Source organism: Sulfitobacter sp. G21635-S1 (assembly GCF_027213915.1).
Classification (GTDB): domain Bacteria; phylum Pseudomonadota; class Alphaproteobacteria; order Rhodobacterales; family Rhodobacteraceae; genus Sulfitobacter.
The window spans coordinates 1-55,332 of the sequence record NZ_JAPWGV010000016.1 but is presented as its reverse complement, the minus strand read 5'-3'; the positions used below and the strand labels follow the sequence as shown (position 1 = coordinate 55,332).

Sequence of the window (55,332 nt, the reverse complement as noted above, 5' to 3'; positions counted from 1 at the left end):
CGGCTGCGGGTTCAGATCCGCTGCCTCCGCGCGGGCGGCAATGCCGTCCAGCGTGGCATCCTTGGCCAACATCGCCTGCGCCTCGCTGCTCTCCCAGCCCGCGTAACGGGCGCGGCGCGGCCCCTCCAGCGCGTCATCCTCGATCATCCGCCAGGCCGATTTCAGCCCCCGCGCGCAGATGTCCATCGCACCCGCATGGGCCGCAATCAGGTCTTCGGCATCCAGCGACTGCCGCCGCAGCTTGGCGTCGAAATTGGTGCCGCCGGTGGTGAACCCGCCCGCCATCAGCACCTCGTAATAGGCCAGTGCAGCCTCTGACGGAGAGTTCGGGAAATGGTCGGTGTCCCAGCCGCATTGGTAATCATTGCGGTTCATGTCGATGGAGCCGAAGATCCCCAGCGTCCGCGCCATCGCCAGCTCATGCTCAAACGAATGGCCGGCCAGAATGGCATGGCCCTGCTCCACGTTCAGCTGCACCTCGTTCTCCAGCCCGAACCGCTTGAGGAACCCATAGACCGTGGCAACGTCGTAATCATACTGATGCTTGGTCGGCTCCTGCGGCTTCGGCTCGATCAGGATCGCGCCCTTGAAGCCGATCTTGTGCTTGTATTCGACCACCATCGACAGGAACCGGCCCATCTGTTCCAGTTCCCGGCCCAGATCGGTGTTCAGCAGCGTTTCATAACCCTCGCGCCCGCCCCACAGCACATAGTTCTCGCCGTTCAGCCGGTGGGTCACATCCATGCAGGTCTTCACCGTCGAGGCACAATAGGCAAAGATATCCGGATCCGGGTTGGTGCTCGCCCCCGACATGTAGCGCCGGTTGGAGAACATGTTCGCCGTACCCCAGAGCAGCTTCGGGCCGCCATCCGCCATTTTCTTCTCGAAATAGTCGGCCATCTCGTTCAGCCGCTTGTGGCTCTCTGCCAGGTTGCTGCCCTCGGGGCGCACGTCATGGTCGTGAAAGCAGAAGAACGGCACGCCCAGAATGCGGAACATGTCGAAGGCGGCATCGGCCTTGGCCCGCGCAAGCTCCATCGTATCCGCCGGAAACCACGGGCGCTGAAAGGTCTGCCCGCCAAAGGGGTCGTTCCCCTCCCAGACGAAGTTGTGCCAGTAACAGACGGCAAAGCGCAGATGCTCCTCCATCGTCTTGCCGCCCAGCTTTTCCTGCGGATTGTAGTGACGGAAGGCCATCGGATTGGTGCTGTCTGCACCTTCGAATGTCACCGGGGCGATGTCTGCGAAATATTGGCTCACTGTATGTTCTCACGACTGTAGATGTTTAATTTGATCCTGCCGGCATCGGCAGGCGGTGTGGTGGCTTCGGTCAGGTCCCTCATGATCTTGACGGCGGCAATGACCCCCGAAAGGATGTCCTGGTCGATGACCAGATCGAATGTGCCGCTGCGCAACGCCTCGCGGGACGTGGGCGTCAGCTCATGCACGATGGTGATCGGTTTCGGGTCCAGCGTCCGCACCGCGCGCACCAGCCCGCGGTTCCCCGCCCCGATGGCATAGATCCCGGCAAGCCGCCGGTCGCGGGCCGCCTCCAGCACGATCTGCTCGACGCGGCGGGCATTGTCGCCCCCCTGCGCCGCAGGCAGCAGCGTGCAGCCGCCAAAGCGTTCCTGCATCACCATCCGGAACCCCAGCAACCGCTCGCTGTGATCGCGCGCCGCCAGCGACCCCGCAATCATCAGAACATCGCCCTGATCCCTGATGAACCGCCCCATGAACTCACCGGCGGTCCGCCCCGCCATGACATTGTCCGGCCCCACATAGGCATCACGCCCCGAACTCGGCAGATCCGCCACAAGGCTGATCACCCGCACGCCCGAAGCATGCAGCGATGCGATTTCCTCGTTGATCTCGGGCGCCTCGCTGGCCATCACCGCCACCGCGTCACAATCAAGATTACGCAGCGCGGCAACCTGGTCTTCCACGTCGAACGCCTTGGTCGGAACAACCTGCACCAGCACCTGTTCCTCCATCAGCCGCTGCTGTTCGCGCGCCAGCGCCTCGTGCAGCAACGCGACAAAACCGGTGTCCCCCGACGGCACCACAAAACAAAACCGATAGACCCGGCGCCGCGACAGATTCGCAGCCGCCAGATTGCGGACATAACCGGTCTGCGCCACGGCCGCCTTCACCCGGTCGACCACCTTCGCAGACACGCCACCCCGATTGTTCAGAACCCGGTCCACCGTCGCAAGGCTGACCTGCGCAGCCTCTGCCACGTCCCGTACCGTTGGTCCGCTCATAGACGAATCCTCCCCTTGCCCAAGGATTCATCAAATCTTGAGGTACGTCAATCAATCTTCTGCGGATTCACCTCAACCGTGAATTTGGCGCGGGATCTGCCGCACCGCAGCCCGCACCGGCACCACCGCATTCGTCATTCATGGACTGGTCTGTTCACGATTCAGGCTCTAACATGCCCCTCTAGAGCCTTGTAATCCCTCATCCCGGGACCGCGGATTGTAGAAAAGCCTTGCGCGACTCTCCCCCTTTGGTCAATAGTCACGGAAACAAGGCGATAAACGCCATGTTCCGTGAACACGGGACAAGAGACAGAGGGCAGATGAGCAGCACCAAACAAACAGACGACCTGAATTCCGTCATCCGTCAACATGCGGAATGGCTCTCAGGCCAATTGCACGCACAACGCGAGAACCTGTTTCCGCCGAATGCGCAGAAATCCATGCGCACCTTCACCTCCGGTGAGGCTGCAGCCATGCTTGGCGTCAACGACAGCTACCTGCGCAAGCTGCACCTCGAAGGGCGCGGCCCCTCCCCTGCCCTGACACCGGGCAACCGGCGGCATTACTCGGCCCATGACATCCACGATCTGCGCGTCCTGCTGGAAAAAACCGCACGCAAACCGGGGGATTACCTGCCCGGCCGGCGCGAGGGCGATCATCTGCAGGTCATCGGCGTGATGAACTTCAAGGGCGGATCGGGCAAGACGACAACCTCCGCCCATCTGGCCCAGCGGCTTGCCCTCAAGGGCTACCGCGTGCTGGCCATCGACCTAGACCCGCAGGCATCGCTCACCGCCCTGCACGGGGTCCAGCCCGAATTCGATCTGCACGACGGCGGCACGCTCTATGACGCCATCAGATACGATTCACCCGTGCCCATCGCCGATGTCATCCGCAAGACCTATATCCCCAATCTGGATCTGATCCCCGGCAACCTGGAATTGATGGAATTCGAACATGAAACTCCCCGCGCCCTGTCACAGGGCAAGGCCGGGTTGTTCTTTTTCCGGGTAAAAGAGGCTCTGATGCAGGTGGATGACGCCTATGACGTGGTTGTCATCGACTGTCCGCCGCAGCTTGGCTTCCTGACCATGTCGGCCCTCTCTGCGGCGACGGGCGTCCTGGTCACCATCCACCCCGAAATGCTCGACGTGATGTCGATGTCGCAATTCCTGCGCATGACCGCCGATCTGATGGATGTGATCGCCGAATCCGGCGCGGACATGAGCCATGACTGGATGCGCTACCTGCTGACGCGCTACGAACCGGCCGATGCGCCGCAGAACCGCATCGTCGCCTTTCTGCGCACCATGTACGGCGACAAGGTGCTGAATGCACCGCAGCTGAAATCCACCGCAATCTCCGATGCGGGGCTCACAAAACAGACTCTATACGAGGTAGAACGCAGCGCTTTCACCCGCAGCACCTATGACCGCGCCGTCGAAAGCCTCAATGCCGTCAACGATGAAATCTCTGAACTGATCCAGCGCACATGGGGCAGGACATGACGACCAGGAAAAAACGAATGACGATGCTCGACGGGTTGGCAGCGGCGGGGCATGCCCCCCCTGCCCCGGGCAGTTCGATGATGTCGACCAACCGGGCGCTGCGCTCTGCGCGCGACGCGGTGGATTCGCATCAGGTCTGGGAGCTGGACCCCGATACCATCGAGGACGGCAGGATTGCCGACAGGCTCGACCCTGACGATGTGGTCGATCTGCGCGACGCAATAGAGACTAACGGCCAGACAGTGCCTATTCTTGTGCGCCGGCACCCCACCACGCCCGACCGCTATCTGCTGGTCTACGGGCGGCGCAGGCTTCAGGCAATCCGCAATTCCGCCAAGGTGACAACCGTGCGCGCGCTGATTGCCAGCATGGGCGACGATGACGCGGTCAAGGCGCAGATATCCGAAAACATGGCCCGGCGCGATTTGTCCTTCATCGAAAGGGCACTTTTCGCGCAGGAACTGGTGGAAACGGGCTTTGGCAACCAGACCCAGGTGGCCGAGGTCTTGACCGTCACCAAATCCTCCGTTTCCATGGCCATCGCCATCGCCGAGATGATCGGCCGCGATCTGATCCGGGCCATCGGCCCGGCGCATGGCATTGGCCGCCCCCGGTGGGAAGCCCTGGGCAAAGCCATCGAGGAACGCCAGATCAACCGCGACCGGTTGATCGAAGTGGCCGAAAGCCTGCGCAGCGAGGCCGAGGTTGCCATGGTGATCGACGATGCCTCGGCAGAGCCGAATGAAGTCTCTGTCAGGGCGTTTGAGGCTGTGTTCGAAGCCGCAGGTGTGCCCGAACGCCCGGCCCGGAAACCCGCCAAGGCCCCCCCTGCCCGTCCGCGCAAGTTAAGCGTCAATCTGACGGTGGATGGCCGCACCGCAGGACAGCTGGTGCGCACCGCCAAGGGGGTGTCGTTTGAACTCGGAAAAGGACCATTTGCCGATTGGGTAGAGGCGCAAGGCCAGCCCCTGATCGAAGAACTTCACGCGCGCTGGCTTCAGCGCGGCGAAGACTGAGGAAAAGAGCAACAATGAAAAGGAGACACGAGAAAGACTGAAAGAAAAGGTCCCGCAAAGACGAAGCTCCACGAGACCCTGACTTGTTTCTAGCACCTTCAAGCTAGTGGTCGGAGCCCAAATTCGCAAGTCCAAAGTGATTCGCGGACCGCTATTTTTTTGTCTTCGTGTACATAAAATGGAATACACACCGGTATCGTCGTTTCGACGACCGATCTCTGCCGTCCAATTGGAACGGCAGGCACAGGCAGATCGGCCCGTCACCACAGAAATCAGCAAATGGGACGCCCTGCGGAAACTTGCCGCCGCGCGTCAGCATTTCAACCTCTCCGACCGCGACCTGACAGTTCTTCAGGCCCTGCTCGGATTCCACCCCGAAACCGCCCTTGGCGCAGACAATCCACCCGCGATTGTCTATCCCTCCAACAAGGCGATCTGCGAGCGGCTGAACGGCATGCCCTGTTCCACCATGCGGCGCCATATCGCGCGGCTGGTCGATGCAGGCATGATCCTGCGCCGCGACAGCCCCAACGGCAAACGCTATGTCCGCCGCAATGGCGGTGCCAAGCTGGCCTATGGGTTTGACCTCACCCCCCTGGCTGTCCGGTTCGATGAGTTCCGCCAGATCGCCGACCGCCTGGAACAGGCAGAGGCACGCCGCAGCCGCCTGCGCGAAATGGTCAGCCTGATGCGGCGCGACCTGGCGGGCTATGTGGACTACGGCATCAGCCAGCACCCCGACCTGCCCCTCTGGGACCGGATGAGCGACCTCGCCCGTCTGACAGCCCGCGACCTGCGCAGAAAGCTGAGCATCGGGGATCTGACCCGTCTCAGTGCCGAAATGACCGCTGCTCTGGAGGAAGTCATCGCCGCGATCGACCTGCCTCAAACAGAAGAACTGAGCACCAGCGACGCCGGAATTGAGCAGCACCATCAGAGTTCAGATAGAGAATATATAGATAGAAAAAAAACGAAGGTTGAGCCAGAGGCTGCGCCGGTCAAGGCCTCTGATGCCAATGTCTTGCAGACCCATCGGCCACCGCCACTGAAGCAGGTGTTGGAATCTTGCAAAGAGATACAATCTTTTTCTCAGGCCTCGGTGCGCCATTGGGAGGACCTGATCCGTCTTTCCGATGTCGTCAGTCCGATGATGGGAATTGCCGCATCCGTCTGGCAGGAAGCGAAATGCCGGTTGGGCAGGGAACAGGCCGCGACAACGCTTGCGGCGATGTTGGAGCGTTTCTCCGAGATCAAAAGCCCCTCCGCCTATCTGCGGTCCCTGGGGCAGAAAGCGGAGATGGGTCTGTTCTCCTGCGGCGCAATGATCCGGGCCCTGGAGGTGCGGGCGGTGTGAGTTCACAGCTGTGAACATTTCATGAATGCACCGAACGCCCGCAGTTCACAGCTGTGAACTCTGCCTCACAACCCGGCCGCTTTGGTCAGATTGACCCGGAACCGATCGCGCCGTCGCTGATAGCGGCGGGTCATTTCCGCGCTGGCATGGCCAAGCTGCTTCTGGACATAGCGCTCGTCCACCTCCGCCGAAGAGGCCAGACCCGCCCGCAGCGAATGGCCGGAGAACAGCGCCAGCCGTTCCTTCTCCGGCAGCTCCGCCCGGATGCCGGCCTCCAGCACGCAGCGCTTGATCAGCCGCGCGATGTGCTTGTCATTCAGCCGTGTTTCCAGCGCGCGTTTGCCGTCCCGCGAGGTGCCCACGAAGATCGGGCCGAAGTCGATCCTGGCGAAATGCAGCCATTGTTCCAGCGCATGTACTGGGCAGGTCTGATCGGAGGATCCGCGCCCGATCTCGACCTCGCGCCAGCCGGTCTTGGCGTTGAGAGTGAGCAGGGCGCCGCCCTCCAGAATCTCGACCCAGCCGCCCGAATCCGGCGTATCGTCCTTGCCGTGATCGAGGCCGACAATCTCGCTGCGGCGCAGCCCACCGGCGTAGCCGACAAGCAGGATCGCACGGTCCCTGAGGCCGCGCAGATCGAAGGGCAGGCAGGCCACCATGGCGCGGATATCCTCGGTCATGATCGCTGCTTTCTGTTCCGGCGGACGGGCATGCCTGCGCTTGATCCCGGCCAGCACCGAAGCGATGTGCCGGTCCTGCCGGTCGAGCGTCAACCCGCGCTGTGCGTAGTTCCAGGCCAGACCGGAGAGGCGGCGCTCGATGGTGCTGACGCGCAGGGCAGGGGCCTTGCCCACGGGGGCGGCCATATCCGCGAGATAAAGGCCGATCATCTCGGGCGAGGGGGGCAGAGGCTCTGTGCCCTTCACCCGGCACCAGCGGGTAAAATGCGCCCAATCCCTGGCATAGGCCTTGAGGGTATTGTCCGAGGCGGCAGCGCGGGCATAGTCACGGGCGCTGTCCACCAGCCGGTCCAGATTGCCGGATCCAGCCACCTCCTCGGGGAGGGATAGGAGGGTATCTTCGGACTTGGCGGGTTTCCTCGAATCTGTCGACATCTTGCGTTTAACCCCATGATCTTGTGGTGTTGCGGCAGGCTAGACATAATCGGCCGATAAGGCAAACTTATTGGACGTAAATGGGAGTTGCAGGGTGCGGCGGCTTGCACATCATATTATAGATAAAAGCGCCGTCGGAGGCTAGCCTGGCGGCACGGCATATCAGCCGACCGCCATCTCCAGCGGCCCGGCCACACTACCCCGACTGTCCGTCTGGGTCACTATCGCGCGTGCTGAACCCTTGAAGATGTGGCGTTTTTGTCGGGTGCGGCGCTGGCCCACCTGCATGTTGTGTCGGGATGTGCGCAGGTCCCCCAAGCCTTGTTGCAGAAGCGGCTCACGCTGCGCAAAGAGGAGGTTTGTGACGCAATCTTGGTGCGGCCGGGGCGGGCAGGGGCGCTGCGTGACGCGGTATACCCGCTGCGCCCCGGCGAGCTGCCCAGGCTGTACTAACGACTACGCTGTGGGGACGGTGCCGCCATCAATCACGTACTCTGTACCGGTAATTGTGCCGGCGCGGTCTGAAGCGATGAAGGCGATCAGATTGGCGATTTCCTCCGGCTTCGACGGGCGCCCGATCGGTACACCGCCCAGGGAGTCCATGATGATCTGCTTGCCCTTCTGGAGATCGACCCCATGCTCCGCGGCGAGCCGCTTTGCCAGGTCCACGGCGGATTCCGTTTCGATCCAGCCCGGAGAGACCCGTACCACGCGCACACCATTGGGCGAAACCTGCTTCGACAGGCTCTTGCTGTAGGTCGAAAGCGCCGCCTTGGCCGCGGCATAGGCCGTGGTCGCCTCGGGCAATGGCAACTGGCTCTGGATCGAGGTGACATGGATCACCACGCCCGAACCTTGTGTCTGCATGCCCGGCAGCAACGCACGGTCGAGCCGCACTGCGGGCATCAGGTTCAGGTCGATCTCCCTTTGCCACTCCGCATCGTCCAGCGCCTGGTATCCCCCCGCCGGGGCGGAGGAGCCGCCGAGCATGTGAACGATGATGTCCACCCCGCCGAGACGGTCCTGCACCGCCTCTGCCACATGGGCGCAGCCTTCGGCCGTCGTCAGGTCGGCAGCCATGAACTGCGTCTTCGGCATTTGCGGTGGCCTTGTCCGCGCCGTCGTGAGCACCCGCGCGCCCAGTTCCTCGAAGAGCCGTACCGTGGCGGCTCCGGCACCGCGTGTGCCGGAGGTGACGAGGGCGCGCTTGCCTTCGAGCGTCAGGAAGGGGGTCATGGGACGATCTCCAGTTCGGCGATCTGGTTGCCCTTAAGGACGAAGAAGTAGCGCAGATCCACCGGGCTGCCGGGGAAATTGCCGACGAGGTGGCAGGTGATGACAGTGCGCCCGCCCTCCTCGGCCCGCGCAGAGGGCTCGACGGTGTAGGTGTACTTGGTCGAGGCGTTCGCCATCCACTGCCAGATCGCGTCGCGCCCGGTGTAGGTGTTGCCTTCATCGACCACGACGGCATCGGGCGTGAATAGCTCCGACAACGCCTGGGCGTTGCCCTTCTTGTCGGCCTTGAAGTAGGCCTCGATTGCCCGGGGGAGGTTCAAGCTCATGGTCTTTCTCCTTTTCGTCTCATGTCCGTTTCCGATTGCCCCCAATCTAGAGCGTTGACGCCATGCAGATAACCGGGACAAATTGAGACGCGGCATTGCGATTTTGGGGATAATGACCATGTACAAGCTCTCGGATTTCGACGCGGTGCTGGCCATCGGGCGGCGGGGATCGTTCCGCGCCGCGGCGCTCGACCTGGGCATGTCGACCAGCGCGCTCAGCAACGCGATCGCCAAGCTGGAAGAGCAGCTCGGCGTGCGGCTCTTCAACCGCACCACCCGCAGCGTGTCGCTCACCGGGGCCGGGCGGCGCTTTGTCGACCAGGTCAGCCCCGCCCTGCGCGACATCCACCAGGCGCTCGACACGGTGCGCGCGCAGCAGGAAACGCCGTCTGGTGCGCTGCGTATCAACACCTTCGCGACGGCGGGGCGCGAGTTCCTGGCCCCACTGGTCTTGGAGTTCCTCCGGCGGTTTCCCGAGGTCCGCGTCGACGTTGTCACCGAGGGCAACCTCGTGGATATCGTGGCCGATGGCTTCGATTTCGGGGTGCGCAGCCAGCCGCTGGTGCCCAGCGACATGATCGCGATCCCGATCGGCCCGCCGCGCCGCTACGCGGTGGTGGCTGCCCCCGCCTACCTTGAAAACCGCGAGCTGCCGCAGGTGCCGTCCGACCTACTGGTGCATGACTGCATCCGCACCCGGCTGCCCAACGGCGGCATGTTCCGCTGGCAATTTCAGGCCGATGGCGAGCCGGTGCAGGTGGACGTGCAGGGGCCGATAACGCTGGACGAGGCGAGCCTCGCGCGGATCGCCGTGCTGGAGGCGGTGGGGATCGGCTATTTCATGGAATCGGATGTTCAGGCCGATATCGACGCGGGGCGGCTGGTGCGGGTGCTAGATGCGTGGACGCCGCCGCTCTCCCCCCTCTGCCTTTATTATCCCAGCCGTCGAAATCCGCCCGCCGCCTTCAAGGTTTTCGTGGACCTCGCACACGAACTGGCCCGCTCGGGCCGCGGGCGTTGAGGGCGTGGGTCATGAAAAAGGCACTGTGAGCGGTGCAGCCCACGGTGCCTTTGCAAAGAGATTGGCGAAGGCGGCTCAGGCGACGCTCAGCCGTACCTGCGCACCCTCACGCGTCAGGTGCGAGTAGGGACAGGTAGCATGGGCCTCCTCCACCAGCTTCAAGGCGATCTTTGCGTCGAGGCCCGGCAGGCTTGCGGCCAGCGCAATGTCCAGGGCAAAGCCCGCCCCGACCTCCCGGGGGCCGATGCCCACGGTGACGGTCACGCTGGTGTCCTCGGGCAGCTTTTGCTTCTGACGGCCGGCGGTGAAGCGCAGCGCGCTGAGGAAGCAGGCCGCATAACCGCTGGCGAAAAGTTGCTCGGGGTTGGTGCCATCGCCACCCGGGCCGCCCAGGGCCTTGGGCGTGGAGAGTGAGAGGGTCAGCGCACCGTCCTCGACAGTGGCGGTGCCGTCCCGGCCGCTTCCGGTGGCGGTGGCGTGGGTTTTGTAGAGGATGTTCATGTTTGGCTCCTTGGTGTGATGTCTGTTTTGCAGGTGTCGCCCGCGACCGGAAACAGGGCGTCTCCGGTCGCGGGCAGGTCTCAGTTGGCCGGCACGGCTTCCCGCGTGGCCTCGTCGATGGCCTGGGCGACTACGGCGGGCTGGGTCATGAAGACCGCGTGGCTGGCCGGGACCTCGGTAACCTTTGCCCCGATGCGGTCGGCCATGTGGTGCAGCATCTCCTGGGCGAAGGCCTTGTCTTCGGTCGCGATCACTGCCCAGCTGGGTTTGGTCCGCCAGGCCGCGTTCTCCAGCACCGTCCCGAACACCTCCATGTTGATTGGCACCTGTGCGTCGCGCATGAAGGTCGCATCGGCGTCGCTCACGTCATGGGCGAACCCGGCTTGGAAGCTGCCCGGCGCGACGTAGCCGTAGCCGTCTTCACCGATGTCGAGCACGAACTCGGGTGGCGAGGTGAAGCCGTTATATTGTTGCGCGGTGGTCTCGCCCGCATCGGGCGACAAGGCGGAGACATAGACCAGCCCGGCGACCTTGGGATGAATGCCCGCCTCGGTAATCACCGTGCCGCCCCAGGAGTGGCCGACCAGGATCGCGGGGCCGTTCTGCCGGTTCAGTGCGCGGTTGGTGGCGGCCACGTCATCGGCCAGCGAGGTCAGCGGGTTCTGCACCATGGTCACGTGGTATCCGCGGGAGGTGAGGTCGTCGTGGACCCCGCGCCAGCCGGAGGCGTCGGCGAAGGCGCCGTGGACCAGCACCACGTTGCGGATGGCCTGGTCGTCGGGAATGCGGGTCTGCACATCGGCTTGGCCGGTGGCACCGAACGCACTCATGGCGGCTGCGGCGAGGAATGTCTGAAGTTTGGTCATTGGAACGGTTCTTTCGGTGTGAAGGGTGGGGTCGGGTTGTTTGCTGTCTTGTCGGGCAGTGCCAGAGGGACAGGCGCGGCCCGACAAGGCCTCAGTTGCGGGCAAAGGCCAGCAGATCGGCGTTGATCAGGTCGGGGTGCGTGGCGAAGAAGCCGTGCGACAGGCCTGGGTAGGTCTTCAGCGTGCCGTTCTGCAGCAGCTTGATGGCCTTGTGCGCAGAGTTCCCGATTGGCACGACCTGATCATCTTCGCCGTGCAGCACCAGCACCGGCTGGGCAATGGCCTTGAGATCCTCGGTGAAGTCGGTTTCCGAGAAGGCCTTGATGCCGTCGTAATGGGCCTTGGCCCCGCCGGTCATGCCCTGACGCCACCAATTGTTGATCAACCCCTGACTGACTTCGGCACCTTCGCGGTTGAAGCCGTAGAAGGGGCCCGATGCCACGTCGAGGAAGAACTGGGCGCGGTTGGCGGCCAGCGCGGCGCGGAAGCCGTCGAAGACTTCGAGCGGCACGCCGTCGGGGTTGCTCTCGGAGGCCACCATGATCGGCGGAACCGCGCCCAGCAGGGCGGCCTTGGCCACCCGGCCGGGCTTGGCGCGGGCGACATAGCGCGCCACCTCGCCGCCGCCGGTGGAGTGGCCGATGTGGATCGCGTCGCGCAGGTCCAGCGCCCGGGCCAAGTCTGCCACGTCGGCAGCATAATGGTCCATGTCGTGCCCGTCCGAGGCCTGCTCGGAGCGACCGTGGCCGCGGCGGTCATGGGCGATGACGCGGTAGCCTTCGGACAGGAAGAACAGCGTCTGATTGTCCCAGTCATCGCCAGAGAGCGGCCAGCCGTGGTGGAAGACGATGGGCTGGGCGTCCTTCGGGCCCCAGTCCTTGTAGAAGATTTCGGTGCCGTCGCGGGTGGTGATCGTAGCCATTGTGAAGGGTCCTTCTGTTTGAGCGAGGATGGAGGTCGGCAAGGTGAGGAGCGCGGCCGCAGCCGTTGCGCCCTTGAGAATTTCCCGCCGTGTGAGATCGGGTGTCATTGCCAGTCCTTTCGGTTTCGATGTGGACAGAGATAGACAAGGCGCGGCATCAAGAGGCGTGGCGAATCTGACAACTTGCGAGGCAAAACTGACAATGATGAAAGCCGCTGTCCCTTGGGCGGCATCGCCCCGCCCGATGGGGGCCGACCCGGCGGAGGGGGCTCCGCCGGGAGCCTTGTCAGGTGCGAGTGCCGATCTCGCCGTTGGAGCTCTTGGTCCGCGACGGGATCTGCTCGCTGGGCACGAAGGTGAGAGCCACCGTCGCACTCACCGGCTCGGGCGCGGCCAGCTCGCCCTTGCCCTCGAAGGAGGCGTCGAGCAGGAGACGCAGGGAGCGGTTGGTTTCCATCGGCAGGAAGGAGATCATGCAGATCTCCTCAAGCGAGGCGGCCTCGGCCACTTCGATCAACTCCTCCTTCAGGTCCTCGCGGGTGTAGCTGATGATGTAGTTGTAATCCTGTTCCAGCGTGAGCAGCTTGGGCTTGCGCATGCTCTCGGGCACGTCGCTGTCCTTGAAGTTCCACAGGAACTTGGCCGGGCCACCGACGATGGGGCCGCCGAAGACCAGTTGCCTGTCGATGAGCGCGTCGAGGATGCGATAAGCCTGAGCGGTCTGCTCGGCGCTGATGAAAACTTGGTAGTATTGCATGGGTTTCACTCCGTTTACGTTGTGACTCGAAGCTATGGCCCCGGTGTCATTCCGATAAGCAGGACAAAATGAGATGTGGAATTGCGAATTTCAGGATAATGGCATGGTGTCACGATAATGACGAAACGAACGATGTCCGGTGCCTCTTTCCCCGTGGCCGAAATCGGCCTGCTGATCTACCCCGACTGCCAGCTTTCGGCGATCTACGGCATGACGGACCTTTTCCGCATCGCTGGCGAATGGGCCGACGGGCGCAGGATCCGAGTGTCGCATTGGGAGGCGTCAGATGAGGAAGTGACCTGTACCTGGGACAGCCACCCCGACCTGCCGCACAGGCTGAGCCATGCCATTGCCCCGCCGAGCCTGGTGATGCCTGAGCGCATGGAACCGTTCCCAGTTGCCGCCGCCTGGCTGCGCGCGCAGCATGCGGAGGGCACGGTGATCGGCTCGGTCTGTGCGGGCGCCTTCGTGCTGGCCGAGACAGGGCTGATGAACGGGCGACGCGCCACCACGCATTGGGCCTTCGCCGAGCAACTCGCCCGGCGCTTCCCCGAGATCGACGTCGCCGACGACCGGATGGTGCTAGATGACGGCGACATCGTCACCGCGGGCGGCATCCTGGCCTGGACCGACCTCGGTCTCACTCTCGTCGAACGCTTCCTTGGCCCGGCCACGATGCTCGCTACGGCGCGCTTCTTGCTGATCGACCCGCCTCGCTCCAGCCAGCGGCCCTTCGCGGCCTTCGTCCCCCGATTCGACCATGGCGACGAGGCCATCCGCCGGGCCCAGCACCACCTGCACGCATGCCACTCCGAGCCGCTCCAGCAGGCCGAACTGCACGCCGTGGCCGGGCTGACCGAGCGAACCTTCCTACGCCGGTTCACTGCCGCGACCGGGCACCGCCCCAACGCCTACCTACAGCAGGTCCGCATCGCCAAGGCGCGCGAGAGACTTGAGCGCACGCTGGACCCCGTGGACCGCATCGCCTGGGATGTCGGCTATTCCGATCCGGCAGCCTTCCGGAAGATTTTCCACAAACTCGTCGGCGCTGCGCCCGCTGCATACCGCCAGCGCTTTGGCATCGCGGCCGCAGAAGGGTAGGGTGCCGGTCAGCAGTGCCAATTGATTGTTCTGCACGAGTTGGGCAGTGGCCGAGGCAGGCAGGTCTGATCGTCATGCCAGGGCGGATGCGTTCAGCCTCTGGGTCGATCATGCGCCGATCACGACAGGTGCGGTCAACCTTCGCAGCGTTGAAATGACGCTGAGCGCTGTGATCTTTCCGGTTTTGGGATTGTCCTCGGTGGGGATGTTCTCGATCTTCAAGGTGAGGTCTGCGCTATCGGATTTCACTGTGATCGTGTGTGTATTGCGAACCACGGTGGGATCGGCCCAGATCTCAAGATGGGTGTTGGCGACGCCAGAGCCTGCCAGCCCCAGGGCGACGGCCACGTTCAGGTTCGCTGGGAACCCGACGATAGCCTGTTCGGCGGTTCCTTCGAACACCTTGGTTGGCTTCATGATCGCCGCTGGGTTGAACCCCTGAGCGACAAGGGCCGGCGCGCCATTGAGACCGAGCGGAGGTTTCTGGGTAATCATTTTGACTTCGTGGATTTTTCCCTGCCCCACGGATTGCACTGCATCGAGCCCGAGAAGCGCGCCAGAGGGCACCAGGATACGGCCGCCATAGTCTCGGGCGAGCTGTTCCAAATGCGGGTTGAACAGCAGCGCGCCAACGCTGATGACGATAACTGTTTTGCCCTGCATCAACGCGGGCGAGGCCACATTTGACAGAAATTCAGCGGGGCAGCATTCAACGACCACATCTGCCTCCTCTGCCAGCGCTTCGAGTGCCACGACCTTGTACTGGCGGGAAAAATGTTCGGTGATATAGGCCTCGGCCCTGGGGACGTTATGTGCCGAAACGGCTGTCAACTCGAGCCCGTCGATGCCCTTGTCGAGCGCTCTGGCCACGGATTTCCCGATGGCGCCAAACCCACCAATGGCCACGCGTAAACGTTGTTTTTCTTTGGTCATAATTATCACCGCTTGCTTCGCCGGAGCGAGTGTTCAGATTTTGGTTTGTCCGGGTCAGTTGGCTCCGGACAGTTGATGCAGGTGCCGATGGTCGGCAGCGAGAAGTTTCGAACTCCCGGCCTGTCCGGTCGTCTAGTTCGCGGGGCGCCAGCCGCTGGGTTGGCGGATTTCGGTCAGGTCAATTTCCGCGAGATTGTCGGGATAGACCGCAACGGGAGAAATCGTGCGCACTTCGCCGCGTTCCGCGCTGCCGGAAATCAGCTTGTCCGCAAGATCGACGGCCTGCGACCCGATGGTCACCGGTTTCTGCGCCACAACATAGTCCACGCAGCCCTGCTCCATCAGATCCTGAGCCGCTTCGCCAAGCACCGCAAAGAGCACTTTGATCTCTCCGCATTTTCCGGCCTGTTGAACCGCACGCGCTGCACCGATGCCGTAGGTGTCATCTGCGGCGTAGAGCATCGTCACATCGGGGAAACGTTGGATGATGTCGTTGGCGGTGGTCATCGCGATGGCGACATCCTGGTCCGTGGACTGTGCGGCCACGATTTCGATGCCGCTCTCCGTGACGTTCTCCTTGAAGCAGCGTAAACGCTCTTCGGCCCAGAACGCGCCGCCCGGACCGGCCAGGACGCCGATTGTTCCGCCCTCTGGCAGGATCGTCTCGGCGCCTTCGGCCATCATCTCGCCCAGGGTGCAATGGCTGGACGATACTGCGCCGTCCGGTGGCACGTCGCTTGCGACGATCGGGCTGGAGACGCCGATCAGTGGAACGCCCGCGCCGCGCGCTTCGCGCGCTACGCCATTAAAGGCACTGGGATTTCCTGGATCCACAAGGATCGCGTCGACCTGCTGGGTGATCAGGTTTTGTACCTGCGACAGCTGCCGATCTATGTTCGAGTACCCGCCGGCATCCAACACGACAATATCGTAACCCAGCTCTTTTGCCTTGGTTTCGATCCCATAGAGGATCGCGGTGTACCAAGGTCCGGCCAGGATGGGCATCGAGACGCCCAGTGTCTTGGTTTCCGCTGCAACAGCGCTTGCTGTCATCAGCAGGGCCGCTGCAACTGCCGAGCCGCGCGCGAGAATGGTCTTTGCTTGTTTTTTCATTGTCTTCTTCCCTATTGTTGGTTTGGTTGTCAGGTGCGGGCGAGGATGACGTCGATCTCGACCAGCCAAGCCGGGTTCATGAGTTGGACGACTTGCACGCGCGTGCGTGCAGGAAGCGGGCCGTCGACCTTGAAATAGTCGCGATAGGCGTCTCCGAAGCCGTCGAGATCTATTTCACCGCCCTTGTCGGGGTCCGGGCAGAGGTAGCCGACCAGCTTGACGATATCGCCCATCTCGTACCCTTTCCGGGTCACGATCTGTTCGATGGTTCTGAGGACGCCTGCGGTTTGGGTGCGGGTGTCGCCATAGGCTGCCCGGTCGTCAGGATCGGCGTCGGGGTCAACAACCGGAGGAACCTGGCCGCTGACGAACAGCAGGCTGGCGTTTGGTGGTACTTCTACCGCTTCGGCCCAGGGCGCTTTCGACTGGTACGGCGCGAGCGCGGGGTCTGAGTTGACAAATCGTTTGATGTCGTTGGACATGGAACAACACTTCCTTGTTGCCTAATCAGGGTTTCCAATCGGCGGGTTGCCGGATCAGGGAAACATCCACGGAGGCTGCCGTTTCTGCAGTGACCGACAGGAACGGTACTTGCGTGATTTTCTGATCCAGTGTGGCACCTTTGATCAATGCATCCGCCAGGCGCACAGCGGTTCGGCCAATCAGAACCGTTTGCTGGGCAACGATGTATTGCGCGCAGCCGACGTTCAGCATTTCTTCGGCCGCTTCGCCATAACCTGCCATCAAGACCTTGACGGTGCCGCATTGGCCGACCTGCTGAACCGCCCGGGCCGCGCCGACACCCAGTGTATCATCCGCCGCGTAAATCAGGTCTGCATCAGGGAACCGCTGAAGGAAGTCGTTGGTGATCGACAAGGCAGTGGCCGCGTCGCCTGCGCTGTAGCGTTCGCTGATGATCTTGATATCCGTGCCTTCGATGCCCTCTTTGAAGCAGCGGTATCGTTCGTTCGCCCAGTAAGCCCCCGGAGGACCGGCAAGGCTCACGATTGTGCCTCCCTCGGGCAGAACAGAGCGCGCGCCTTTGGCCATCTGTTTGCCCAGGTCGCACTGGCTGGATGTCGACGCGGCGTCGGCTTCGACGTCCGTCGCGACCACGGGCGAACCAAGACCCACGACCGCGATACCGGCGGCCCGGGCCTGACGCATTGCCCCGTTCAGGGTTGCCGGGTCGATCGGGTCGGTCAGGATCGCGTCGACCCCCTGCACCACGAGGTTCGAGATGTGATCAATCTGGGTTTCCGGGTGCGCAAAACCACCGGCGTCCAGCACTACAACGTCGTAGCCGAGCCTTTCGGCTTCGTTCATCGCGCCGTACAGAACTGCGGAATAGAACGCGCCTGCGTTGGTAGGCATGGCAATCCCGATTTTCTCGTCAGCGACGGCAGATGGGGCCAGAACAAGCGTTGCCAGTCCGCTGATGATGAGGGGGGAGGCCCTTTTGAGATTTGAAATGATACTGGTCCTGACGGGCATGGTGTTGCTCCTGATGGGGATGGTTATTGTTTATTTCTGTCTGGACATGGCCTGATCGACCGCCACGGCGGCGATCAGCGCGATGCCGACGATCATCAGCTGGGTGTAGGACGAAACATTCATCAAATTCAGGCCATTGGAGAGGATCGAGACAAAGGCCACACCGATGCCAACGCCGATGATCGTTCCCCTTCCACCAAACAGAGAGACACCACCAAGCACGACTGCCGCCACTGATTCCAGCGCCAGGGATGAGCCAAGCGTGGGCTGGCCGGATCCCACCCGCGCGGTGAGGATCAACGACGCCACAGCTGCGCAGATGCCGGAGATGACATAGGCCCAGGTCTTGGTTTTTCGGACCGGGACCCCCGAAAGGCGTGCGGCGGCGGCGTTTCCGCCAACGGCATAGATATTCCGGCCCAGCCGGGTGTAGTGGAGCGTTATTGCTGCTGCGATGAACAAGGCCAGCGAGATCAGGAACGGTACTGGAACGCCAAGGAAACGCGCGAACGCGATGTCGGCAAAGCTGCCGGGCACGCCCGTCACCGGAATGCCCTTGCTGATGTTCAGGGCGACGCCCTGGGCGATGGACAGCATCGCCAGCGTGGCGATAAAGGCCATGACCCGAAGGCGGGTTACAATCAAACCATTGATCAGGCCGACAAGGGCGCCGGTGATCAGGCCAACCAGCAAGCCGACCGGCGCACCATATGCGGCCATCGCCATGCTGGCCACGACGCTGACCAGGGCCACGATGGACCCGACGGACAGGTCCAGATCGGCATTGAGCACGACAAAGGTCTGTCCTATCGCCACTGCAGCAAGGGCTGCCGCCTGAAGCGCGACATTGCGAAAGTTCTGGCTGGTCAGGAAGACGTCCGAGCTTGTCGAGAAGTAGATGATCAGCAGGATCAGAGCCACCGGCATCCCGAGTTCATGTGCACGGTTCATCAATAGTGCCTTGATTTTATATCCGGAATTGGGTTGGGAAGACACGATTGAGGTCTCTTGCGACATTGACTTGCTCCTTGGTTTGGAGGGACGAGGCTGGCCGTCAGGCCGCCGTCCCGTGACTGGACGCGTGGCCCTCGAAAGCCGCTTGCAGGATGTCCTGTTCGTCGAATGCGTCCCGGGCGAATTCCCTGACGATCCGACCCGCTGACATCGCGATGATGCGGTGGCACACATTCAGAAGTTCCGGCAGTTCGGAGGAAACAACCACGATGGCGGCCCCGTCTTCGGCAGCCTCGTGGATGAGTTGGTAGATTTCGGCCTTGGCACCGACATCCACGCCCCGCGTCGGTTCGTCCAGGATCAGCAGATCCGCACCCGAAAGTATCAGTTTCCCGATTGCAATCTTCTGCTGGTTGCCACCGGAATAGGTTGAAGTGTCGTTGGACAGTTGGCCCCGGAACCGCATCCGTGTCGCGATTTCCTCTGCCACGGACCGGACCTTCTTCCAATTGATGAAGCCTGAGGGAAAGATCCGTGGCATGGCCGACATCAACACGTTCTCGTATCCGGACATGGACAGCACCACTCCGGAGCCTTTGCGATCTTCGGACAGGTAGGAAATCCCCGCTTCTATGGCGTGGCGAGGATTGCGCGCCCTGAGGTGAACGCCGTTTTTGACGATGCTGCCGCTGTCGAGCGGGTCCGCGCCGATTATGGCCCGCATGACCTCGGTCCGGCCGGCACCGACCAGTCCGCTGAAACCCAAGATTTCGCCCGAGCGCACCTCGAATGAGACGTCTTTGAAAACCCCCTCGCGTGTGAGGCCCTCGGCACGGAAGTGTACACCGCCAATATTCTGGTTGACCTGCGGAAACAGTTTGTCGAGCACGCCGCCCACCATCATGTTGACAAGCTCGGTCGTATCGCGCACATCCTGGCGGTCACGGACCTCGATCAGTTCGCCATTGCGAAGAATGGTGATCCGGTCGGACACCTCCAGCACTTCGTCGAGCCGGTGCGACACGAAGATCATGCTGTGGCCAGCGTCGCGCAGCTGCTTGATGATGCCAAGAAGCTGCGCGGCCTCGACATCAGAGAGCGATGCAGTCGGCTCGTCCAGGATCAGAACGGGCGGGTCCAACGTCAGCCCGCGTGCGATCTCGACAAGCTGCATTTCCCCTGTGGAGAGGGTTTCCGCCTTGGCGTCCGGGTCGAGGTCGATCCCCATCCGGTCAAAGATCCGCTGGGCGGTCTTGCGGGCGGCATGGCGCGAATAGACAGAGTTCAGGGGCCCGGCCATGGGCAGGTTTCCAAGCACGACATTTTCTGCGACGGACAAGCTGGGAATTATTGTAAGTTCTTGAAAAACAGTGACAATGCCCGCGTCTCTTGCATCTTTTGGAGTGCTGAAGCTTCGCTGTGAACCGCCAATTCTCATGTGGCCCGAACTTGGTTGCGTGTCGCCGGAGAGGATCTTGATAAGCGAGGATTTTCCGGCCCCGTTCTCGCCGACCAGAGCGTGAATTTCCCCTTTTGCGAGTTCGAAGTCCACGCCGTTCAGCGCCACTGCGCCAGGGTAGACCTTGCCGATCCCCGTCAGCGAGATAAGAGCGTCCTTTCCACCGGCGTAAGCCATTTGCGTGTCCCTGTTGATTGTTTGTTTTCCCTAGTAGGGCGGTCATCCCGCCATGTGGCAACCGACAAATGCTACTTGGATAATTTACATTTTGTTATGTGTTCGAGGGCTGGATCCTCTTCAGCGGCAGGCAGATGTTGGTTTGCGGCTGATGCGTTTATCGGCCTTACGCCGTTTCTCAGGGTACCACGAATGCACCACATCAGCGGGAGGTGTGTTTGTGATGAGTTTTAGCGGTGGGTCAGGGGTGGGAAAAGTTATGCGCGACCGGAATTTGACCGAATTTTCGCGCCGGGACGGCCAAAGGTGTCGAAAGCCTGTTGCTGAAATCCCCGGCTTATGGCGCAGCTTTGGTGGCTTGCGTCATCCTGGCGAAGCTGAACACCAACGGAGACGACAGATATGTCACGCGACCACCGCGAGGAAACCGACAACATCGGTACGTTGAACGTGCCCTTCGATGCGCTTTACGGCATTCAAACCGCTCGGGCTTTGGATAATTTCAACCTTTCCGATGTCCATCTCAGGGATTTTCCTGAAATCGTCATATCGCTCGCCATGGTGAAAAAGGCAGCCGCCCTGGCCAACGCCGAGCTGCATGTGATTTCCGCCCGGGAGTCGACGGCGATCGTTGCGGCCTGCGAAGAGATCATCGCGGGCAAGCATCACCATGCGTTCGCCGTCGATGTCATACAGGGCGGCGCGGGCACTTCGACCAACATGAACGCAAATGAGGTCATCGCCAATCTGGCGACGCTGAAGCTTGGCGGGCGGCTGGGGGATCACAGCTATGTTCATCCCAATGACACGGTGAACCGCTCGCAATCCACCAATGACGTCTATCCCACGGCCATGCGGCTTGCTGTGATGAGCCAATGCGCGCCGTTGGTTTCTGCGCTTGAGGGGTTGTGCCGGTCCCTGGATTGCAAGGCCGTGGAATTTGCCGGGGTACGGAAGGTAGGACGCACGCAGCTTCAGGACGCGGTTCCGATCACGCTGGGCGAAGAGTTCGCGGCTTTTTCGGCGTCGGTCCGGAACGATATCCGGCGGTTGCTTCAGATTTCCGAGGTGCTGCGGGAGGTGAACCTGGGCGGCACGGCAGTCGGAACCGGCGTGAATGCGCCCCGTGGATATCAGGCGCTGGCGGTGGCCCACCTTTCCGCGATCTTCGGTACGGCGCTGACGCCGCATGGAAACCTGCTGGCGGCCTCCTACGATCAAAGCGCCTTTGTTACGTATTCGGGCATTTTGAAGCGGGTCGCGGTGAAGCTGTCGAAGATCAGCAACGACCTGCGCCTTCTTAGCAGTGGCCCGCTCGCCGGGATTGGAGAGATCCGCCTGCCTCCCGTACAGGCGGGATCTTCCATCATGCCGGGCAAGGTGAATCCGGTTATTCCCGAAGCGGTGAACCAGGTCGCCTACGAGGTGATTGGTCGGGATGTCACGGTGACCATGGCGTCCGAAGCGGGCCAGTTGCAGCTGAATGCCATGGAGCCGGTGATTATCTACAGCATTCTGCAATCCACGCGGCTTCTGACCCGCGCGGTCAGGATGCTGGATGAAAAATGCGTTTCTGGCATCGAGGCAGACCGGGAGCGCTGTGCCGAGTTGCTGGACAAGAGCCTTGCCATGGCAGCTTCCCTGGTGCCGGTCATCGGCTATGAGAAAGCCGCACGTGTCGCCAAGTTCGCATTGAATCAGGGTATCTCGTTGCGCGAGGCGGCCTTGCGCGAGGGAGGGCTTGAAGCGGCGGAGTTTGAGGGCATTTTGTCGGGCACGATCAGCCGGTCGGCCTTGCAGCCGCTCGACCAAACTCGCCCGTGTCGGTGACCGGGCGGCCATCGTTCGAGGATTTGATTTCCTGCAACAGCCAGTCCCTGAAAATCTTGACCTTGCCCTGTTCCCACGAGCGTTTTCGCCCGATCAGGAAATAAAGCCCATCGCTGGTGATCCGGCGGTGCATCGCGGGGACAAGCAGCCCGGCGGCTAGATCCCCCTGCGCCAGCACAAGCGGCACCAGCGCGATGCCGCGGCCTTCGATGGCCGCCTGCATCGACATGAAGAAGTGTCCGTAGGAAATGCTGTGCTGGCGCATGTCGACATTCCAGCGAATGGCCTTGAAGAAATCCCGCCAGGCATTCGGCCGGGTCGCCATGTTGATCAGGGTCACGTCACCGGCTTGCGATTCCTCGGTCAGTTCGCCATGGCGGGCGATGTAATCCGGCGAGGCCACCGCGATCAGCTCGTCCGGCAAGAGCGCCTCAACCTGGAGCTGCGCCCAGGCCCTGGCCATCACCAGGTCGATACGCGGCCTGCCTTCGGATTTCAGCCCGGCCTCGACGGTGCCGACGCGAATGGCCAGGTCGATTTCGTCCTTCTCGAAATCGACCGGCTTGATGGAGTTCACCAGATGAACCTCGATATCAGGGTGCTTTTCCGAGAAATCCAGAAGCCGCGGCATCAGCCATTTCACCGAGAAGGTGGGCAGCACGGAAATCGTCAGGATCCCGCTGCCCTTGTTGCCCCAGATCCGGTTGCTTGCGCGTTCAATCTGGTCCAGCGCGTCGCGCAGGGGCGGGAACAGCAGGGTGCCTTCCTCGGTCAGGTCGACTGCCCGGGTCATCCGCTTGAACAGGCGTACGCCAAGATCCTCTTCCAGCGCACGGACCTGGCGCGAGACCGCCGCTTGCGTCACGTTCAGCTCGTCCGCCGCCGCAGAAAAGCTGAGATGCCGGGCGGCTGCCTCGAATGTCCGAAGCGCATTGAGCGAGGGAAAGCGACGCGCCATTTTTCATACCTTGTGTAGGAAAAGTAATGTATAATAGCATAAAAATCATTTTGAACAAGCGGCACTTATGACCGAATGTTATTTGCAATACTATGGCCCGGCGCCTCTGTGCCATGGGTTTGTCATGTTAGCTGCCACCTTCGGGTCATTTCCCGTTAGACTGGGAGGCGACGATAAAGAGCTGAGATCAAACGATGAAAATAGAGCCAAATAACAGATTTCCCTATCGCGCAATCACCGACCGCCCGGATTTCACCTGGCCTGGCGGCAAGAGGCTGGCGGTCTATACCGCCCTCTGCGTCGAGCATTTTTCTTATGGGACCGGTGGTGGCCTGCCGTATTCTCCGGGTTTGGCCCATCCGAATTCCTACAATTGGGGCTGGCGTGAATACGGTAACCGGGTGGGCGGCTGGCGGCTTCTGGAGCTTTACGAGGATTACAAGCTGCCGCTTAGCGTGCTGCTGAACACCGCCTGTTACGAGCATTGCCCCGATCTGATCCGCGCCTTTGCCGCGCGAGGCGACGAGATTGTCGCGCATGGGCATACCAATTCCGAACATCCCAACCATCTCTCGCCCGAAGACGAGCGAGAGATGATCCGCGCGGTCACCGAGGCGATCCGCACCCATGAGGGTGTGCAGCCCAAGGGCTGGATGAGCCCCGGGGCGCATCCCAGCGCGGTGACCGAGGATTTGCTGACCGAGTTTGGCTATCAATACACGCTGGACTGGCCGATCGACGACCAGCCGACCTGGATGACGACCGGTAACGGTCCTTTGCTCAGCGTGCCCTATCCGCACGAGGTCAACGATGTGCCGATGATCGTGCTGCATGACGGCACGGCCTCTGCCTTTGCCGATATGTGCATCGACAATGTTGCCGAGATGTTGGAGCAATCAAGGCGGCAGCCATTGGCCTGCGGGCTGACCATTCACTCCTTTATCGTCGGGCAGCCGTTTCGCATTCGTCAATTCCGCCGGGTTCTGGAGTTTCTGAACCAACATGCCGACGACATTTGGTTCGCCACGGCAGGTGAGATCCACGATCATTACGCAAGCCTGTATCCCGCGCCTGGATAAGAGTTGGAACGCTTGACCGTGGCAGGAGCGAAGGCGATGTGTTCAGACAGTTTCAGAGACGCGCGCGCCTACCTGGATCGGAGGGTTGAGCATGTGCGATTGACGGTGGCTTCCGGAGAGAAAGACGCCGCCGCGATGGCGGTGGCGGCGCAGGTCCAGCAGCTCGATCCGACTGCGCGGCCAGCGTCGCCGGAGCCTCGGGCGTCGCGACCCCGGTTTGCCCGGACGGACATTCGGGGGCTGCTTGCAGACCCCGGGGCGGCTGAAATTTCCCTGGAGCAGGCACAGCAGGAGTTCGGTTGCTTTCTCACGATCTTTCCTCCGTCAGGGGGGCACCGCGGTCTGAAAATCGCGATCAAGGACATTTTTCGGTTTGACGATCACATGCCGACGGCTGGGCTTGCGCGCGCGCCGGGCGACCTGGCCCTGCCTCCGTCGCCCTTGATCGCAAGGCTGCGGGTAGCGGGCGGCCAAGTTGCGGCGACCACCAAGCTTTCACCATGGTGTTACCTGCCGCTTGAGGTCAATGAGATGGTGGCTCCGCCGCGCAACCCGCTTGGCACGGGGCTGTTGGTCGGTGGGTCGTCAAGTGGTTCGGCGGTGGCGGTGGCGTCGGGCGCTGTGCAGGTTGCGCTTGGCAGCGATACCGGTGGGTCGATCCGCATTCCGGCTGCTTTATGCGGAGTCTATGGTTTCAAGCCCAGCAAGGGCAGTATTCCAGAGCAAGGCGCCATGCCACTTGGTACGACCCAGGACACCATCGGGGTATTGGCGGCGTCTCCTTTCGTCTTGCGATCCGTCTTCGACGTACTTACGACGCTGCCAGAGGAAGACCTGCCGTTGGCGCCAACGGCGGTTGTTGGCATTCCGCAAGGTCTGTTCCATCAGGCCGACTCGCCGCTGCAACGCGGCCTTGAGCGCATGACCAACGCGTTGCAAGTGCTTGGTATCGCGAGCCGGACCGTGCCAGCGCTTGATTTGCCGCGCATGAACGCTGCGGCAGGTCTGATTACTGGTCATGAGGCTGCGGCATTTCACGGCCCGCGCATGGTCCTGCGTCCCGATCAATACCCCCAGACGATCCGAAGCCGTCTGCTTGTCGGGCTTGCGGTGTCCGACGCGGCCTATCGTATGGCGCAGGCGAACAGGGCGGCATGTTTGCTTCAGGTCCTTCAGGATATTTTTGCCCAGTCCGACTGGATCTTGGCACCGGTGATCAACCGGAGCGGTCTAAAGCACGCCGAGATTGGCCAACCCGAAGCGATTGGTAAGCTGTCGGTCGAGCTGTTGTCGATGAATCGCTGGGTGAACCTTCTGGGCCTGCCGTCGATCTGCATTCCTGTAGCGGGAACTGGGGCCACTCCCTCGGCGGTGCAGATTGTTGGTGCGCCGCGCTCTGACCGGGCCTTGCTGGCGCTTGCCTGCGCGCTTCACAGTTTGCTGGATCCAGAGTTGAAAAAGCTCTGAGCGACGTCCGGGCGCGACCTGTCATGCAATTCCTTGAGGCCAACGGAGGCGCGCCGACGCGGTGCAGATATGCGGTTTTCCGGGACCGGAGATCGAATAAATAGTTTTCTGTAATCCGCTATTGCTCCTGTATGTGCGAATAACACATAACTTTAGATGCCAGTGTCTCTGCTTCTTAGTCGTTTGTCAAAATGCCCCACCAGAGTCACGTTTCCCGAAGACCCGACCCCAATGGCACCGGATGGAAACATGAACCACAGCTCAACACTAGATCTTCTTCTTGATGACAGCGCGAAAGCGGCTGCAATTCTCATGCTGGACAAGGTGAACAGCAGGGCACGGCGTTCTGCCAACTTTGGCGAGGCGATCGAGGTGCGAAATCCCAGCGACGGGGCTTTGATAGGCCGTGTCGCCAACGAGGGGACCAAAGGTGTCTCGTTCGCCGTTGAGCGGGCAAGCCAGGCGCTGGCACCCTGGGCCTCTCTGCTGCCCAGAGAGCGCGGCGCGATCATGATGCGTTGGCACCGGCTCATCCTGGAGAACGCGGAAGGGCTGGCGGCACTGATGACGCTGGAACAGGGCAAACCGGTCCAGGATGCAAAGGGTGAAATCGCCTATGCCGCCAGATTTATCGAATGGTTTGCAGAAGAAGGCAGCCGCCTCTATGGGGACACCATTCCCAGCCATCTTCCTGGAACGTCCATGCAAGTGACCCAGCGTCCGGTGGGCGTTGTCGGCGCAATTACCCCTTGGAACTTTCCCTCGGCGATGCTGACGCGCAAAGCCGCAGCAGCCCTGGCGGCCGGTTGTCCGGTCGTTTCGATCCCTTCCAAGGTGACGCCGTTCTCCGCGCTTGCGCTTGAGATGCTGGCGCTGGAGGCAGGGACACCAGATGGGGTGTTTCAGGTCGTGACTGGCCATGCACGGGAACTGGTCGCAGAGCTTTGTTCGCACACGACCGTGCGCGCCGTGTCCTATACCGGGTCGACCGAAGTCGGCCGCGATATCATGAAGCAATGCGCTGCGACGGTAAAACGTGTGTCGCTCGAACTGGGCGGGCACGCCCCCTTCATCGTGTTCGCCGACGCAGATTTCGAGGCCGCGGTGCAGGGCGCCATTGCGGCGAAATTCCAGACTGGCGGGCAGGATTGTCTGGCGGCCAACCGCATCTATGTGGCCCGCTGCATTTATGACAGGTTTGTCGCGCGCTTTACCGAAGAGGCGCAAAAGCTGGTGGTGGGGGACGGGTTTGACGAAAGGGTCGACATCGGGCCGCTGGCCTCCGCGCCGACGCTGAAAAAGTCGATGGAACATGTTGAGGACGCGGTTACGAAGGGTGCGCGCCTGATGTGTGGCGGCGACCAACCCGAGAGGGGCGGCCTCTATTTCAACCCGACCGTTCTGGCCGATGTCACCCCTGACATGAAGATAACCTGGGAAGAGACGTTTGGCCCGGTCGCGGCCTTGATCCCCTTTGATGACGAAGAGGCGGTCATCGCAGCCGCAAACGACACCGAATATGGCCTTGTCGCATACGCCTACACGAGCAACGCGACGCGGGCGCAAACGCTGCCCGCCAGGCTGGAATACGGCATGGTTGCCGTCAACACGGCCAAGCTGACCGGCGCTCCGGTTCCTTTTGGCGGGGTCAAACAGTCGGGCAACGGCCGCGAAGGCTCCCGTCTCGGGATCCTCGAATACACCGAACCGCAATATGTTTGCACGCAGGCCTGAAACATTCATCTACGGGAACGAAAACCATGACAAAAAAAGTAGCTCAAGCAATGATCGAAGGCCTGCGGGATCGCGGCGTCAAACATGTTTTCGGGGTCCCCAGCGGCGGTTGGGTCGACTTCATGGAGGCCATTCGCAACACCGACGGCATCGACTTTGTCCTGACGGCGCATGAAGGCGGTGCCGGTTTCATGGCGGATGTGGCCGGTCGGCTGACCGGCGTTCCGGGGGTGTGTTTCGCGACCTTTGGGCCCGGCGCCACGAACCTTGCCACCGGGGTGGGTTCTGCCCAGCTCGACCGTTCGCCGCTGATCGCACTGACCGATGAGATGTCGTCGGCCAATCGCGACCGCGTGGTGCAGATGAATATCGACCATCAGGCGCTGATGGCTCCGATCACCAAGATGACTACCCGCCTGACCACGGACAACGTGACCGAGACGCTGGACAAGGCCTTTGAGGTCGCGACCTCGGGGCGTCCTGGTGCGGTGCATATCGGGATGCCGGTGGACCTGACCGCCCAGCCCGCAACGCTGACCGAAAGCGCATGCCGAGACGTGGAAAAGCCGTCGGTTGCATCTGAGGAAACTCTCGCGGTGGCCCGGACCGCATTCGCCAATGCACGCAAGCCGGCTCTCGTGCTGGGGCTCGGTGCCGTGCGCGCAGGGCTTCGGGACGATCTGTTGCGTTTCGCCGAGACGCACAAGATTCCCGTGGTCCTGACGCCGATGGCCAAGGGCATGATCCCTGAAACGCACCCCTCTTATGCCGGTGTCGTGTTCCATGCCCTGAGCGACAAGGTCGGCAAGATTCATGCCCAGGCGGATCTGATGGTGGCTGTGGGTTACGATCCGGTGGAGTTCAATTACGAGAACTGGCTGCATCCGATGACGCTGATCAATATCGACGACGCACCTTTGGATATCGACCGCTCGGTCTATGGCGATACCCTGCATGTCGGGGGCGACATCCTCACCAACTTCCGTGCCTTTGCGCAGGTGGAGACGACCGACAACGACTGGGACATGGCGGATGTGCGCCAGCGCGTGGATGCAATCTTTGCGCAGATGCGCCCAAGCAACGAAGAGTTCGGTCCCTGCGCCGTGCTGGACACGCTGCGCGCGGTGCTGCCGGATGATGGCATCATGACCTGTGACGTGGGCGCCCACACCCATCTGATCGGCCAGAAATGGGAAACGCGTGCGCCGATGACGCAGATCATGACCAACGGTTGGTCAGCGATGGGCTTCGGACTTCCTGCGGCGATCGCAGCCAAGCTCTGCCGTCCCGAGACCCCGGTCTGCGCCGTGCTGGGTGATGGCGGTTTTCTGATGACTGTCGGCGAGCTGTCGACGGCGGTTCGCGAAAACCTCAACATTGTCATTGTCATCCTGACCGACAATGATCTTGCGCTAATCCGGATCAAGCAGCAGCGAAAGGGAAATCCGATCTTCGGGACCCCGGTGCGAGAGCGCGATGGCAATATTGGCGGGGACAACCTCTTTGGTGTCCCGGTTGTACAGGCCCGAGATCCAGCGGAGCTGCGGGCGATGCTGGAAGAGGGCTTCGGCGCGGAGGGACCGGTCATCATCGAAGCACTTGTCAGCAGCGCCGAGTATGACGAGCTGGTTTTGTTCAAGGATAAGTAGACGCCCCTCGCGGGAAGGCGCACAAGAGCTGGGTCCGACGGGATTGCCAACTTGTTTTCGCCATTCTTGAGAGGAGCGAGACCTCTGCCTGTCAGGCGGTCATTTCGGCAGCATAGCCTCTCCAGAGGTCGAAAGAATCGGCCCTGGCGTGGCGGTATGAGATGGCGGAGAGTTGATAGCGTCGTGGGCGAAAAACGATGTTGATCTGATCATGTGCTGCCAGAAATCTCTGTGCCTGTCGGGGCGATTTGAACCGCCCCATCAACTTCTCGCGTTTTCGTGTTGGCCTGTGCGATCCTTCGATCCGGTTGTTCAAGCCCTTGTGCGCGCGATGATCTGCGCCCGGTGCCAGGTCCCGGATCGGCTTGAAATAGTTGCGCAACTTGTCCGTGATGGCGACACGGGATTCATCGAACCGGTCGATCAGCCTTGCCAGAAAACGTCTTGCAGCCTTGGCGTTGCGCTGTGGCTGAACGAGAATATCAAGCACGTCGCCTTTCGCGTCAACCGCCCGCCAGAGCCAGTAATTCACGCCTCCGATCGGCACGACAATTTCATCAAGGTGCCATTTGTCGGCCGCTGCCGGGCGGTGTCGTCTGACACAATCCGCAAAGTGGCCTCCAAACCGGTTCACCCAGAGCCGGATCGTTTCGCGGCTGACAATGACGCCACGCTCTGCCAGCAGGTCTTCGACATCCGACGTACTCAGCGCAAATCGATGATACGCCCAAACCGCGTATGCGATAATCTCGCACGGAAAACGGAAACCTTTCAGGCGTGGCATATCTGATGGTATTTTCATCCCCGCCGCCTAATTGAAAAAGAGACCTCGAACAACTTGGCAAAGCCCCAGACACAGGTAGCTGATCGAGGGCTAACGTGACGACATCGCATGGTCTTGCAATCTGAACGGGGAGCAGTGCCCACGCATTAATCACACGCCGACCGAAGGTGCACCGCCTTGGATTATCGGATCCCCGACCGCATGAAGCTCTCGATGATATGTCGATGCAAGACTAAGTAAAGAAGAAGAATCGGCAGGGAGGCCAGCGTCGCCGCCGCCATCATCGCGCCCCACTGGTTGCCCTCTTGCGTCATGAACATCTGCAGCCCGATCTGGACCACTGTGTCCTCGATCCGGCGCGTTAGCAACAGCGGCCAGAAATATTCGTTCCAAGCCGAGATGAAGGCCAGAACGAAAAGCGATGCCAGCGGGGCGCGTAGGTTCGGCACGACCACCTCGCACAGGATGCGGAAATGCCCTGCGCCGTCCATCCGCGCCGCGTCGATCAAGTCTTTCGGGAAGCTGCGCATCGCATTGGTCAGGACCAGCACCGCGAAGGCGGCAGCGGCGTTCGGGATCACCAGCCCACTGATTGTGTTCAAAAGTCCCAGTTGCGTCGCCAGTACGTAGTTCGGGATCATTGTCAGCTGGAAGGGCACGAGCCAACTTAGCGCGATCAGACCGTGGGCGACGCTCGCGCCCCGAAACCGCCAGCGGGTCAGCGCATAGGCCGCGCAGAGGCCGGTTAGCACCTGTGCCAGCGCGGTTGCGGCAGCCATGGTGAAGGTGTTCCACAGGATGTGGATCATCGGGATCGCATCCAGCACGTAAGCATAGTTCGCAAGGCTTGGCGACGCGGGCCAGAGCCGGTTCGAGAATATTTCATTCTCGGGCTTCAGAGAGGTGACGACCATCCAGTAGACCGGGAAGACCGCCAGCAGTGAGAGGACGATCATCGGGAGGTGGACGGAAAGGCGACGGTCAGCCTTCATGGACGGCAACCTTTTTCATGAGCCATAGGCATAGGACGGCGATCAGGCCGAAACCGGCGAAAGTTAGCATCCCGGCGGTGGCGCTCCACCCGGCGGAGTAGGACTGAAAGCCATAGTCCCACATCAGGTAGAAAACGTTGGTGGTTGATTGCAGCGGCCCGCCGCCGGTAAGGGCATTGATGTAGACAAAGCTCCACTGCGCGCCGAAGAGGATGGTCATCATCGTCAGCAACAGGATCGTCGGCGACAGAAGCGGCAGGCGGACGTCGCGGATCACCTGCCAGCGGGTCGCGCCGTCCATCCGCGCAGCCTCAATATAGCCCGGGTCGATGGTGCCGTTGGCCGCTGACAACAACAGCGTGGCGAAGCCGATCAGCTTCCACCCGGTGATCCAGACCAGCGTCCAGAGCGCGATGGAGGGGTCCTTGAGGAACCCGACAGGCGTGAGACCTAGCACCTCGATCCCGGCGTTCACCAGCCCGTGGTCCTCGTTCAGGAGCCAGCGCCAAAGGACAGCGGCGACGATCGGTGCGATGATAATCGGGATGAAGATCAGGCTGCGGTAGAGGCTGCGGAACGGGCCGGAAAGGTCCTGTGTCAGGATCGCGACGGCCGTCGGCAGAACGACTGACAACGGCAAGAGGCCAAGGATGTAGAGCGCCGTATTCCGGACCGCCTGCCGCATCTCGGGCAGGGTGAGGAGATTGGCGTAATTTTCCCAGCCGACGAAACGCGGGGTCGCTGTCGGCAGCATGTTCCACTGATAGAATGACAGATAGGCTGCCACAATCAGGGGCCAGTAAGTCCAAACGACAAACGTCGCAATCGTCGGAGTGAGATACACCCAGGGTTGCCAGACAAGGCGGCGGGACGGGGCACGGTCGGGGATCGCTAATGCGGCGTCGAGGGTCTGAACCATCATCATCTCCGGACAGGAGGGCGCGGACCTAGCATGGTCCGCGCCAGTGTCGTTAAAGGGATCAGCCGTCGGCGGGCATCAAGGCCTGGCCACGTTCCTGTGCGGCGTTCAGCACCTCTATAGGATCACTTTTGCCCAGAACGGCCTCGGCGGCGGCGTCCTTCATCATGCTTTCCACTTGGCGGTAGTTTGGTCCAGGGAAGGCGACGTTGGGGGTGAGGCGCGTCAACTGCTCGAGGTTTGGCTTGATCATCGGGTTCGCTTCGACCCAGTCCTTCAGGTAATTGGGGTCATCCACGATATCGAGCCGCAGCGGCAGGTAGCCGATCTTCGACGTGATCTGCGTGTAGGCGTGCTTCGAGGTGAGGAACTTCATCAGCTCCCACGCTGCGCGCTGCTTGACCGGGTCCTGCGACAGGACGAAGAGCGCGGAGCCGGAGTTCGTCGGCGCGGTCGGCTTGTCGCCGAAGGAGGGCATTGCGGCGACGCGCAGTTCGAAGTTGCCCTCGGCGGCCTTTTGCATCCTCGACTGGATCGCAGAGGTGAATAGGAACATCGCCAGATCGCCCGAGGCGAAGGTGTCCATATGGGCGGCCACGTCGATGTCGGCATAGGCCCCGCTGTCGCGCAGATCGCGCAGCATGGTCACGGCCTCTGCGGCGGCGGGCTCGGCATAGGTCAGCTTGTTGCCTTCTCGCACCTTGCCGCCGTTCGACATCACCAGGGATTGATAGACGAAGGTGCCGTCGATCGGGCCGAAGGCGCCGGGAAAGAAGCCGTGCTTGCCGGTTGTCTCTCGTATCGCGATGCCGGCCGCTTTCACCTCGGCCCAGGTCCGGGGCGGTTGGTCGGGGTCAAGGCCTGCGGCGCGGAAAAGGTCGGCGTTGATGAACATCACCGGGGTTGAGAAGGTGTAGGCCAACCCATAGGTCTTGCCGTCCACCCGGCCGAGGGCGAGGCCGTTGGGCACCATGCCTTCGGAATGCGCGACAAGCTCGTCTCCGGCGAGATCCTCCAGCGACTGCGCGTGGAGGTCCTTCGCCGCGTAGATCAGGTCGCGGAAGACCAGCTGCGCGACGTCGGGCTGCTGGCCCGCGACGATGTCGGCCTGCACGCGACTCAGGATCTCGTTCGACGGCGCGGCGACCGGTTCGACCTTGATCAGCGGGTTCTCGGCCGTGAAGTCGGCGATCAGCCCCTCGGTCGTCTCCTTGCCCAGCCCGGCGGAGGCGAGGTTGTAGGAGTAGAAGGTGATCGTCACCGGATCGGTGATCTTGGCGGCCATCTCGGCCCTCAGCGCGGGGGCGACCAGTAGGGTCGTCGCGGCAAGCGCCGCGCTCAGGGTGGTTGTCAGGAAATCTCGGCGGAGCATGGGTGTCCTCATCAAGTTTGGGGAATGGGGTAGCCTCAGAGGGCCTCGGTCGTTTCGGGGGCGCGGAAGGCGGCCATGGCGTCGGCATCCTTCGCCAGGGCGCGCTCGCGCAGCATAGCGAGGGGGTAGACGTTCAGCTCGGCCCGGTCAGAGGGCAGCGGCACCAGCGCTATGGTCAGACCCGACGGGCGCAGCGTGCCGATCCCGAAGGACCCGCCGCGCACCATGCGCAATTCGTCCGTGGCAAGGATGTCGGTGGCCGCGTGCTGGCCTTGCCCGACGATCACCGGAATACCGTACCAGGAGGAGAAACGGTCATGGTGGATATGCCCGCAGAGCATCCCGACCACGTCCTGCCCGACCAGCATGTCCGCCAGCCGCTGGCTGTCCTCGAACCGGATCTCGCGCCAGGGCGCGTCGCCCGAGGCCTCTCCGAGGGCCGGGGCGTGGTGCACCACGATCAGTTTGCGCAGGTCGGGTTGGGCGGTGAGACGGTCGGCCAGCCAGTCGAACTGTTCAGGCTCCAGCGCGCCGCCGATGGCTCCGGGCGTGGTGCTGTCGAGGGTGATGATGTGCAGGCCGGCGATGACCGTGTCATGGTCGTAGGGGGCGGAAAGGTCCGTCGTCCGGCCCAGCATTCCTTCGTAGAAGCCTTCGCGGGTGTCGTGGTTGCCAAGCGCGTAGATCACCGGGACGCCGTGGGGGTCGAGCATGGCCTTCAGGCGACGATAGCTGTCGGCGTCGCCCGCGTTGGACAGATCGCCGCTGGCCACGATGAAGTCGGGACGGGGCGTGATGCGCTCCATCTGCGTCAGGATCGCCGCCATCGTCGCCTCGGTGTCAGAGTGCAGATGCGGATCGTCGGCGCTGCCGAAATGCAGGTCGGTCAGATGGAGGAAAGTGATGTCTCGGGCCATGGTGCCTCGGTCCTTTCGGGGATGGAGTGGCGGAGTGCTGCGCGCTGGCCGGTTTCTTCGACAAAGCAGTGCGCCACATGCGCGGGGAAGCTGATCGCGAAGTCTTGCAGGGGATGCGGGGCGCCCGCAGGGGTCGACAGCGTGAGGTCGAGGCCTGCGCCGCGCGCGTGCAGGTGTACCTCGGTCCCGACGTCTTCGTTGACGTCGGGGGTGAACAGCGGGCCAGCCGACGCGGATGCCATCGCCACCACGTCTGCCGGGCGCACACCCAGCTCCACCTCGGTGCCGGGGGCAAGCGCCCAGATGGCCTCGGGGCAGGGATGCCAGCCGCCCGGGGCCATCGCGCGCCCGCCCTCGTCGATGAGGGCGGGGATGATGTTCATCGCGGGCGCCCCAATGAAGCCGGCAACAAAACGGGTGGCCGGGCGGCGATAGATATCCTGCGGGGTGCCGACCTGTTCGATCCTGCCGGCGTTCATCACCACCATGCGGTCGGCCATCGTCATCGCCTCAAGCTGATCATGTGTGACGAAGATCGACGTGGTGCCGAGATCACGGTGCAGCCGCTTGATCTCGAGCCGCAGCTGCGCGCGCAGCTTTGCGTCGAGGTTCGAGAGCGGCTCGTCAAAGAGGAAGATGCGGGGTGACCGGATCATTGCCCGCCCCATGGCGACGCGTTGGCGCTGGCCGCCCGAAAGCTCATGCGGCCTGCGCTCGAGAAGGGCGCCGAGTTCAAGCATCGCCGCGATCCGGGCAACACGTTCGGCCCTCTCGCGACGCGGGACACCGGCGACCTTCAAGCCATAGGCCATGTTCCCGGCAACGGTCATATGAGGATAAAGGGCGTAGTTCTGGAATACCATGGCGCAGCCGCGTTGCCCGGACTCCGTCCGTGTCACATCCAGCCCGTGGATCGTGATCCGGCCCTGCGTGACGTCCTCAAGCCCCGCGATCAGGCGCAGGAGGGTCGATTTTCCGCAGCCCGAGGGACCAAGGATCACGAGGAATTCCTCTGCCCGGATCGACAGGTCGAGTCCCTTGACCACCTCGGTCTCGCCAAAGGTTTTCCGGATTCCCGACAGCTCAATTCCCGTCATGACTGTGCCCCTTGTTTCCGCCGCGGACCTTGGGGTGAGTCGGTCACGGGGTCATGACATCTCTCGAACGCCGTTCGACGGCACGCGCAGGATGACAGGGCGCTCGTTTGCCCAAGTCGATTGCAAAGACACCGGAAGTCTGCCATTTTCGGCTTGGGGACCCAGTTCGAAGATCCGGCGCGCGAGATCAGCCGTCGACGGAGAACGGATTGTTCAGGCGACCCGAATCGGAGACAGTCAGATGACGACACTAGCCGCCGATGCCATCCTTCAAGCCGCAACAGAGTTGCTGACCGAGGCGAAGGCGCTGGATGACGTCACGGTCCGTAAGATCGCGCTGCGTGTGGGGACCAGTCACACAGCGATCAACTATCATTTCGGCAATCGTGACCGGCTGCTCCGTCGCGTGATGGAAAGAACCTACCTCCGTTTCAATGCCGACCGCCTGACCCGCCTGCAAACCGCGCGTTTTCGCGCACATCCCAACCATCCTAGCGTGGCCGATGTCCTGGATGCGTTTCTGGAGCCGTCGGTCAGATGGGCATCCGATCCGTCGACGGGGTACCGCATTTTCAGGCACTTCGACTTGGTGTACAAAATGTCCTCCGATACTGCGGTGAGTGATCCCAACCTCTTCGAGGTCAATGTCCATCGCCAGTTCATTGAGGCGCTGTGCAGGGCCGCACCGTGGCTTACCGAAGAAGAAACCGGCTGGCGTCTCTTCGCGATCGTTGGAATGCGGCATCTGGCGATCAATGATCCTGTTCGAGGTCAAATGCTTGCTGGCGATCTGTTCGACCTGCGTGACCCGGAGGCCTTGCTGGCGCATCTGGTCAAAGCAGGTGAGGCTCTGTTCGAACAGCCGCGCGCCGGATCGGTGCGCCGACTTTCTGTCAAGGCACCGCGCGCGGTTTGACCAGCGGTCCGGAAACGTCACACATACGCTGCGCGGTTCGTGTAGTGTGATACAATGGAACAGTACGCAGACCGTCCCGCCTGGCATTTGTCCGTCGATCCGCATGAGGTCGCTGACTCGACATTTTCAACCCTCGACCCCGTTAAGTTGGAGGAGGGAGAGGCCCGATTGGCCATCGAAAGCTTCGCCCTGTCCGCCAACAACATTACCTATGTCCGGACGGCCTGTGACTTCGGCTATGACCAACTGTTCGACGGTCCGGCAGGTCGAATGATCCCGCCGGTCTGGGGCTATGCGACCGTTGTCGAGAGCCGTTCGGCGCTTGAGGTTGGTTCAAGGTGGTACGGCCTCTGGCCTGCGGGGTCCTATCTGACGGTGCAGCCAAAGATGACGCGTTCGGGGTTTCGGGATGTCATGGCACGGCGGTCCGTGCTCAACCCGCTTTACAACGGCTATCTGCCCGGAGGACCGGACAATCCGCGCAAACAGATCACGGAGGCGTCGCTGCGTCCTTTGCATTTTCTGGCCTATGTGCTCAGTCGTGATCTGGAACATGAGCTGAACGGCGCGGCGCGGATCGTTGTCACCAGTGCGTCGAGCAAGACGGCAACCGCCCTGGCGTGGGAGTTGCGCAATCTGAACCCGATCGGCCTGACGTCGCCTTCACGCGTTAAATTTGTCCGCAGTGCAGGAGTCTGGACGCAGATTCTGCCATATGCCATGACGTCGGACATCGGGGCAGGGCCCGTCATCGTTCTGGATGTGGCCGGCAGCGAAGACATCGCCGCTGCCATTCGGGAGCGTCCAGATGCCGGCGAGACGCGTGTGATCGGCATAGGGTTCACGCATCCGGATGCCGCAGTCTCAACGGGGCGCGACGTATTTTTCGCACCTGACCGGGTTGTCGATCTGATCTCGCGGGTCGGCGCAGCGGCATTCGAAAGAGATTTAGAGAAAAGAGCCCGGGCATTTCTGGAACGATCTTCGGGTATCTATGATGTCCATAAGGTGACACCGGACAGGCTGGTGCGCTTCTGGGCTAACTTGGCAAAAGGCGAGGTGGACAGTTCACATCTCTATGGGTGCGTCGCCAAAGATGGCTAATCTGCGCGAAGCCAGGATTGTCTGTCCGGGAATAGCCAGAGTGCCGGGAAACGCCACCGCACAAATGTCCTAGAGCGTGATGAGATTAGGTTGAACGGTATCCGGCGTTGGTGAGGTAGTTTGAACATTCCTGCGGCGTGAAGCGGTCGAGGAGTGATCCGATCCTGCGCCATGTTGCCTCCATTTAGCGTTCGGCGGCGTCCCGGAGTATATGTTTGAGTTTGGAGAAGACCAGTTCAATTGGATTCAGGTCCGGGCTGTAGGGCGGCAAGAACAGTAGATGAGCTTTCGCATTACGGATTGCCTGACGCACGGCTTGCCCCTTATGGCCGCCGAGATTGTCCATCACCACCACATCGCCCGGGCGAAGGGTTGGGACGAGGATCTGCTCGACATAGGCGCGGAAGGCTGCGCCGTTGACGGGACCGTCCAGCACAAAAGGCGCGTCGATCCGGTCGTGACGCAGCGCTGGGATGAAGGTCATGGTGCGCCAGTGCCCGTGTGGTGCGCGGCCAATCAGGCGTTCGCCCTTGGGCGCCCAGCCACGCAGCGGGGCCATGTTGGTCTTGGCCCAGGAGTGGGCAAAACTTGGGGGTGTCTGTGTATGTTGGTGGTTCATTGAGGAGGGAACTACCATGGACGTGCGGATTATTGTCGAGACGACTTTCGAGAACGGAACCACAAAGAGGCATCGTCTCGGCCGTCTATCCCGCCCGTTTCGGCGCACGCAGCCTGAGGGGCTCGGGTTGTTGCTCGAAGATGCGAAGACCATCCTGGGGCAATTTCAGAATGCGATCCTGCGCGACCAGATCGAGAAAATTTCCGAAGCCAGCAGGATCTGTCCCGACTGCGACGGGGTCCGGGCTATACATGACGATCGGTCGCGGGGGTGGCGTCACCTTAACGGTCCTGAGGTTGCTGGTTAATTGATCTGGGCGTAGGCGGTGTCGATGCAGACACAAAAGATCAGCTACAAACGCCACCGGTTTCCGCCTCAGATCATCGTTCATATTGTCTGGCACTACGTCCGCTTCAACTTGAGCCTGCGCGAGGTCGAAGAGCTGACGCTGGAACGTGGCGTGGACGTTTCGTATGAAACGATCCGACGCTGGACCGTCAAGTTCGGTTCCGTGATCGCCCATGTTCTACAGAGACGGCAGCCGCGCCCCGGCGATGTCTGGCACCTGGACGAAGTCGTCGTGAAGATCGCGGGCCGTTCATACTGGCTCTGGCGTGCGGTCGACCAACACGGCTTTGTTCTTGAGGAAATTCTCAAATCGAGGCGAGACAAGCGCGCGGCAAAGCGGCTTCTGGTCAAGCTGATGAAGCGTTGGGGCTTCGTGCCAAAAAGGATCATCACGGACAAACTACGCTCATATGGGGCCGCAAAGAGCGAGGTCGCGCCTGGCCTTGATCATTGGTCACACAAGGGACTCAATAACCGCGCAGAAAACAGCCACTTGCCCTTCCGAAAACGAGAGAGGGTGATGCAAGGCTTCCGGTCGCCGGGTGGATTACAACGCTTCGTATCTTTGCAGTCTGCAACCCGCAATCGTTTCTCTGTCCCAGCCCGCCGCCGCTCTGCGCTCACTATCCGCTACCATCGGCTCGAAGCATTCGAGGCGTGGAAATCCGCGGCACGGGCCGCTTAATCAACGAACAGCTTGCCAACTTGCAAATTCGGCGAGTTAACGTGACAACACCCTTTCGGCACTAGTTGTTCCGAAACAGCGTAGCGATGGCATCCGGCTGTTCGACCGGTAGCCGATGTCCGGCACCTTCTATGACGCGATGACGGCCGCTGCTGACGGAGACGGCAATCTCTTGCCCCAATTCGGGGGGCGTCGCATGGTCAAGCGCGCCGGACAGCACCTCGACAGGGGCCGTGATCCTGGCAAGCAGCGACCGGATATCCTGGCGTCTGAGCACCGCAGCATCGAGCGCCGAGGCGAGAGATGCCGGGTCATGGGAGGCCATGATCTCACGTTCGCTGGCGGCTTCGGCAGGATGCGCCTCTGCCCATCCCGGCGCTGTCGATATGCGCTGGACCTCGCGCAGCTCCCCGTCGCGCGCATCATCGTCCAGCAAGGCCGCGCGACGGTCGTGCCATGCTCCGATCCGATCAGGATACTCGGCACGCGCGCTGCTGTTTACCAGAACGAGGCGTTCCACCGCATCGGGATGCCGGATGGCGAGCCGAAGTGCGATCATGCCGCCCTGACTGTGGCCGACCACCGTCGCTGGCATCGCTCCGTTCTCTGCAATCCACAGCGCCAGATCGTCGGCAATCCCGTCCAGGTCGAGATCTTCGCGCCAGCCACTGACGCCGTGGCCCGGCATGTCGAAGGTCACAAGGCGGTGGTCCGGCCCCATCAGGTTGGTCAGCGGTTCCCAGAACTGGCGGTTCAGGAACAGGCCATGCAGGAAGAGAACAGGGTGGCCGCTGCCTTGGTCGTCCCAACCGTACAGCACGCCATTGATCCGCGCCTGCCGCGAGGGCGCGGCGCTGTGCCGTGCTGCAGCGATCAGCAGCGAGTCCTCGAATATCTGATAGCGCAAGATCGACCCGTCGCGGATCGTGAAGCGGAGGGCGTAGTCACTGTCCACGATCGCGCTGGTGGGTTGGACCTGGTGCCTGAACCGCCCGAACCCGATGACGTCATCGCCTTCGCCGATCAGCCGATCGACTGAAAACGCCAGCGGGCGAAAACCATCGGGAAAACGTTCGAGCCACCGACGTACGGCGTCACGCCCCCTGAGGAGCCCGACCGTGACGACCTCAGGGTCACCATCGACATGCCAGACAGCATCGGGGTGCACGCAATTCAGTGCCGCTTCGATATCGCCAGCGCCGAAGGCGGCGAAGTATCTTTCGACCAGCGCGACATTGTTCTCCGCAAGGGGGCGTGCAGTGTGCCCCGTTTCAGTCTTGGCTGGATGGTTTCGGCTATGTTCAACGTGTTTCTCGGTCATGGGTAATCTCCTTCATCGACCAATATGACCTTGGGAGAGCCCTTCAGGAATGGAAGTTGAAGGAGAACAGATTTCCATTTATGGAGATCCCATGGATTGGAATGACGTTCGTTACTTCGCGGCCACCTATCGGGCCGGCAGCCTGACCGGTGCCTCCAGTACGCTGAAAGTCAGCGTTCAAACGGTCGGACGTCGCATTGAAGCACTAGAGACCGCCACCGGCTCTAAGCTCTTCGTGCGACATTCGGGCGGCTACGCCGCGACCCCTGACGCAGATGCGCTGATGGCCGAAGCCGTGAAGGTCGAGGAGGCCATAGCTGGCTTTCGCTCCCAAGCGAGCGGCCGAGCAGAGACGATCAGCGGGATCGTCCGCCTTGCTGCGCCGGAGACGATCACGACACACCTGCTGTTGCCGGCGATGGCGGGCCTCCTCGCGCAGTACCCGGAACTGGAACTGGAAATCATCACCGGTATCGCTCCGATCGGTATTGCCCGGGGCGAAGCCGACCTGGCCTTGCGTCTCGTCCCGCCCGATCACGGTGACCTTACGGTCCGCAGGGTCGGCACCATGAGGCACGGCCTCTTTGCTGGTAGCGGAGCAATCCCCGATCTAGCCGCATCGAAGCTCGTTGGATGGACCGACGAGCATGATCTTCCCGCCTCGCGCTGGCTTCATCGTCTCACCGGACGATCGGCGGACCTGCGGTTCAATCATCTGGAGGCTCATCGCTCCGCCATTGCTTCCGGCCTCGGTATCGGCATACTGCCCTGTTTTCTCGGTCTTGGCCTGTCGCGCCTGCCCTGCAACTTGGTGATGGAAGAGCCGCTATGGCTGGTAGGCCATGCCGCCGTCAACATCTCCAAGCGGGTACGTGTCGTTTACGATGAGATCGCAGTCATCATTGCTGCGAATGCTGACCTCCTGATGGGCGAGCGCGGGCTCCTTGAGGGCCCGTAGCGTCAGAAAATTCCCTTGCGTGCGCTTTCAAGCCGCGCTCACATCAGTCTTCAGACAGCCGTTGATAGAATTCGCTAAGGAGCAAACCATGAAGAAAACCTACCATGGAAGCTGTCACTGCAAGGCAGTTACCTTCGAGGCCGACTTTGATCTCGCCGGTGGCACGGGCAAATGCAACTGCACTTTCTGTTGGAAACAGAGAATGTGGAAGACCGCACCGATTGGGCCCGATGATTTTCGGCTTCTATCCGGCCATGCTTCCCTGGCTGACTACGGTGAGGCGGGAGACTGGGGTGAGCAACACCATCGGTTTTGCAAAACCTGCGGTATAGCTACCCACAACGAAGGCGATATGCCGATGCTGGGTGGCAAATTCGTCATGGTGCACGTAGCTGCGCTTGATGATCTAGATGTCCAAGACTTGCTAGCAGCACCGGTGCGTTGCGCCGACGGGCTCCACAATGCCTGGGAAAAAACGCCAGATGAAGTCCGTCACCTCTAGGCTCTTGCGGTCGTGTGACCCATTAAGCGTGCTGGTCTAGGAGCGAGCGGCAGAACCTTCTGTCAATGGAAACGTTAATGAGGTCAGTCCAGACGACGCACTCGGTGATCAGCGCAACCTAGTGCGTAGACGCTCGATTTTTCGTACCGTGGTGGCTCCCTGTCCATCGTCAGAGTTATCCGGAATGGCAAGGTGTTTTCGTAACGGAGGCTCTGGTTCGGTTTCTGTTCAATTTTGGGAGGCAGCGGCCTTATGCTGCAACTGAACCGCTTCGGCAAACCTGGAGCGGTTCCCCTCTAGATGTTCCGGATTTCTTGTTCACCTTCGCGCCATGATGGCTTGGATGCTCCAGAAACCCTCCATTGCTCAAATCCCTAAATCTAACCCGTAGGTGCTGACTTCAGACACTCCACAGAAATCATATAGACTGCTCTATTTTTCTTTGGCATGTTGCGTCTATGCAAATCCCCATGCCTGTTCTGATTGGAAATTACCGCCCTGACTTGTCGAAGGCGATAGCGTCCATGCCATGTTCACAATTGCTAGGCCTAACTGTCATCGGATTTGGTGAAGGAGTTTCAGCAATCGAATTGACGATCCGCCCCGAACTGACCTTCGATGGACGAACGGTTCAGGGCGGTATCGTCGGAACGCTTGCCGACTATGCGGCTGTCAGCGCGGCTACGGCAAACTGCGCCGATGGTTGGACGTCCTCAACGACTAATTTTCAGGTTCACAACGTTTCACCCGCGCGAGGGGAACGCTTGGTTGGCCTCGGTCGCATCGTTAAAAGCGGACGATCACAAGCCGTCGCTGCGGCCGATATTTATGCGATCGCAAGCGGCCATGCTGAATTAGTCGCCACGGCCCTTGCAAGCTGTAAACTGAGTGAGCCGTCCCCGAAACTCGGACACTGACATAAGCAACAATTTGCAGTCTGTTAATCTTCCATGAAAAGGTGATCGGAAATGTCGGAAGCGACGCAGCACGGGCTCTGTCGCAAACTTTCCTGCTCCATGGCGATGGTTGATCGTCAGCGTTGTCGGACGGTTGGGTGGGGGCTCGTGGCGTGATAAACTTCAAGGACGTACCTCGCCGAATTCATCGCTGCCCACAACTTTGTTCGCGGGCAAAAGACCTTCAGCGGCCTCGCGCCTTACGAATACATCTGTAGATCTGGACTTCGGAGCCGGACAGATCGATTGTCAATCCGATCCACCAGATGCCGAGTGTGAAACCTAAGGAGCCCTCATGTCCACAGCAAAAGATGCTTTGCAAAGCCTCTTCACAGCCCTCGAAAATCGCGATCATTCGGCGGCAATGGCCACTTTTACGGACGATGCGGTTCTTTTTGACCCACATTACCCGAACCCGACAATGGCAGGCCGCGCGGCCATTGGAAAGGGGCTCGACTGGGGTCTGAAATCTATCGAGAAGTTCGGCTTTACCATTGAGAAGACTTACTCGGGAGAAGATGGAACCTCCTGCGCGGTCGAGATTGACACCCGCCATTTCCTGAAAGGCGGCAAGGAATTGCATTTCCCGCAAGCGTTCTTTGTTGAAACCAGGGATGGCAAGATATCAGCCCTGCGGGCCTATGAACCCTACGGGCCGAACGGTTTCATGGGCTTCATGCTGCGGTTGTCGCACAGGTTTGCGAAGTAAACTGACCGGTCAACGGGTACGACGGACATACACCCAATTGGATTTCAAACGTGAACCGAACCCATGAATCGCAAAGCGACGGACCAAAGGTATGAGTTCTTTGGCCCACTTCGGTCAACTTTGTTGGATTGTGGGCATATCTCTCTGATCCGCTGTTCCAACGCGGCTTGGCCGGGCCGACGAGACTTGTAGCGATAGGTCCTGGGATCAAACCGGATTACCGCACAGGCACGGCGGATCGACACCTGCCAATCCGCTCGCATCTCGTCGACCAGCGCCCTCTTCCGGGCAGGCCTCAAGCCTTTCGCTTGATGACGTCCTGCAGCATCTCCTTATCTAGCGAAAGGTCCGCGACGATCTTCATTAGCCTTGCATTCTACTGCTCGAGCTCCCTCAGCCGCTTCATCTCCGACGGCATCAAACCCGCATACTTCTTCTTCCAATTGAAGAACGTCGCCGAGCTGAACCCGACTTTCCTGCAGACTTCCGTGATGGGAGTACCGTCCTCCGCCTGCTTGATGATGCACGCCTTCTGCGCGTCCGTGAACTTCGATGCCTTCATGCGTTTCCGCTCTTCTCCCAGCCAAGGATTCGATGCGGAAGACTCTAACCAAAATCGGGGGCGTTTCAGGGGATCACAACAAGGCAGTCAAAGCTTGGTTCAAGCTTTGACCATCCTGCAGCTAGGTCGCTCGGCGTTTGGAAAGATGGTCGATAAAGGTCCGCAACGCGGGCGTAACCAAACGTGTTCCCGCATAGTAGAGATAAAAACCCGGAAATCGCGGCGTCCAGTCTGTCAGAAGGGTTTGCACCTGCCCTGACGCGATTGCTGATGTCGCGTCCTGCTCAAACAAGAACGCGATACCGGCTCCGTCAATGGCGGCTCGGAGAAGAACGCGGGAATCCGTCGAAATAAGCGGTCCATCCACTTCAACGTTGAAACAACGGCCGTCTTTCTCGAATTCCCACAACCAGGGCACCCCGGTGGAGGGTCGCAGGAAGTTGAGGCAGGCATGATCGCGAAGCGCTGTAGGCGTTTCAGGATGACCGTGCTTTGCGAGATAGACAGGCGCGGCGACAACGACCATACGCACCGGACCACCGACCGGGACGGCGCGCATCCCCGAGCCCAAGCTTTCGCCAAGCCGCAAACCGGCGTCAAAACCGCCCGCCACAGCATCGTCCAGCATTTCACTGACAACAATCTCGACCTTCACGCCCGGATAGGCGGCATGAAAGCTGGCCAGGTGCGGTGCGAGAGCATGTTCTGCACCCACACTTGGAGCGGTTATCCGCACGCGCCCGGTCACACGATCCAGAGTAGCAAGCAATTCACCTTCGGCTGCCGCAATCTCGGCCAGTGCTGGCGTGATGCGCATTCGCAGTCGTTGGCCTGCTTCGGTCGGTGCAACGCTGCGAGTCGTGCGGCTCAAAAGCCTTTGCCCCAACCTTTGTTCAAGAGTGCTGATAGACTGGCTGACAGCCGAGGGTGTCATGCCGAGATGGGGCGCTGCCTTACGGAAGCCCCCATGATCCAACACTGCAAGAAATACCCGCAATTCGGCAATGTCATGTCCTCGCATTGTATGCCTTTTACTTAACAGTGTGATCGGATCGTAACGCATTATCATTACGCCGTCGATTTGCCATTCTCTCGCAAGACCAAGATGGAGCATAGCGATGCGGTTAGACGATTACAGGTTGCTTGGGCGATCAGGACTTAAAGTGTCGCCGATGGCATTGGGCACGATGACGTTCGGGACCGAATGGGGCTGGGGCGCGGCGGAACCGGACGCGCGGGATATTTTTGACACCTATGTGGATCGCGGTGGCAACTTCATCGACACGGCCAACTTTTACACCGGCGGCACATCCGAACAAATGGTCGGCGCTTTCGCTGCCGGTCGGCGCGACACGCTGGTCATTGCAACGAAATATACTCTTCCGATGCGCGCGGGAGATCCGAACTCTGGTGGCAACAGTCGTCGCGCCATCGTTCGCGCAGTGGAGGACAGCCTCGGACGACTTGGGACTGACTATATTGATCTTCTCTATCTCCACGCCTGGGACTTTACGACGCCGGTTGAGGAAATCCTGAGAGCGATGGATGATCTGGTTGCCGCGGGCAAGGTCGTCTACCTTGGGCTGTCGGACATCCCGGCATGGCAAGCCGCCCGTATGCAGGCTATCGCCGATTTGCGGGGCTGGTCTCCGATGATCGCCCTACAGCTTGAATACAATCTGATCGAACGCAGCGGCGATCGCGACCTGATCCCGATGGCCCGCGAGATGGGTATGGGCGTTCTTCCGTGGTCGCCGCTCGCCAGCGGGCTGCTGAGCGGAAAGTACAGCCGCAAGGACCTTGAGGGCAGGACAGATGTCCAGGGTCGTGCGGCCATGGCGCGACAGGGCTCACCCATGGATGATCGGACCTTCGGCATCCTCGACGTGCAGGCGGACATCGCTGCCGAGACGGGCCAAAGCCCCGCTGCAGTCGCCTTGGCCTTCCTGCTGTCGCAATCTGGAATCGCCGCTCCTATTGTCGGCGCGCGGACACTTGAGCAGCTCGAAGGCCACCTTGCAGCACTGGATTTTGAACTGGAACCTGCGCAGTTGTCACGTCTTGAAGACGCAGGGGCGCCGGACCTTGGGTTTCCTCACTCTTATCTCAAGCGACCGGAGATACGTCAGAACATCTACGGCGGATTGTCCATTCAAACACGATAGCGTTGCGCCGGCACCGAAGCTCGCTTGCATCCAGCTTCCGCCAAGGCAACCCCGAACGGGAATGCAACCATCCGCACCCTCAAACGCGGCCAAATCCAAAGGGGGTGTCCGCGTACTGTGTTGGTCAGCTATGCGGATGAAGCGCCCTTTCGCTGCGCCTGCGTGAACGGCGGCTTTGTCGTGCAAGTGTTTGCGAAGGTCTGTAGACCGTTAATGCAACATCATTAGCTTTTGGAACCGTCGATGCACAACACCGATGTGAGTACTCGAACCGCACAATGTGATTGTGGCCAGCTTCGCTTTACTGTCCGAGGTGAACCGGTCCATGTCCACGCTTGCACGTGTACACAATGCCAGCGTTCTTCCGGTAGCGTTATGAGCTATTCAGCCTGGTTTCCCGAAGCCTCCGTGAACATTGAGGGAAAATACACGATCCACCATCACTGTGGGCCGGAGAATCCTGATCGATTTCGAGGATTTTGCCCGGAGTGTGGTACCGGTCGCTTCTTTCGTTCCGGAGATACATTTCCAAATACGGTGGCTATCACAGCAGGAACATTTGCCGAACCTGGCTTTCCTTTGCCCGACTTCATCCTCTATTGGGCCAGTCGTCCTCAGTGGCTAGGATCACCAGAGAAAGTGAAGCTTTATCAAGAGGACGATGAGTAAAGCCGACACTCGTTAGCGGCGCAACATCCAGTAATAAGGGCTCGAAGCCGCCGTTTGTGGAGACACGTTTCACATCAGATAGGTGTTACGGTGACCGGATCAGTTCTGCGTCTGTCATTCCAGCAAGGCGCACCTCGCGCCACCTTATGCGGCCATTGAGGTTCTTCCTGGCAGGTCCACAGAATGGTCTTATGCACTTCTCGTAGCGGGCGTGGGGAGAGTTCACATTTTGGATGTGATGGCTTCCGGCAGCGACGCGTGCGCCTGGTTTGCCTCCAACGACGAAATGCTCGACCTCACGCTGAGCAGCAACCTTCGCATAGGCGCTGGCTCCATCGGAGGAAAGCACCCCATCACGGGGCACCAAGGATTTCATGGCGCGCTCCAACGTCGCGCTCTTTCGGTGTGGCAATCCCTCAAACATGCGGGTAATCCCCCCTTTTTTACGGGGGCTTGGTCGTAGAATTTACGCGGCCATCTTCAATTTCTGAGCGGGTGTCATGCCGCCGTTGCCCATGTTCGGGCGCTCGTGGTTGTAGGACCATAGCCACTCGGTGCCAATCTGCTGCACCTCCTTGATGCTTTCAAAGATGTAGAGGTCCAGCCATTCGTGCCGGACCGTTCGGTTGTAGCGTTCGACATAGGCGTTCTGCTGCGGCTTTCCGGGCTGGATGTAGGCCAGGGTGATGCCCCTGTTCTCGGCCCATTCCATAAGGGTGCCGCTGATGTATTCCGGGCCGTTGTCGACACGAATTGTCCCGGGGACACCACGCCATTCGATGATCTGGTTTAGGGCTCGAACAACCCGCTCCGCAGGCAGTGAGAAGTCGATCTCAATGCCCAGTCCTTCGCGGTTGAAGTCGTCCAGAACATTCAGGAGGCGGAATTGCCGTCCATCCCCGAGCCTATCGGCCATGAAGTCCATGGACCAGACCTCATTCGGGGCTTCTGGCACGGCCAGTTCTTCCGGCTTTTCCCGCTTCAAACGCTTGCGCGGCTTGATCCGCAGGTTCAGCTCAAGTTCACGGTAGATCCTGTACACGCGTTTGTGGTTCCAGCCATGTCCCTGGACATTGCGCAGATAGAGAAAACACAGGCCAAAGCCCCAGGTCTTCTTCGACGTCGTCAGCCCGAGCAGCAGGTCGGCGATCTGCTCGTTCTCGTCATCCAGCTCCGGACTGTAACGGTAGCATGTCTCGCTGACGTCAAACGCCCGACACGCCAGCGCGATGCTGACACCCTTCATCGCCACCGCTTTCACGGCCAACTCTCGGCGTTGAGCTGGCCGCTTCATTTTTTTCCGAGCGCCTCCTTCAGGAGGTCGTTCTGCATGCTGACATCGGCATACATGCGCTTCAGGCGCCGGTTCTCTTCAGCCATCGCCTTCATCTCGCTGATGAGGCTGGCGTCCATCCCGCCATACTTCGCCCGCCACTTGTACAGCGTCGCGCTGCTCATGCCGTGTTCGCGGCACAGTTCGGCAGCAGGCACACCGCCCTCCATCTGTCGCAGCACACCCATGATCTGGGCCTCGGTAAAACGTGTCTTCTTCAGCGGAATCTCCTCAGTCATCCTGCCGAGAAAATTCTACTTCCGCATCCCCTTAAGATCAGGGGGGATTACCGTGTTCGGAGCCCCTGAGAAGGCGCAGGCCTATGACATCGACTGCGCGATCATGCTCTGCATGGCCGGTGGGTTCCCCCCGAGCGCGGTCTGCGCGCGCGCCTATCGCACCATGATCCGCCGCATCACGCCCTGGCCGAGCCTGCCGCCCTTCGGGGTCTGCACCTTTGCCCATGTGCCGGTCGAGCTGGGTGGGCCGGGCGGGGAGGGCGAACTCGACACCAACCTGCCTGAATACGAATGGCTGAACCGCACTCATGTGATCTGGTTCACAGGGCGATCTTACAGAACACGCGACGATCCTAGGTCGTGTTGACATTCAGGTACACCACTTGAGTGCGCATACGAGATTTGCGAAGCCCAGATAGTTCCGTGCCAGCTTGTCATAGCGCGTTTCGATCCTGCGGAAGTGTTTGATCTTGCTGAAGAACCGCTCGATGGCGTTGCGATCCTTGTAGAGGCAGGGATCGAACCTTCGCCATGACGCCGTGGTCGACCGGCGTGGGACAACCGGTTTTGCGCCGGTCTGGGCAATGGCCTGCATCGCACGCGCGCCGTCATAGCCCTTGTCCGCCAGAACAAAACGCGCCCGCAACCCGCAGAGCAACGGCTCAATTTGGGTGATGTCGTTGCGCTCACCACCTGTCAGGATCAGGCGGAGCGGATTGCCGTGCGCATCTGTCGCGAGGTGTATCTTGCTGCTGAGCCCGCCACGTGAGCGCCCTAACGCCTGAGCTTCAGCCCCCCTTTTTGCGCCCCTGACGAATGTTGATGAGCGCGGACGATGGTGCTGTCCACAAGGATGTACTCGAACTCCGGATCGTCAGCCATCGCATTGAAAAGGCGGTCAAATACGCCTTCTCGGCACCACCTGTTGAAACGGACATAGACCGAGTTCCATTTACCGAAGCGCTCTGGCAAAGCTCGCCAATGCGCACCCGTCCGCGCCATCCAAAGGATCGCTTCCATGAAATGCCGGTTGTCGCGCCCGGTTCGCCCAGGGTCGGTTGCTTTGCCGGGCAGATGGTTTTCCATCTTGGCCCAGATACGGTCACTGATTTCCTGTCTGCTCAATCATGCTGGCCTCCTATCCAGTAACCAGCTTGAATCACAAAACTCAGCACCTGTGAATCCTGAATGTCAACACAACCTAGGCAGTGGGACTGGTCAATCCGCTCCTGTGATCGCGAGAATTCGACCTGCCGCTACATCCAGCGGGTGTACGGCTCCCACACACCCTGGCCCGCGACATTCATCTCGGAAAGCGGTCAAGAGATCGTCTATCCGACCAGCGGGGGCCTTTGGCACTTCTCTTCGCGCAGCATCATGGTCGAATACGGCGACTACGAGGGCAACATGGGGCACTCGGAGTGGTTCTCCTGCTGATCTGAGCGCTCCGATGCCTTCAGGGAGACCGGGCGCAACACGGCAAGATCTGCATCAAAGCGTTCCGTATCGACATGCCAGCGGCGGCTCACCGAACCGTCATTTCAACGGTAGTCTGTGAACAGGTGAATATCCTGGACCCCGTCGCTCAGAAACCCTTCCAGGAAGGGCCAGCCGGTCTTCTTCTTACCCATTGAACTCACTACGCTCCATTTGACTACCTTGTGAGACGTTCCGATCCAGGACGCATCAGGGGCGGGCAAATACTGGCTAGCGTTTTGTGAAAAGCTCTTCGGGATCGACATTGAGCGCTTTGGCGATGCGTTCGAGAAGGTCGAGGGAGGCCGCAAATTTGGCGTTCTCGACCTTGCCCAAATGGCCGCGGCTCACATTGGCCCGATGAGCAAGCTCCTCTTGGCTGAGGCCGCGGGCGCGTCTCAATTCCTGGATGTTCAGAGCTACACGGTCCCGCAAGTTCATGCCCGCGAAACGGACACGGGTGCGCGAAATATCGCCACGCGATATATGCTACATTCGGAGGTACAGAAAAGAATTCTTGGAACGGCGCGAGATCGCCGGAATGGGATGCCTGCCGATACGCAGGTCAAGGGGTGATCCGTCTCGCAAACATTATGGGCCGTTCAAACATTCTTTCTGAAAAGGGTGGCACCGGAATTGCCGGTGCCGCCAGTTGGTCGCCCACAGGGAGGTGTAGAGGACGAATTCTACAAGGAAATTTGGGGGCGGCAAAAAAATCGCATAATAGTAATAATGTTGTCTTCTGAGGGCTACAAATACTCGCTGCCATGGATGCACCAAAATTAAACGCAATTACATCATTTCGATGATCCATCCGGTTGCCGAGTCTCGGGGCTTCTCCAACTCAAAGCGAAGAGCTTGCGCGATCTTGAGGAATAAAGGTTTCAGCCTATCTGCTTGCCAACATCTTGTTCAGTATCGCAATCAAAGCCTGCTTTTCGTCCGCGGACAGCATCGCGGTGGCAACGGCTTGGCTTTCTGCCATTACCGTCTTGAGTTCGGCGAACCGGCTTGCACCCTGGGAGGTAATGTCCACGATCTTCCTGCGCGCGTCGCCTAAGTCGGTCGATCGTTCGACGTCCCCCCTCTTTTCGAGGTCCGTGACGACGGTCGCAATGTCTTTGCGATCCAGTCCGGTGCGCCGACACAGCTCTGCCTGGCTGATCGCGCCCTCGCCGACAAGTGTCGCCATCACAGCAAAATCAAACTGCGTGGCACAATGCTTTGCCAGCGCGCTCCGGCTGAGTCCCGATCCTCGCGTTCCTGCAAGCGACAAGAGACGAGTCGGGAGCGATTTGAGATAGGGCGTTGTCTGTTCGAACTCGGACATTGACATCCTCATATTGGTTGGTAGAACCAACGAATAATGTTGGTTCTACCAACTACCCGACATCGCGTCGATATGCAACTCCGGGAGCCCTTCTATGGCCGTCAAACTCGCACCTCCAACCGTGGCGCTTCTCATGGCTGCCAGCCTGACAATCCTGTCGAACGCGACAATCAGCCCCGCCTTGCCGCAGATCGCAGATGCCTACAGCGGCAACCCGAACGCTCAACTTCTGACGCGCTTGCTGGTCACGGCGCCCGCGTTGCTGGTCGCCATTCTCTCGCCCCTGGCGGGCATTCTTGCCGACAGGCTAGGGCGCAAGTGGGTGCTGCTGGTCGGAACAGGCATCTTTGGCGTTGCAGGGACAGCCGGTTTGTATCTGCCAAGCCTTGAAGCCATCTTCGTCAGCCGACTCTTTCTTGGCGCCGGCGTGGCCTTTGCAATGACGGCACAATCAGCTCTGATCGGTGATCTTTTCGATGGTCCGGATCGGGGGACCTTCCTCGGCTACCAGATTGCCGCGACAAATTTCAGCGGCTTCCTGGCCATCTCACTGGCCGGGGTCCTCGCTGTCTCCTCATTCCGGTACCCTTTTGCGATTTACGGCGTGGCCCTGTTGATGCTTCCGCATTTCTGGCGGGTGTTCGACACCGTTCGTCCCGAGCGGGATACCACCTTGCAGGGCTCTGCGGGCGGAACCAGTGCGTGGCCTTTGCCGCTCCTGGGACTTTGCCTGCTCGCATTTCTGTCCATTTCGGCGTTCTACGTGATGCCGACGCAGTTTCCCTTCTATGCGCAAGAGGACATGGGCGTGACCTCCGCAACCGCGGGCTTCCTTCTGGGCCTTCTGACGCTGGCCGGCGGCGTCGCGGCACTGGTTTCGGGTAACTGGCGCAAGCGGGCCGGGACCCTTTGGTCGCTGACGGCGGGACAGGCGCTGTTGGCCCTTGGTTTCATGACGATTGCGTCAAGCCAGACGTTGCCGTTCCAGGCTATCGGGGCGATTTTGATCGGCGCGGGCTTTGCCGCCGTGATCCCGTCGACCATGGCCTGGATGTTTGACATAGTCCCACCAGCGCGACGCGGCATCGCGTCTGGCATCATGACCACTGCGCTTTTCTTCGGCCAGTTCGTATCGCCGTTCTTCTCGCAGCCGATCATCGCAAGATGGAGCTTCCAAGCCCTCTTCTGGTCGGTGGCCGTACTTTTTGGCGTGACGGCGCTGTGCCTTGTCATGAAATCCCTGCTCCGCGGGCTGACACGAGAGGTGTCATCGCGCTGACAATGGATCGGACGCATCAGGATCACCGCAGGTTCCGGTCTGAGGTCCCGAAGGGTTTCATGTGACTCAGGACAGTCCCGGCGCGGCCATCTTCGACAGTAGCTCGCGGTAGGGACAGACATCGTCCTCGAAGGGCACATGCCGACGACGAAACCGGGTGTCGGCCAGCGCCTCTGGCCGGGTGATCCTGTCCATCCTGAAATGCCTGAACCCTGCGCGTATCGGGTCCCATCCGACAAGATACCACAGCGGCGGCAAGATCAGCATGGCCTGCGGTTCCACTTCGCGTTCGGTCCGCCGGCCCTTTGCATCACAGTAGTCGAAACGGATGACATGACGCCTCAGGAAAGCTTGTTCGAAGGCCGTGAGCAGGGTCGCATCCATGTTCCCCGTGTCCGACACATCCTGAAGCGGAGACAGCTGGCCGATATGCAGGCAATCGAGGAAGCGGCGCAGGTCCTTCACCCTGTCCGCCGGCAGGGCTTTTTCGATCTTTGCCAGGCCCGAATCCGCCAGGTCCGAAAAGGGCAGTTTGCCGGTGGCCCGCATCGCCGCGACGCTGATCAGCAGTGCGAAGACTTCCGGCACAGAGAGTTTGGCGTGGGTCTGGAGCGACTGCGGATCGAGCTGAAGGCCGCCGCCGCGACCGACATCGGAATGGATGAAATGGCCTTCGTCCCGCAGGGCACCGATATCGCGCAACACGGTGCGGCGGGACACACCGACCTCGCCGGCCAGCGCATCGATCGTGGATGTGCCATTGCGGCGCAGGCTGCGCAGGATGGCGTCATGTCTCTGTCTCACGTTCATATCGCCAACCTATCGCAATTGGTGACACATTCTGGCACTGTTTCGTCCTACAGCGAACCCGGAAACCAAAAGCAAGGAGATTGCGATATGGAACGGACCGCTGTGAACCCCTGGGACTGGTCAATCAGGCTTGGCTATAATCAGGCCGAAGTGATCGACGGCGCGACGCGGCAGGTGATCTGCTCGGGCCAGACTGCCGTGGATGGCGCGGGCAATCCGCAGCACTTGGGCGACATGCGGGGCCAGATCGGCCTGGCTCTCGATAATCTGGAGGCCGTTCTGAAGGCTGCGGGCATGGATCTTGGCAAGGTCGTCAAGCTTGGTGTCTATGCCACCGACGTCGACGAGGCGCTGAAGAACTTTGACCTGATGGGCATGCGCTTCGGCTCATATGATGTTGCACCACCGATGACGCTTCTGGGAGTGACCCGACTGGCGATTCCCGGGTTGCTTTTCGAAATCGAAGCCATCGCCGCCGCTTGACAGAGAGCGGCGCGGGGGGCTTCGACAGAGGTGCCCCGCATCCCTCTGGCGAAAGGCCGGGGCGACAGACAATCGGCCGTACGTGTGCTGACACCGTCCTTGCCGGTCCGGCGCCATCATTGGCCGGCGGGGATCGGCATGATAGCCTTGGCCCGGCACGGTAATACTCCGAGGACGACATGCTGATCTGGCGCTGCCCAAACGAAGGCCCCCTTCTGGATGTCGTTGAACGAATCTGGTGTGTGACGGACAGTACCGCTAAGGGGTTCGAGACGGTGCTGCCCTCCGGCAAGGCCCAGATCATTCTCAGCCTGTCAGGGTTGGCCTTGGCGACGCATGACCCTTGCTGCGACGCCGCCCCGTCCGGCAGTTTTCAGGTGTTTCAGGGCCCGTCCTCCCGTCCGCGGCGCATTGCGCGGGACCCGCAGGTCGCGCTGTGCGGTGTCAGCTTCCATCCCGGCGGTGCCGCAGCGCTGATCGACCGGATCGACCTGACCGCCGACCGTGTCCTCCCACTCGGCCGGTATTGGGGCGCAGAGGCCGCGCGGCTGAGAGAGGGGCTGCGCCAGCGCGACGGCCATCACGCCCGGCTTGACCTGCTCACGGCCGAGATCCTTCGGCGCCTGCACAGCCCTCCGGGTGCGGAGACGGTCCGCCGCGGCCTGCAGTGTCTTATGTCAGGCGCCTCGGTGACGGAAACCTGTGCCGAGCTCGGCTGTTCGCCCTACATGTTCAGAACGCTGTTCCGCAGGCAGGTCGGCTTCACACCGAAACACTTTCTCAGGATCGAAAGGTTCCGACAGGCCGCGCGGGGTCTGTTGTCCTCGGATCCACTTGCCGAGATCGCTTACGACGCGGATTTCGCCGACCAGTCCCACATGACGCGAGAGGTCGAGCATTTTGCCGCGATGACGCCGGGCCGTCTGCGCGCCCGCCCCCGCACGCATCCCGGCCATGTGCCGGAAGATCAGATTTGATTTTCGTTCAAGACCGCCACGGGGCAGAGCCGCTACCATGCATCCGATACCCCTGACAGGAGAAACAGGATGCCTCTGCCCCTTCCCAATGACGGCTTTGTCCGGCTGGTCATGCGCAACGCCGATGCGGCCATCGGGTTTGTTCAGGACGCCTTTGGCGGAACCCTGGTCGAACGCTTTGCCGAGACAGACGGCCGGGTGGTTCATTCCCGGCTTTCTCTCGGCAGTCTGGATGTCTCGATTGTCGAAGAGGTGCCCGAATGGGGCTGGCTTGCGCCGCCGTCTCTTGGCGGATCGCCGGTTCTTGTTCACCTGGGCTTTGAGGCTTGCGATGCGGTCGCGGACCGCATGGTTGCCCTGGGCGCGGAGGTCATCATCCCGATCAAGGATCGCCCCTATGGCAAACGCGAGGGGCGTCTGCGCGATCCCTTTGGCCACCTCTGGGTGCTGAGCCATGAGCTGGCAGAATGACGGTCCTGCGCATTGTCGCCAATATCCCCGCAGGCTCTGTTCGGAGGGTGCAGGACTTCTACGCCACCCTCTTCGATCTGGAGCTTGTCATGGACCATGGCTGGATCGTGACCCTTGCCTGCTCCGAAACAGCGGCGGCTCAGATCAGCATCGCGTCCGGGGGAGGGTCCGGCACCGCCGTGCCCGATCTCTCGATCGAAGTCGACGATGTCGACGCCGTCCATCGTCGCGCCATAGCAATGGGCTGTGACATCACCTATCCGCTGACGGACGAGCCCTGGGGCGTCCGGCGGTTTTATGTGGCGGACCCGGAGGGCAAGATCGTCAATGTTCTGGGCCATCTCCGATAAGGCCATGGTGCTCTTTCGCCGGATCGTCTGAGGCCAAGCGACGGGCCCGCAAAAGTCGGGTGGCTTTCATTCGCGGTTGCAGGCGGCTACAACCGGCGCGTGGAGTGCGATGCCTTGGAGGTCGACATGGAATATCCTTCTGTCCTTTGGAAGCG

The 55,332-nt window shown here is 61.0% G+C and carries 55 protein-coding genes and 4 pseudogenes (1 of these 59 only partly in view); 28 read left to right on the top strand and 31 right to left on the bottom strand.

Annotated elements, in window-relative coordinates:
- Both xylA and O4H53_RS15830 read right to left on the bottom strand, forming a co-directional pair.
- A protein-coding gene (gene xylA / locus O4H53_RS15835; RefSeq protein WP_269365283.1) for a xylose isomerase crosses the window boundary here: on the bottom strand, nt 1–1,260 show its 5' portion. It extends 51 nt beyond the left edge of the window; the window shows 1,260 of its 1,311 coding nt (coding positions 1–1,260); the start codon lies at nt 1,258–1,260; the stop codon falls past the left edge of the window.
- Nucleotides 1,257–2,264 (bottom strand): LacI family DNA-binding transcriptional regulator, encoded by a 1,008-nt coding sequence (locus O4H53_RS15830; RefSeq protein WP_269365281.1) that lies wholly within the window; start codon nt 2,262–2,264, stop codon nt 1,257–1,259. The genes xylA and O4H53_RS15830 overlap by 4 nt, the downstream gene beginning before the upstream one ends.
- A gap of 320 nt (nt 2,265–2,584) precedes the next feature.
- On the opposite strand from O4H53_RS15830, the gene repA reads away from it, so the two are divergent.
- The 3 genes from repA (at nt 2,585) to repC (ending at nt 6,142) form a co-directional block, all read left to right on the top strand.
- Nucleotides 2,585–3,772 (top strand): plasmid partitioning protein RepA, encoded by a 1,188-nt coding sequence (repA, locus tag O4H53_RS15825; protein WP_269365279.1) that lies wholly within the window; start codon nt 2,585–2,587, stop codon nt 3,770–3,772.
- 23 nt (nt 3,773–3,795) lie between these two features.
- Entirely contained in the window at nt 3,796–4,788 is a 993-nt protein-coding gene (gene repB, locus O4H53_RS15820; protein WP_443069612.1) for a plasmid partitioning protein RepB, read from the top strand.
- A gap of 178 nt (nt 4,789–4,966) precedes the next feature.
- Nucleotides 4,967–6,142 carry a plasmid replication protein RepC gene (gene repC, locus O4H53_RS15815; protein WP_269365276.1) on the top strand — a complete coding sequence of 392 codons (1,176 nt, stop codon included), beginning with the start codon at nt 4,967–4,969 and terminating at the stop codon, nt 6,140–6,142.
- Between the two features lie 65 nt (nt 6,143–6,207).
- Here the strand turns inward: repC and O4H53_RS15810 are convergent, their stop codons facing one another.
- Nucleotides 6,208–7,257: a tyrosine-type recombinase/integrase gene (locus O4H53_RS15810; RefSeq protein ID WP_269365273.1), complete on the bottom strand. Its 1,050-nt coding sequence runs from the start codon at nt 7,255–7,257 to the stop codon at nt 6,208–6,210.
- Nucleotides 7,258–7,506: 249 nt separating this feature from the next.
- On the opposite strand from O4H53_RS15810, the gene O4H53_RS15805 reads away from it, so the two are divergent.
- Nucleotides 7,507–7,710 (top strand): DUF1403 family protein, encoded by a 204-nt coding sequence (locus tag O4H53_RS15805; RefSeq protein ID WP_331284239.1) that lies wholly within the window; start codon nt 7,507–7,509, stop codon nt 7,708–7,710.
- Nucleotides 7,711–7,713: 3 nt separating this feature from the next.
- On the opposite strand, the gene O4H53_RS15800 is transcribed toward O4H53_RS15805, so the two are convergent.
- Both O4H53_RS15800 and O4H53_RS15795 read right to left on the bottom strand, forming a co-directional pair.
- Nucleotides 7,714–8,493 carry an SDR family oxidoreductase gene (locus O4H53_RS15800; protein ID WP_269365272.1) on the bottom strand — a complete coding sequence of 260 codons (780 nt, stop codon included), beginning with the start codon at nt 8,491–8,493 and terminating at the stop codon, nt 7,714–7,716.
- Nucleotides 8,490–8,819: a nuclear transport factor 2 family protein gene (locus O4H53_RS15795; protein WP_269365271.1), complete on the bottom strand. Its 330-nt coding sequence runs from the start codon at nt 8,817–8,819 to the stop codon at nt 8,490–8,492. The genes O4H53_RS15800 and O4H53_RS15795 overlap by 4 nt, the downstream gene beginning before the upstream one ends.
- A gap of 112 nt (nt 8,820–8,931) precedes the next feature.
- On the opposite strand from O4H53_RS15795, the gene O4H53_RS15790 reads away from it, so the two are divergent.
- A complete protein-coding gene (locus O4H53_RS15790; protein ID WP_269365269.1) occupies nt 8,932–9,840 on the top strand; it encodes a LysR family transcriptional regulator in 909 nt (302 codons plus the stop codon).
- Nucleotides 9,841–9,915: 75 nt separating this feature from the next.
- Here O4H53_RS15790 and O4H53_RS15785 read toward each other — a convergent pair whose 3' ends face one another.
- From O4H53_RS15785 to O4H53_RS15770, 4 genes are all read right to left on the bottom strand, one after another.
- Entirely contained in the window at nt 9,916–10,341 is a 426-nt protein-coding gene (locus O4H53_RS15785; protein WP_269365267.1) for an organic hydroperoxide resistance protein, read from the bottom strand.
- A gap of 80 nt (nt 10,342–10,421) precedes the next feature.
- Complete coding sequence (locus O4H53_RS15780; protein ID WP_269365265.1) at nt 10,422–11,207, bottom strand: alpha/beta fold hydrolase; 786 nt, start codon at nt 11,205–11,207, stop codon at nt 10,422–10,424.
- Between the two features lie 91 nt (nt 11,208–11,298).
- Nucleotides 11,299–12,129 (bottom strand): alpha/beta fold hydrolase, encoded by an 831-nt coding sequence (locus O4H53_RS15775; RefSeq protein ID WP_269365264.1) that lies wholly within the window; start codon nt 12,127–12,129, stop codon nt 11,299–11,301.
- Between the two features lie 286 nt (nt 12,130–12,415).
- Nucleotides 12,416–12,886 (bottom strand): hypothetical protein, encoded by a 471-nt coding sequence (locus O4H53_RS15770; RefSeq protein WP_269365262.1) that lies wholly within the window; start codon nt 12,884–12,886, stop codon nt 12,416–12,418.
- A gap of 117 nt (nt 12,887–13,003) precedes the next feature.
- On the opposite strand from O4H53_RS15770, the gene O4H53_RS15765 reads away from it, so the two are divergent.
- Nucleotides 13,004–13,987 carry a GlxA family transcriptional regulator gene (locus tag O4H53_RS15765; RefSeq protein ID WP_269365261.1) on the top strand — a complete coding sequence of 328 codons (984 nt, stop codon included), beginning with the start codon at nt 13,004–13,006 and terminating at the stop codon, nt 13,985–13,987.
- 108 nt (nt 13,988–14,095) lie between these two features.
- Here O4H53_RS15765 and O4H53_RS15760 read toward each other — a convergent pair whose 3' ends face one another.
- The 6 genes from O4H53_RS15760 to O4H53_RS15735 all read right to left on the bottom strand — a co-directional run bounded on the left by O4H53_RS15760 (nt 14,096) and on the right by O4H53_RS15735 (nt 20,117).
- Entirely contained in the window at nt 14,096–14,920 is an 825-nt protein-coding gene (locus tag O4H53_RS15760; RefSeq protein WP_269365259.1) for an aspartate dehydrogenase, read from the bottom strand.
- A 132-nt stretch (nt 14,921–15,052) separates the two neighbouring features.
- Nucleotides 15,053–16,033: a sugar ABC transporter substrate-binding protein gene (locus O4H53_RS15755; RefSeq protein WP_269365257.1), complete on the bottom strand. Its 981-nt coding sequence runs from the start codon at nt 16,031–16,033 to the stop codon at nt 15,053–15,055.
- Nucleotides 16,034–16,062: 29 nt separating this feature from the next.
- Entirely contained in the window at nt 16,063–16,515 is a 453-nt protein-coding gene (locus tag O4H53_RS15750) for a Rid family hydrolase (RefSeq protein ID WP_269365255.1), read from the bottom strand.
- Nucleotides 16,516–16,540: 25 nt separating this feature from the next.
- Nucleotides 16,541–17,527, bottom strand: a complete 987-nt coding sequence (locus tag O4H53_RS15745) for a sugar ABC transporter substrate-binding protein (protein WP_269365253.1) — start codon at nt 17,525–17,527, stop codon at nt 16,541–16,543.
- A 30-nt stretch (nt 17,528–17,557) separates the two neighbouring features.
- Entirely contained in the window at nt 17,558–18,478 is a 921-nt protein-coding gene (locus tag O4H53_RS15740) for an ABC transporter permease (protein WP_269365251.1), read from the bottom strand.
- 103 nt (nt 18,479–18,581) lie between these two features.
- The gene (locus O4H53_RS15735) at nt 18,582–20,117 is read right to left on the bottom strand and encodes a sugar ABC transporter ATP-binding protein (protein WP_269365249.1); all 1,536 of its coding nucleotides are present in this window, start codon (nt 20,115–20,117) and stop codon (nt 18,582–18,584) included.
- A 402-nt stretch (nt 20,118–20,519) separates the two neighbouring features.
- Between O4H53_RS15735 and O4H53_RS15730 the strand changes: the two genes are divergently transcribed.
- Nucleotides 20,520–21,947 (top strand): aspartate ammonia-lyase, encoded by a 1,428-nt coding sequence (locus tag O4H53_RS15730; RefSeq protein ID WP_269365247.1) that lies wholly within the window; start codon nt 20,520–20,522, stop codon nt 21,945–21,947.
- Here O4H53_RS15730 and gcvA read toward each other — a convergent pair.
- Nucleotides 21,898–22,905 (bottom strand): transcriptional regulator GcvA, encoded by a 1,008-nt coding sequence (gcvA, locus tag O4H53_RS15725; protein ID WP_269365245.1) that lies wholly within the window; start codon nt 22,903–22,905, stop codon nt 21,898–21,900. The genes O4H53_RS15730 and gcvA overlap by 50 nt on opposite strands.
- A 194-nt stretch (nt 22,906–23,099) precedes the next feature.
- On the opposite strand from gcvA, the gene O4H53_RS15720 reads away from it, so the two are divergent.
- The 4 genes from O4H53_RS15720 to O4H53_RS15705 all read left to right on the top strand — a co-directional run bounded on the left by O4H53_RS15720 (nt 23,100) and on the right by O4H53_RS15705 (nt 28,834).
- Nucleotides 23,100–23,984, top strand: coding sequence for a polysaccharide deacetylase family protein (locus O4H53_RS15720; protein ID WP_269365243.1), 885 nt, complete (start codon nt 23,100–23,102; stop codon nt 23,982–23,984).
- Nucleotides 23,985–23,987: 3 nt separating this feature from the next.
- Nucleotides 23,988–25,451 carry an amidase gene (locus O4H53_RS15715; RefSeq protein WP_269365241.1) on the top strand — a complete coding sequence of 488 codons (1,464 nt, stop codon included), beginning with the start codon at nt 23,988–23,990 and terminating at the stop codon, nt 25,449–25,451.
- A gap of 249 nt (nt 25,452–25,700) precedes the next feature.
- On the top strand, nt 25,701–27,185 hold the full coding sequence (locus O4H53_RS15710; protein ID WP_269365240.1) for an NAD-dependent succinate-semialdehyde dehydrogenase: 1,485 nt from the start codon (nt 25,701–25,703) through the stop codon (nt 27,183–27,185).
- Nucleotides 27,186–27,211: 26 nt separating this feature from the next.
- On the top strand, nt 27,212–28,834 hold the full coding sequence (locus O4H53_RS15705) for a thiamine pyrophosphate-binding protein (RefSeq protein WP_269365238.1): 1,623 nt from the start codon (nt 27,212–27,214) through the stop codon (nt 28,832–28,834).
- Nucleotides 28,835–28,925: 91 nt separating this feature from the next.
- On the opposite strand, the gene O4H53_RS15700 is transcribed toward O4H53_RS15705, so the two are convergent.
- From O4H53_RS15700 to O4H53_RS15675, 6 genes are all read right to left on the bottom strand, one after another.
- Nucleotides 28,926–29,636, bottom strand: coding sequence for an IS6 family transposase (locus O4H53_RS15700; RefSeq protein ID WP_269365236.1), 711 nt, complete (start codon nt 29,634–29,636; stop codon nt 28,926–28,928).
- Between the two features lie 164 nt (nt 29,637–29,800).
- Nucleotides 29,801–30,610 (bottom strand): carbohydrate ABC transporter permease, encoded by an 810-nt coding sequence (locus O4H53_RS15695; protein ID WP_269365234.1) that lies wholly within the window; start codon nt 30,608–30,610, stop codon nt 29,801–29,803.
- Nucleotides 30,600–31,529, bottom strand: coding sequence for a carbohydrate ABC transporter permease (locus O4H53_RS15690; RefSeq protein WP_269365232.1), 930 nt, complete (start codon nt 31,527–31,529; stop codon nt 30,600–30,602). The genes O4H53_RS15695 and O4H53_RS15690 overlap by 11 nt, the downstream gene beginning before the upstream one ends.
- Nucleotides 31,530–31,590: 61 nt before the next feature.
- Nucleotides 31,591–32,901, bottom strand: a complete 1,311-nt coding sequence (locus O4H53_RS15685; RefSeq protein ID WP_269365230.1) for an ABC transporter substrate-binding protein — start codon at nt 32,899–32,901, stop codon at nt 31,591–31,593.
- 35 nt (nt 32,902–32,936) lie between these two features.
- Complete coding sequence (locus O4H53_RS15680) at nt 32,937–33,818, bottom strand: metallophosphoesterase (RefSeq protein WP_269365228.1); 882 nt, start codon at nt 33,816–33,818, stop codon at nt 32,937–32,939.
- Complete coding sequence (locus O4H53_RS15675; RefSeq protein ID WP_269365225.1) at nt 33,788–34,915, bottom strand: ABC transporter ATP-binding protein; 1,128 nt, start codon at nt 34,913–34,915, stop codon at nt 33,788–33,790. Before O4H53_RS15675 ends, O4H53_RS15680 begins: the two co-directional genes overlap by 31 nt.
- A gap of 241 nt (nt 34,916–35,156) precedes the next feature.
- Here O4H53_RS15675 and O4H53_RS15670 point away from each other — a divergent pair, with 241 nt between their 5' ends.
- Both O4H53_RS15670 and O4H53_RS15665 read left to right on the top strand, forming a co-directional pair.
- Nucleotides 35,157–35,831 carry a TetR/AcrR family transcriptional regulator gene (locus O4H53_RS15670; RefSeq protein ID WP_269365224.1) on the top strand — a complete coding sequence of 225 codons (675 nt, stop codon included), beginning with the start codon at nt 35,157–35,159 and terminating at the stop codon, nt 35,829–35,831.
- A 168-nt stretch (nt 35,832–35,999) separates the two neighbouring features.
- A complete protein-coding gene (locus O4H53_RS15665) occupies nt 36,000–36,935 on the top strand; it encodes a DUF2855 family protein (RefSeq protein ID WP_269365222.1) in 936 nt (311 codons plus the stop codon).
- 85 nt (nt 36,936–37,020) lie between these two features.
- Here the strand turns inward: O4H53_RS15665 and O4H53_RS15660 are convergent.
- Nucleotides 37,021–37,512: pseudogene (locus tag O4H53_RS15660) on the bottom strand (IS630 family transposase); the annotation flags it as partial.
- A gap of 58 nt (nt 37,513–37,570) precedes the next feature.
- Here O4H53_RS15660 and O4H53_RS15655 point away from each other — a divergent pair.
- Nucleotides 37,571–37,822, top strand: a pseudogene (locus O4H53_RS15655) (ISKra4 family transposase); the annotation flags it as partial.
- Nucleotides 37,823–37,885: 63 nt separating this feature from the next.
- A complete protein-coding gene (locus O4H53_RS15650; protein ID WP_269365220.1) occupies nt 37,886–38,587 on the top strand; it encodes an IS6 family transposase in 702 nt (233 codons plus the stop codon).
- A 61-nt stretch (nt 38,588–38,648) separates the two neighbouring features.
- On the opposite strand, the gene O4H53_RS15645 is transcribed toward O4H53_RS15650, so the two are convergent.
- The gene (locus O4H53_RS15645) at nt 38,649–39,908 is read right to left on the bottom strand and encodes an alpha/beta fold hydrolase (RefSeq protein WP_269365219.1); all 1,260 of its coding nucleotides are present in this window, start codon (nt 39,906–39,908) and stop codon (nt 38,649–38,651) included.
- 91 nt (nt 39,909–39,999) lie between these two features.
- Between O4H53_RS15645 and O4H53_RS15640 the strand changes: the two genes are divergently transcribed.
- The 4 genes from O4H53_RS15640 (at nt 40,000) to O4H53_RS15625 (ending at nt 43,033) form a co-directional block, all read left to right on the top strand.
- A complete protein-coding gene (locus O4H53_RS15640; protein ID WP_269365216.1) occupies nt 40,000–40,866 on the top strand; it encodes a LysR family transcriptional regulator in 867 nt (288 codons plus the stop codon).
- Between the two features lie 88 nt (nt 40,867–40,954).
- Nucleotides 40,955–41,368: a GFA family protein gene (locus O4H53_RS15635; RefSeq protein ID WP_269365214.1), complete on the top strand. Its 414-nt coding sequence runs from the start codon at nt 40,955–40,957 to the stop codon at nt 41,366–41,368.
- A 470-nt stretch (nt 41,369–41,838) separates the two neighbouring features.
- Nucleotides 41,839–42,285, top strand: coding sequence for a PaaI family thioesterase (locus O4H53_RS15630; protein WP_269365212.1), 447 nt, complete (start codon nt 41,839–41,841; stop codon nt 42,283–42,285).
- 334 nt (nt 42,286–42,619) lie between these two features.
- Nucleotides 42,620–43,033 (top strand): nuclear transport factor 2 family protein, encoded by a 414-nt coding sequence (locus O4H53_RS15625; protein ID WP_269365211.1) that lies wholly within the window; start codon nt 42,620–42,622, stop codon nt 43,031–43,033.
- A gap of 134 nt (nt 43,034–43,167) precedes the next feature.
- Here O4H53_RS15625 and O4H53_RS15620 read toward each other — a convergent pair.
- Both O4H53_RS15620 and O4H53_RS15615 read right to left on the bottom strand, forming a co-directional pair.
- A pseudogene (locus O4H53_RS15620) lies at nt 43,168–43,595 on the bottom strand (transposase); the annotation flags it as partial.
- Nucleotides 43,596–43,716: 121 nt separating this feature from the next.
- The gene (locus O4H53_RS15615) at nt 43,717–44,658 is read right to left on the bottom strand and encodes a LysR family transcriptional regulator (RefSeq protein ID WP_269365209.1); all 942 of its coding nucleotides are present in this window, start codon (nt 44,656–44,658) and stop codon (nt 43,717–43,719) included.
- Nucleotides 44,659–44,767: 109 nt separating this feature from the next.
- On the opposite strand from O4H53_RS15615, the gene O4H53_RS15610 reads away from it, so the two are divergent.
- Both O4H53_RS15610 and O4H53_RS15605 read left to right on the top strand, forming a co-directional pair.
- Nucleotides 44,768–45,760, top strand: coding sequence for an aldo/keto reductase (locus O4H53_RS15610; protein ID WP_269365207.1), 993 nt, complete (start codon nt 44,768–44,770; stop codon nt 45,758–45,760).
- Nucleotides 45,761–46,003: 243 nt separating this feature from the next.
- Nucleotides 46,004–46,429, top strand: coding sequence for a GFA family protein (locus O4H53_RS15605; RefSeq protein WP_269365205.1), 426 nt, complete (start codon nt 46,004–46,006; stop codon nt 46,427–46,429).
- Between the two features lie 466 nt (nt 46,430–46,895).
- Here O4H53_RS15605 and O4H53_RS15600 read toward each other — a convergent pair.
- A protein-coding gene (locus O4H53_RS15600; RefSeq protein ID WP_269365393.1) for an IS3 family transposase occupies nt 46,896–47,983 on the bottom strand; the annotation gives its coding sequence in 2 pieces (ribosomal slippage) (nt 46,896–47,722 and nt 47,722–47,983; 1,089 coding nt in all).
- 43 nt (nt 47,984–48,026) lie between these two features.
- Here O4H53_RS15600 and O4H53_RS15595 point away from each other — a divergent pair.
- Nucleotides 48,027–48,347: pseudogene (locus tag O4H53_RS15595) on the top strand (hypothetical protein); the annotation flags it as partial.
- Nucleotides 48,348–48,371: 24 nt separating this feature from the next.
- Here the strand turns inward: O4H53_RS15595 and O4H53_RS15590 are convergent.
- Nucleotides 48,372–49,087, bottom strand: a protein-coding gene (locus tag O4H53_RS15590) for an IS5 family transposase (RefSeq protein ID WP_269365392.1) whose coding sequence is annotated in 2 segments (ribosomal slippage) — nt 48,372–48,809 and nt 48,812–49,087 — 714 coding nt in all. Because the reading frame shifts where the segments join, the coding sequence is not laid out codon by codon here.
- Between the two features lie 102 nt (nt 49,088–49,189).
- Between O4H53_RS15590 and O4H53_RS15585 the strand changes: the two genes are divergently transcribed.
- On the top strand, nt 49,190–49,438 hold the full coding sequence (locus O4H53_RS15585; RefSeq protein WP_269365203.1) for a hypothetical protein: 249 nt from the start codon (nt 49,190–49,192) through the stop codon (nt 49,436–49,438).
- A 270-nt stretch (nt 49,439–49,708) separates the two neighbouring features.
- Here O4H53_RS15585 and O4H53_RS15580 read toward each other — a convergent pair whose 3' ends face one another.
- Nucleotides 49,709–49,918: a helix-turn-helix domain-containing protein gene (locus O4H53_RS15580; protein ID WP_269365201.1), complete on the bottom strand. Its 210-nt coding sequence runs from the start codon at nt 49,916–49,918 to the stop codon at nt 49,709–49,711.
- A gap of 448 nt (nt 49,919–50,366) precedes the next feature.
- Nucleotides 50,367–50,807 (bottom strand): MarR family winged helix-turn-helix transcriptional regulator, encoded by a 441-nt coding sequence (locus O4H53_RS15575; RefSeq protein ID WP_269365199.1) that lies wholly within the window; start codon nt 50,805–50,807, stop codon nt 50,367–50,369.
- 94 nt (nt 50,808–50,901) lie between these two features.
- Here O4H53_RS15575 and O4H53_RS15570 point away from each other — a divergent pair, with 94 nt between their 5' ends.
- Nucleotides 50,902–52,086: an MFS transporter gene (locus O4H53_RS15570; protein ID WP_269365197.1), complete on the top strand. Its 1,185-nt coding sequence runs from the start codon at nt 50,902–50,904 to the stop codon at nt 52,084–52,086.
- A gap of 66 nt (nt 52,087–52,152) precedes the next feature.
- Here the strand turns inward: O4H53_RS15570 and O4H53_RS15565 are convergent, their stop codons facing one another.
- Nucleotides 52,153–52,896: a helix-turn-helix transcriptional regulator gene (locus O4H53_RS15565; RefSeq protein ID WP_269365196.1), complete on the bottom strand. Its 744-nt coding sequence runs from the start codon at nt 52,894–52,896 to the stop codon at nt 52,153–52,155.
- Nucleotides 52,897–52,983: 87 nt separating this feature from the next.
- Between O4H53_RS15565 and O4H53_RS15560 the strand changes: the two genes are divergently transcribed.
- The 4 genes from O4H53_RS15560 to O4H53_RS15545 all read left to right on the top strand — a co-directional run bounded on the left by O4H53_RS15560 (nt 52,984) and on the right by O4H53_RS15545 (nt 55,177).
- Nucleotides 52,984–53,379 carry a RidA family protein gene (locus O4H53_RS15560; RefSeq protein WP_269365194.1) on the top strand — a complete coding sequence of 132 codons (396 nt, stop codon included), beginning with the start codon at nt 52,984–52,986 and terminating at the stop codon, nt 53,377–53,379.
- Nucleotides 53,380–53,558: 179 nt separating this feature from the next.
- Nucleotides 53,559–54,356: a helix-turn-helix domain-containing protein gene (locus O4H53_RS15555; RefSeq protein WP_331284238.1), complete on the top strand. Its 798-nt coding sequence runs from the start codon at nt 53,559–53,561 to the stop codon at nt 54,354–54,356.
- Between the two features lie 69 nt (nt 54,357–54,425).
- Nucleotides 54,426–54,827 (top strand): VOC family protein, encoded by a 402-nt coding sequence (locus O4H53_RS15550; protein WP_269365191.1) that lies wholly within the window; start codon nt 54,426–54,428, stop codon nt 54,825–54,827.
- On the top strand, nt 54,824–55,177 hold the full coding sequence (locus O4H53_RS15545) for a VOC family protein (protein WP_269365190.1): 354 nt from the start codon (nt 54,824–54,826) through the stop codon (nt 55,175–55,177). The genes O4H53_RS15550 and O4H53_RS15545 overlap by 4 nt, the downstream gene beginning before the upstream one ends.
- The last annotated feature ends 155 nt before the right edge of the window (nt 55,178–55,332 follow it).

Coding starts and splice junctions, on each gene's coding strand:
- O4H53_RS15830 (WP_269365281.1), bottom strand. CDS start 2,264: ATGAGCGGACCAACGGTACGGGACGTGGCAGAGGCTGCGCAGGTCAGC.
- repA (WP_269365279.1), top strand. CDS start 2,585: ATGAGCAGCACCAAACAAACAGACGACCTGAATTCCGTCATCCGTCAA.
- repB (WP_443069612.1), top strand. CDS start 3,796: ATGCTCGACGGGTTGGCAGCGGCGGGGCATGCCCCCCCTGCCCCGGGC.
- repC (WP_269365276.1), top strand. CDS start 4,967: ATGGAATACACACCGGTATCGTCGTTTCGACGACCGATCTCTGCCGTC.
- O4H53_RS15810 (WP_269365273.1), bottom strand. CDS start 7,257: ATGTCGACAGATTCGAGGAAACCCGCCAAGTCCGAAGATACCCTCCTA.
- O4H53_RS15800 (WP_269365272.1), bottom strand. CDS start 8,493: ATGACCCCCTTCCTGACGCTCGAAGGCAAGCGCGCCCTCGTCACCTCC.
- O4H53_RS15795 (WP_269365271.1), bottom strand. CDS start 8,819: ATGAGCTTGAACCTCCCCCGGGCAATCGAGGCCTACTTCAAGGCCGAC.
- O4H53_RS15790 (WP_269365269.1), top strand. CDS start 8,932: ATGACCATGTACAAGCTCTCGGATTTCGACGCGGTGCTGGCCATCGGG.
- O4H53_RS15785 (WP_269365267.1), bottom strand. CDS start 10,341: ATGAACATCCTCTACAAAACCCACGCCACCGCCACCGGAAGCGGCCGG.
- O4H53_RS15780 (WP_269365265.1), bottom strand. CDS start 11,207: ATGACCAAACTTCAGACATTCCTCGCCGCAGCCGCCATGAGTGCGTTC.
- O4H53_RS15775 (WP_269365264.1), bottom strand. CDS start 12,129: ATGGCTACGATCACCACCCGCGACGGCACCGAAATCTTCTACAAGGAC.
- O4H53_RS15770 (WP_269365262.1), bottom strand. CDS start 12,886: ATGCAATACTACCAAGTTTTCATCAGCGCCGAGCAGACCGCTCAGGCT.
- O4H53_RS15765 (WP_269365261.1), top strand. CDS start 13,004: ATGACGAAACGAACGATGTCCGGTGCCTCTTTCCCCGTGGCCGAAATC.
- O4H53_RS15760 (WP_269365259.1), bottom strand. CDS start 14,920: ATGACCAAAGAAAAACAACGTTTACGCGTGGCCATTGGTGGGTTTGGC.
- O4H53_RS15755 (WP_269365257.1), bottom strand. CDS start 16,033: ATGAAAAAACAAGCAAAGACCATTCTCGCGCGCGGCTCGGCAGTTGCA.
- O4H53_RS15750 (WP_269365255.1), bottom strand. CDS start 16,515: ATGTCCAACGACATCAAACGATTTGTCAACTCAGACCCCGCGCTCGCG.
- O4H53_RS15745 (WP_269365253.1), bottom strand. CDS start 17,527: ATGCCCGTCAGGACCAGTATCATTTCAAATCTCAAAAGGGCCTCCCCC.
- O4H53_RS15740 (WP_269365251.1), bottom strand. CDS start 18,478: ATGAACCGTGCACATGAACTCGGGATGCCGGTGGCTCTGATCCTGCTG.
- O4H53_RS15735 (WP_269365249.1), bottom strand. CDS start 20,117: ATGGCTTACGCCGGTGGAAAGGACGCTCTTATCTCGCTGACGGGGATC.
- O4H53_RS15730 (WP_269365247.1), top strand. CDS start 20,520: ATGTCACGCGACCACCGCGAGGAAACCGACAACATCGGTACGTTGAAC.
- gcvA (WP_269365245.1), bottom strand. CDS start 22,905: ATGGCGCGTCGCTTTCCCTCGCTCAATGCGCTTCGGACATTCGAGGCA.
- O4H53_RS15720 (WP_269365243.1), top strand. CDS start 23,100: ATGAAAATAGAGCCAAATAACAGATTTCCCTATCGCGCAATCACCGAC.
- O4H53_RS15710 (WP_269365240.1), top strand. CDS start 25,701: ATGAACCACAGCTCAACACTAGATCTTCTTCTTGATGACAGCGCGAAA.
- O4H53_RS15705 (WP_269365238.1), top strand. CDS start 27,212: ATGACAAAAAAAGTAGCTCAAGCAATGATCGAAGGCCTGCGGGATCGC.
- O4H53_RS15700 (WP_269365236.1), bottom strand. CDS start 29,636: ATGAAAATACCATCAGATATGCCACGCCTGAAAGGTTTCCGTTTTCCG.
- O4H53_RS15695 (WP_269365234.1), bottom strand. CDS start 30,610: ATGAAGGCTGACCGTCGCCTTTCCGTCCACCTCCCGATGATCGTCCTC.
- O4H53_RS15690 (WP_269365232.1), bottom strand. CDS start 31,529: ATGGTTCAGACCCTCGACGCCGCATTAGCGATCCCCGACCGTGCCCCG.
- O4H53_RS15685 (WP_269365230.1), bottom strand. CDS start 32,901: ATGCTCCGCCGAGATTTCCTGACAACCACCCTGAGCGCGGCGCTTGCC.
- O4H53_RS15680 (WP_269365228.1), bottom strand. CDS start 33,818: ATGGCCCGAGACATCACTTTCCTCCATCTGACCGACCTGCATTTCGGC.
- O4H53_RS15675 (WP_269365225.1), bottom strand. CDS start 34,915: ATGACGGGAATTGAGCTGTCGGGAATCCGGAAAACCTTTGGCGAGACC.
- O4H53_RS15670 (WP_269365224.1), top strand. CDS start 35,157: ATGACGACACTAGCCGCCGATGCCATCCTTCAAGCCGCAACAGAGTTG.
- O4H53_RS15650 (WP_269365220.1), top strand. CDS start 37,886: ATGCAGACACAAAAGATCAGCTACAAACGCCACCGGTTTCCGCCTCAG.
- O4H53_RS15645 (WP_269365219.1), bottom strand. CDS start 39,908: ATGACCGAGAAACACGTTGAACATAGCCGAAACCATCCAGCCAAGACT.
- O4H53_RS15640 (WP_269365216.1), top strand. CDS start 40,000: ATGGATTGGAATGACGTTCGTTACTTCGCGGCCACCTATCGGGCCGGC.
- O4H53_RS15635 (WP_269365214.1), top strand. CDS start 40,955: ATGAAGAAAACCTACCATGGAAGCTGTCACTGCAAGGCAGTTACCTTC.
- O4H53_RS15630 (WP_269365212.1), top strand. CDS start 41,839: ATGCCTGTTCTGATTGGAAATTACCGCCCTGACTTGTCGAAGGCGATA.
- O4H53_RS15625 (WP_269365211.1), top strand. CDS start 42,620: ATGTCCACAGCAAAAGATGCTTTGCAAAGCCTCTTCACAGCCCTCGAA.
- O4H53_RS15615 (WP_269365209.1), bottom strand. CDS start 44,658: ATGCGTTACGATCCGATCACACTGTTAAGTAAAAGGCATACAATGCGA.
- O4H53_RS15610 (WP_269365207.1), top strand. CDS start 44,768: ATGGCATTGGGCACGATGACGTTCGGGACCGAATGGGGCTGGGGCGCG.
- O4H53_RS15605 (WP_269365205.1), top strand. CDS start 46,004: ATGCACAACACCGATGTGAGTACTCGAACCGCACAATGTGATTGTGGC.
- O4H53_RS15585 (WP_269365203.1), top strand. CDS start 49,190: ATGTCAACACAACCTAGGCAGTGGGACTGGTCAATCCGCTCCTGTGAT.
- O4H53_RS15580 (WP_269365201.1), bottom strand. CDS start 49,918: ATGAACTTGCGGGACCGTGTAGCTCTGAACATCCAGGAATTGAGACGC.
- O4H53_RS15575 (WP_269365199.1), bottom strand. CDS start 50,807: ATGTCCGAGTTCGAACAGACAACGCCCTATCTCAAATCGCTCCCGACT.
- O4H53_RS15570 (WP_269365197.1), top strand. CDS start 50,902: ATGGCCGTCAAACTCGCACCTCCAACCGTGGCGCTTCTCATGGCTGCC.
- O4H53_RS15565 (WP_269365196.1), bottom strand. CDS start 52,896: ATGAACGTGAGACAGAGACATGACGCCATCCTGCGCAGCCTGCGCCGC.
- O4H53_RS15560 (WP_269365194.1), top strand. CDS start 52,984: ATGGAACGGACCGCTGTGAACCCCTGGGACTGGTCAATCAGGCTTGGC.
- O4H53_RS15555 (WP_331284238.1), top strand. CDS start 53,559: ATGCTGATCTGGCGCTGCCCAAACGAAGGCCCCCTTCTGGATGTCGTT.
- O4H53_RS15550 (WP_269365191.1), top strand. CDS start 54,426: ATGCCTCTGCCCCTTCCCAATGACGGCTTTGTCCGGCTGGTCATGCGC.
- O4H53_RS15545 (WP_269365190.1), top strand. CDS start 54,824: ATGACGGTCCTGCGCATTGTCGCCAATATCCCCGCAGGCTCTGTTCGG.